A 41,173-nucleotide genomic window follows, 5' to 3' on the forward strand; every position below is an offset into this window, starting at 1 on the left:
GTGGGAGCGAGGCTTGCCCGCGAAGACTGACTCAAGACCGCAACGGATCTTGAGCCCTGAACATCACGCCAATTCACACCGCTCAAAAAACCGCTCACGCCCCAGCACCATCAACGCCGCGCGCTTGTGCGGAAAGTCGAATTCCTTCTCGCAATGAAACCGCTGCCCCTGCATGTACCCGATCATCTTGGCATTGTCGGCACGCGGTTCGGCGACCACGCGCTGGGTGCGTGGATCGTCGAGGAACAGGTAATGGGTCAGGGCCGATAACCAGCTCGCCACCTTGTGCGGGCCACGGTGGTTTTCTTCGCCGACCAGCATGTGAATGCCACGGTCGTAATCGGCAACTTCATAGAACGGCGCAATCCGGTCCTCTTTTGCCCAGTACGCTTCGAAATAGGCGAAAGGCTGATCATCGAAACAGCCGATCAGGGTCACGGTATGCGGGTCGGCCTCGAGTTTGCTCAGGTACTCGCGATGCTGCTCGAGGCTGCCCTCCTCCTGCCAGAAACTCGCCACCCGCGGACTGTTCTGCCAGCGGTTGAACCGGGCCAGATCGAGGTCGATGTCCAGGGTGCGCAGGGAAATCCACCTCCCCAGCCGCGCATCGAAACGCCGATACACCTCGCCCTTCGGCTTGATCGGTCTCAGAGGGTGGCGCTTGCCATTGGTGATGACCATCTGCTGTGGATAACAGGCGCTCAGCGACTGCCCCAGCCAGGGTTGCGGCAACTGCCAGAACAGCCCGCGTTCGCAGCGATATTCATTAGGGGTTTGTGTGGGGATCAGCAAGCCGCCGAGCAAGGCCTCGGTCGGCGCCTCGGCCAATCGCCAGCTCAGGTGCTGACAGGCCGGATCGCGGGCAAACAGCCAATAACAGGCGGCCCAGATCGCCTGACTGGAAGGACGGTCACCGCCCTCTTCCAGTTGCAGTTCGTGATCGCGTGTCATGCGCAACTTAATCAGCGGTTGATCATCAAGGCTCAGGCTCAAGCGGCCTTCGCTTGCATCGGCTACAAGACGGCGGCCTGTGGGCAAGGCCAGGGTCGTCAGGTCATTCGGATTGGACATGGAAGGGGCTCACGATAATCGTCGACAGTTCAACGATGGGACGTGAGCCGGGGGCGGAAATTTAAGAGAAAGCGCGCGGTTAACGCGGGACCGGCACGATCGCGATCTTGTACGGGTCGAAAATCTTCAGCATCTGCCCATTGTCGCGCAAGCCTTGCAGCAACTGCCCAAACGCTTCGCCCGAGATCGGCGAGGCCGGGCGCAGGATGGCGTAGTGGTGATAGACCTGATCGATGCGATTGGACACCAGCAACTCGTCAGCGACTTTCAGATTGCGCAGAAAATAGTCGCTCAGGTAGGAGCGCGTGACCAGGGCGATGTCGGCGCGACCGCGCAGCACCATTAGAAGGTTGCTGTCGTGGGAATAAGTCAGCGTGGCGTTGTACGTGGTAGCCAGGTATTTGGGCTCGGCGTTGAAGTTGGCGAATTCGTAGTGATAGCCGCTGAACAGCGCCAGGCGCTTGCCGGCAAGGTCGGTGAAGTAATCCTGCTGACGCTCCGGGCGATTCTCCGGATGGCGTTGGGCGACGAAAATCTCGGCGTCTTCCAGGCCCATGTCGACGTCGGTGTGCGGAATGTCCTTCCAGCCCCAGGCAGGGTTTTCGAAGATCGCCATGTCGATCCGGCCCTGCTTGAAATCGCCGAATCGCCGAGGGATCGAGGTGGGTACCAGGACGAATTGATAGTCCTTTTGCGAGGCATTGAGCGCTTCTACCAACTGCGGCAACAGGCCGGTGTCCGCTCCTTTTTCCGGGCGTACGGTGTACGGAGGAAAGTGCGCGGCACCGATGCGCACCAGTTGTGCAGCCTGGGACGGCAGCACCCACGACGTCGCGAGCATTGCCAGAAAAAAACCTGTTGCCGTCCGAATTGGCGAAAACATCAAACCACCCACCCCCAAACACTGCGTCATTGCATTCAAGCTAGGCGGTTTCGCCCAGTTAGCCAGTTTCCTGCCGACCCACACGCCGTTATTGCTTCTCCTCCAGCACCAGAATCAGCGCCTCATCGGCCAACTGATCCAGGCTCATGCTGCCATCGGCGCGAAACCAGGTGGTGCTCCAGGACAGCGCGCCGGTGAGAAAACGTCGGGTGATGAACACATCACCGCGGATGAAACCGGCACTCTTGGCCTCGCCCAGCACCTGCAGCCAGATGTCTTCATAGATATCGCGCAGGGCCAGGACCTTTTCCTGGCCCTCTTCGGACAGCGAACGCCATTCGTAGACCAGCACCGCCATGGCCTCGCCGCTGCCGCCCATGATCGACTGCAATTCGCAGCGGATCAGCGCCAGCACGCGCTCGCGCACGCTGTCGGCTTCGGCGATGGCCGCGCGCATCAAGGCGGTGTTGTAGCGAATGGTCTCTTCCATCACCGCCCGCAGGATTTCGTCCTTGCTCTTGAAGTGATGAAAGATGCTCCCGGACTGAATGCCCACGGCACCGGCCAGATCGCGCACCGTGGTGCGCTCGTAACCCTTGTTGCGAAACAGGTGGGCGGCCACTTGCAGCAGCTTGCCACGGGCGCTGTCCGGATCGGTCAACTGGCCGCTGTCGACCAATTCACGCATCACCCTCAGGGCTTTTTGCTCGTCCACCCGTTCTCTCCTACAGTCGATCAGTCACCAACGCCGATCCCCGCTAAAACAGGGGACTTGCGCGGGCAATTTAGTCTGGCATCAGCAACCAAGCAAGCGCTCGGGCAGAAGATATTTCCGGAGTTTACAAACCAAGCGCTTGCTTGGTAGTCTCGAAACACTTTGTCGAAAGGGGGTTATGCAAATGACTGCTGCCAAAACCATTCGCATCGGTTGCGCCAGCGCGTTCTGGGGCGACACCTCGACTGCCGCCGCGCAACTGGTGGACGGTGGCCGCCTGGACTACCTGGTATTCGATTACCTGGCGGAAATAACCATGTCGATCATGGCCGGGGCGCGGATGAAAGATCCCCAGGCCGGTTATGCCAGCGACTTCGTCGAAGTCCTCACTCCCCTTCTCCCGCAGCTCGCCGCGCAGAACATCCGCGTGATCAGCAATGCCGGCGGGGTCAATCCGCAGGCCTGCGCCGCCGCCCTGCAAGCGGCCTGCGACAAGGCCGGGGTCGCCCTGAAGATCGCCGTGCTGCTGGGCGACGACCTGCAACCGCAGTTCAAACAGCTGAGTAGTCGCGGCATTCATGAAATGTTCAGCGGCGCGCCTTTGCCGCCGATGTGCGTCTCGACCAACGCTTACCTGGGCGCGCCGGGCATAGTTGAAGCCCTGCGCCTGGGCGCCGACATCGTGATCACCGGGCGGGTGGTCGACAGCGCCGTGGTTAGCGCCGCGCTGGTGCATGAGTTCGGCTGGTCCTGGCAGGACTACGACAAGCTGGCCCAAGCCGCTTTGGCCGGCCACATCATCGAATGCGGCGCGCAGTGCACCGGAGGCAATTTCACCGACTGGCGCGAAGTGCCCGACTACGAACACATAGGTTTCCCGATCGTCGAAGTCAGCGCCGACAGCCAGTTCATCGTCAGCAAACCCGAAGGCTCCGGCGGACTGGTCACGCCACTGACGGTGGGCGAACAGATGCTGTATGAGATCGGCGACCCACGGGCCTATCTGCTGCCGGATGTGGTCTGCGATTTCACTCACGTCAAACTGGTGCAACAGGGCAAGAATGCGGTGCGGGTCCACGGCGCCAAAGGCTTGCCGCCCACCGATCAATACAAGGTCAGCGCCACCTTTCCCGACGGTTTCAAATGCACCGCCAGTTGCCTGATCGCCGGCATCGACGCAGTAGACAAGGCTCGGCGCGTCAGCCAGGCGATCATCGACAAGACCTCGGAAATGTTCGAGCAGCGCGGTTGGCCACGCTACACCGACGTGAACATCGAACTGCTCGGCAGCGAAGCCACCTACGGCCCCCACGGCCAGCGCCGGGACAGCCGCGAGGTGGTGATCAAACTGGCGGTGCGCCATCCGAACAAGCAGGCGTTGATCCTGTTTTCCCGGGAAATCGCCCAGGCCGCGACCGGCATGGCACCGGGGCTGAGCGGCATCGTCGGCGGTCGGCCGACGGTCTATCCGCTGATCCGCCTGTTCTCCTTCCTCATCGACAAAAGCGCCTGCGCGGTGGAGATTGAATTCAACGGCCAGCGCCTGCCCTGCGCCCTGCCCGCCATCGATGTGCTCGACCCCGACACCTTGCCCCTTCCCCTCGACCCGCCGAAACCCGGCGAGCGCGCCGACGCCAGCGTGGCGCTGATCAAGCTCGCCGTGGCCCGATCCGGCGACAAGGGCAACCACAGCAATATCGGGGTCATGGCCCGCGAGCCGGAGTTCCTGCCGTGGATCGCCGAGGCGCTGACGCCGGCGGTGATCGTCGACTGGATGAGCCACGTCCTCGATCCGATTCACGGGCGCGTCGAGCGCTGGTATCTGCCCGCCAGCCACAGCCTGAACTTCCTGCTGGAAAACGCCCTCGGCGGCGGCGGTGTCGCCAGCTTGCGCATCGACCCGCAGGGCAAGGCCTTCGCCCAGCAACTGCTGGAAATCCAGATTCCGGTGCCCCAGCGCATCGCCGACCAGGTCAATTAGAGGACTGCCGTCATGGCCTACGATTCGATTTTCAAAGCCGATCTTTTCGCGGGCCAGACGATCATCGTCACCGGTGGTGGCAGTGGCATCGGCCGCTGCACCGCCCATGAACTGGCAGCTCTCGGTGCTCATGTAGTGCTGGTGGGGCGCAAGGCCGACAAGCTGAAAAGCGTCGTTGCCGAGATTGCCGAAGATGGCGGCAAGGCCGACTGGAGCACCTGTGATATCCGTGATGAAGAAGCGGTGAGCCACATGGTGGGCGAGCTGATCCGCAAGCACGGGCCGATTCACGGCCTGGTCAACAATGCCGGCGGGCAGTATCCGTCGCCGCTGGCCTCGATCAACCAGAAAGGTTTTGAAACCGTGGTGCGCACCAATCTGGTGGGCGGTTTCCTGATGGCCCGGGAAGTGTTCAACCAGTCCATGAGCAAACACGGCGGCGCCATCGTCAACATGCTCGCCGACATGTGGAGCGGCATGCCCGGCATGGGCCATTCGGGCGCGGCGCGTTCGGGCATGGACAACCTGACCAAGACCGCCGCCTTTGAATGGGGTTACGCCGGGGTGCGGGTCAACGCGGTGGCGCCGGGCTGGATCGCCTCCAGCGGCATGGACACTTACGAAGGCGCCTTCAAGGCGGTGATCCCGACCTTGCGCGAACACGTGCCGCTCAAACGTATCGGCACCGAATCGGAAGTCAGCGCGGCGATCGTTTTCCTGCTGAGCCCGGCGGCGGCCTTCATCAGCGGCAGCACCTTGCGCATCGATGGCGCCGCAAGCCTCGGCGGACGCGCGTGGCCGATCCACAAGGCGACCAACAGCGAGTCGTACAACGGCTTCCACCGCGCCTATCTTCCAGACGTCCTTAAAGACAAGGAATAACCCATGCCGGTGATTCAGTCGCAACTCGATCCCCACAGCGAACAGTTCGCCCGCAATCGCGAGGCCATGCTGGTGGGCGTCGAGCAGATCCGTCAGCTGGAACAGAACCTGTTGAACAAGGCGGACGAAGCCCGGGCCAAATTCGACAAGCGCGGGCAACTGCTGCCTCGCGAACGCCTCAACCTGCTGCTGGACCCCGGCGCGCCTTTTCTCGAACTGGCCAGCTTGGCCGGCTACAAGCTGCACGACGACAAGGACGGCAGTTCGGCCGGTGGCGGGCTGATTGCGGGGATCGGTTACGTGTCCGGCGTGCGCGCGTTGATCGTGGCGAACAACAGCGCGATCAAGGGCGGGACCATTTCCCCCAGCGGCCTGAAAAAATCCCTGCGCCTGCAACAGATCGCCATGGAAAACAAACTGCCGGTGATCACCCTCGCCGAAAGCGGTGGCGCCAACCTCAACTACGCGGCGGAGATTTTCGTCGAGGGCGCGCGCAGCTTCGCCAATCAGGCGCGGATGTCGGCCATGGGCCTGCCGCAGATTACCGTGGTGCACGGTTCGGCCACGGCGGGCGGCGCCTATCAGCCGGGCCTGTCGGACTACGTGGTGGTGGTGCGTGGCAAGGCCAAGCTGTTTCTCGCCGGTCCCCCGCTGCTCAAGGCCGCCACCGGCGAAATCGCCACCGATGAAGAACTGGGCGGCGCCGAGATGCACGCGCAACTCGCCGGTACTGCCGAGTATCTGGCGCAAAACGATGCCGACGGCGTACGTCAGGTGCGTGAGATTGTCAGCCTGCTGCCCTGGAACGATCAGTTGCCGCAGCGTGCGCAGCCTGAATGGCAAGAGCCGCTCTACCCCGTCGAGGAGCTGCTGGGGCTGATTCCGGACGATCCGAAAAAGCCCTACGACGTGCGCGAAATCATCGCCCGAATCGCCGACGGCTCGAGCTTTCTCGACTTCAAGAACGAGTTCGATCAGCAGACCGTGTGCGGCCATCTGAAAATCCACGGGCGCACCTGCGGCTTCATCGGTAACAACGGCCCGATCACACCCAAGGGCGCGAGCAAGGCGGCGCAGTTCATCCAGCTGTGCGACCAGAGCCAGACGCCGCTGCTGTTCTTCCACAACACCACCGGTTTCATGGTCGGCACCGAATCGGAACAGCAAGGCGTGATCAAGCACGGCGCCAAGATGATCCAGGCGGTGGCCAATGCCCGGGTGCCCAAGCTCACCATCGTCGTCGGCGGCTCTTATGGCGCCGGCAACTATGCGATGTGCGGCCGCGGCCTCGACCCGCGCTTCATCTTCGCCTGGCCCAACAGCCGCACTGCCGTGATGGGTGGCGCCCAGGCCGGCAAGGTGCTGCGCATCGTCACCGAGGCCAAGCAGGCCAAAGACGGCCTGGTGCCCGACCCGAAAATGCTCGACATGCTCGAACAGGTCACCGCGCAGAAACTCGATGCCCAGTCCACGGCGCTGTACGGCAGCGCCAACCTGTGGGACGACGGCCTGATCGACCCGCGCGATACCCGGACCTTGCTGGGGTTCTTGCTGGACATCTGTCACGAGGCCGAGGTGCGGCCGTTGCAGGTCAACAGTTTTGGTGTGGCGCGGTTCTGACTGATCGACTGATCGTTCCCACGCTCTGCGTGGGAACGATCAGGACCAACGAACAAACGATCAGATAACGCAGTGCCCCTTTTATTTAAGGAGAACAATAAAAATGATCTTCACCCAGGAACACGAAGCACTGCGCCGCACCGTCCGCCAATTCGTCGATCACGAGATCAATCCGCACGTCGAGGCCTGGGAAAAGGCCGGGCGCTTTCCGATCCACGAGATCTTCCGCAAGGCTGGCGAGCTGGGTCTGCTGGGCATTTCCAAGCCGGAAAAATTCGGCGGCATGGGGCTCGACTACAGCTACTCGATCGTCGCTGCCGAAGAGTTCGGCACCATTCATTGCGGCGGCATTCCGATGTCCATCGGCGTGCAGACCGACATGTGCACCCCGGCGCTGGCGCGTTTCGGCTCCGATGAATTGCGCGACGAGTTCCTGCGCCCGGCCATCAGCGGCGAACAGGTGGGCTGCATCGGCGTCTCCGAAGTGGGTGCCGGTTCCGACGTGGCCGGGCTCAAGACCACCGCGCGCAAGGACGGTGACGACTACGTGATCAACGGCAGCAAGATGTGGATCACCAACTCGCCGAGCGCCGATTTCATCTGCCTGCTGGCCAACACCTCCGACGACAAACCGCACATCAATAAGTCGCTGATCATGGTGCCGATGAACACCCCTGGCATCAGCCTGAGCAGCCATCTGGACAAGCTCGGGATGCGCAGTTCGGAAACCGCCCAGGTGTTTTTCGACAACGTGCGCGTACCGCAACGCAACCGCATCGGCCATGAAGGCGCGGGCTTCATGATGCAGATGCTGCAGTTCCAGGAAGAACGCCTGTTCGGCGCGGCGAACATGATCAAGGGCCTGGAATACTGCGTCGACAGCACCATCCAATATTGCAAGGAACGCAAGACCTTCGGCAGTGCGCTGATCGACAACCAGGTCATTCACTTCCGTCTCGCCGAATTGCAGACCGAAATCGAATGCCTGCGCGCGCTGGTCTATCAGGCCACCGAGCAATACGTCAAAGGCCAGGACGTCACTCGCCTGGCGTCCATGGCCAAGCTCAAGGCCGGGCGGCTGGGCCGCGAAGTCACCGACAGCTGTCTGCAATACTGGGGCGGCATGGGTTTCATGTGGGACAACCCGGTGGCCCGCGCCTACCGCGATGTGCGGCTGGTGTCGATCGGCGGCGGTGCCGACGAAATCATGCTGGGGATCATCTGCAAGCTGATGGGCATCCTGCCGGGGAAAAAGAAATGAGCCTCCTGCCGGTTTGCGAGACGTTGCTGCTGGAGCCGCACAACGGCGTGCTGCACATCACCCTCAATCGCCCGCAAAGCCGCAACGCCATGAGCCTGCAGATGGTCAGCGAACTGCGCGCGGTGCTGGCGGCGGTGCGTGACGAGCGCGCAATTCGTGCCCTGGTAATCAGTGGCGCCGACGGCCATTTCTGTGCCGGCGGCGACATCAAGGACATGGCCAACGCCCGCGCCCAGGGCGCAAGCGCCTACCGCGAATTGAACCGTGCCTTCGGTGCCCTGCTGGAAGAAACCCAGCACGCGCCGCAAGTGGTGATCACGGTTTTGCAGGGCGCGGTGCTGGGCGGTGGTTTTGGTCTGGCTTGTGTCAGCGATATCGCCATTGCAGATCATCAGGCGCAATTCGGCCTGCCGGAAACCAGCCTCGGCCTGCTGCCGGCGCAGATCGCACCGTTCGTGGTGCAGCGCATCGGCCTGACCCAGGCCCGGCGTCTGGCACTGACGGCGGCGCGGTTCGATGGCAAACAGGCGTTGCGGATGGGGCTGGTGCACTTTGTCGAGCAGGACATGCAAGCCCTTGCCGAGCGCCTCGATGAGGTGCTGGCCCATGTGCTGTGTTGTGCGCCGGGGGCGAATGCCGCAACCAAACAATTGTTGCTGGCCAGTGCGGTGCAGCCGTCGGCAGAGCTGCTGGATCAGGCGGCGCAGTGGTTCAGTGAGGCGGTGACGGGAGCCGAGGGGGTCGAGGGGACCATGGCTTTTGTGCAGAAGCGTAAACCGGGGTGGGCCTCCTGAAAGCTTCGCGGGCGAGCCTCGCTCCTACGGTGCGCGTAATCCTGTAGGAGCGAGGCTTGCCCGCGATGAGGCCCTCACATTCACCACAGAACCAGGGGAATCAACCATGCCCGGCTTCAGCAAAATCCTCATCGCCAACCGCGGTGAAATCGCCTGCCGCATCCAGCGCACCGCCCAGGCCCAGGGCTATCGTACCGTCGCTGTGTTCAGCGACGCCGACGCCGATGCACTGCATGTGCAGATGGCCGACGAAGCCGTACACATCGGTCAGTCCTCGGTGCAGCAGTCCTACCTGAACATCCCGGCGATCATCGACGCTGCCCGCCGCACCGGCGCCGACGCGATCCACCCGGGCTACGGGTTTCTCTCGGAAAACGCCGATTTCGCCCGGGCCTGCAACGCGGCCGGCATCACCTTCATCGGTCCCGACGCCGACGCCATCGAGCTGATGGGTAGCAAGCGCCTGTCGAAGATCGCCATGCTCAACGCCGGCGTGCCGTGCATCCGCGGTTACCAGGGTGCCGAGCAGGACGACGCGACGCTGAGCCGCGAGGCCGAACGCATCGGCTATCCGTTGATGATCAAGGCCAGTGCCGGCGGTGGCGGACGGGGCATGCGCCTGGTGCACGAGTCGAAAGATTTGCTGGAGCAAATTCGCACCGCGCGCTCCGAGGCCCTGCATGGTTTTGGCAGCGACGAACTGATCCTCGAACAGGCCTTGATCGAACCCCGGCACGTCGAGGTGCAACTGTTCGGCGACCGCCACGGCAACCTGATCTACCTTGGCGAGCGCGACTGTTCGATCCAGCGCCGCCATCAGAAAGTCATCGAGGAGGCGCCCTGCCCAATCATGACCGAAGCGCTGCGCCAGGCCATGGGTGAAGCGGCGCTCAAGGCCGGTCGCGCCGTGAACTATGTCGGCGCCGGCACCGTGGAATTTCTGCTGGATGCCCGGGGCGAGTTTTACTTCCTGGAGATGAACACCCGTCTGCAAGTGGAACACCCGGTGACCGAACTGATCACCGGCCTGGACCTCGTGGCCTGGCAGCTGAACATCGCCGAAGGGCAGCCGCTGCCGTTGCGTCAGGAACAGGTGCAACTCAACGGGCACGCCATGGAAGTGCGCCTGTATGCCGAAGACCCGACCCGGGATTTTCTGCCACAGACCGGGCGCATCGATGCCTGGGAACCGGCGCTGAACAGTGGCGTGCGGATCGACCATGGCCTGATCGAAGGCGCCAGCATCAGCCCGTTCTACGACCCGATGCTGGGCAAACTGATCGCCCATGGCGCGACCCGCGAAGATGCCCGGCGCAAGTTGCTGCGGGCGGTGCAGGACAGCGTGTTGCTGGGGGTGCAGAGCAATCAGCGCCTGCTCGCCAGCCTGTTGCAGCATCCGCAATTCATCGATGGCCAGTTCAGTACCGCGTTCATCACGCAGCAGTTCGCTGAACATCCGTGCCTGCATGCGCATGAACCCACGGCTGAAGAACTGGCGATTGCCACCGCCCTGCTTTATCAGGCATCGGCGCAAGCACACCGTGGTCCGCTGGCCGGCTGGCGCAACAACGCCAGTGCGGCGCTGCACTATCGGCTGGGGCTGGATGAACAGCAGTGGTCGGTGTCATTGAATGCCGTGCCGGGCGAGGCGTTGCGGATTCAAGCGGCCGAGCGCAGCCTTGAGCTGAAAATCATCGATTGCGATGGGCGCCAGGCGACGCTGGAAATCGACGGTATCCGCCAGCGCCATGCCTACCGTTTGCAGGCCGGGCAAATCTGTCTGTTTACCCGGCCCGGCAGCCTGTGCCTGGAAGACCGCACCCAGGTGCCGGTCAGCAGTTCGGCCAGCGTCAGCTCCGGCACGCTCAAGGCGCCGATGGACGGGGCGATTGTCGATGTGCTGGTCAACGAGGGCAGTCAGGTCAGCAAGGGCCAGCTGCTGGTGGTGCTGGAGGCGATGAAAATGGAACATCCGCTCAAGTCCGGTATCGACGGCGTGCTCAAGCGCCTGCAGGTGCAAGTCGGCGATCAGGTCAAGAATCGGCAGATTCTGCTGGAGGTGGAATCGGTGGGCTAGGCGGAACCGCAGGGTTTGACTACGCTCAAACCCATCAAGACGCGGATACCGGGAAACCCTGCAATGCCTCACTGGCTGGTCATTGATCTGGAAGCCACCACCGATGACGGTGGCTGGCCTGTCACGGAAATGGAAATCATCGAAATCGGCGCCACGCTGGTGGACCGCAAAGGGCGCGAAGTCGACCACTTCCAATGCTTCGTGCGGCCCTTGCGGCGGCCGCTTCTGACTCCTTTTTGCCGGGAGCTGACCCACATCACCCAGGCCGATGTCGACTCGGCGCAGACCCTGAGTGAAATCTGGCCGTCGTTCGAGCAATGGTTGGGGCAGCATCCATCGCCCCTGGAAGGCTGGGTCAGCTGGGGCGATTACGATCGCAAGCAGCTCATTCAGGAGTGGCAGCGCCTGCAACTCGACAGTCAGCTGAGCCGCACACCGCACATCAACCTCAAGCAGCGCTTCGCCAAGGCCCGGCGTCTGGAACGGCCGCTGGGGCTCAACAGCGCGCTGCAATTGGCCGGCCTGCAATTTACCGGGCAGCAGCACCGGGCGCTGGAGGACGCGCGCAATACGGCTCGTCTGCTGCCGCAGATTCTCCCCCCTCTGGAGAGGTGACGACACCGGCCCCCTTGTGCATACTGGCCGGCCCTTTTTAGCCCTTTTCGAGGAATCGCCCATGTTTAAAGTCAACGAGTACTTCGACGGCACCGTCAAGTCGATCGCCTTTGGCACCGCTGAAGGTCCGGCGACCATCGGCGTCATGGCTCCGGGCGAATATGAATTCGGCACCAGCCAGCGTGAAATCATGCACGTGGTGTCCGGCGCCCTGACCGTCAAACTGCCGGACAGCAGCGACTGGCAGACCTTCGCCGCCGGCAGCCAGTTCAACGTGCCAGCCGACAGCAAGTTCCAGCTGAAAGTCGCCGTCGACACCGCCTACCTGTGCGAATACCGCGGCTAAACCCTCGGGTTTCACAGCGCAAAAAAATGCCCGTGTCCAAGGACACGGGCATTTTTGTTTAACGGGCGTTTATTCCAGAACAGTCACCGGCATGCCGACTTCGAGGCGACCGTTGCCATCGTTGACCAGATTCTGCCCGAACATCGCGCCATTGGCGTTGGCACGGTATTGCTGCAAGGTGGCAAAGGGTTCGCGATCGGCACTGCGCTCACCGGTCTGCGGGTCGATGGTGGTGAGGATGCAACGCGAGCATGACTTGACCACCCGGAACTCGACCTCGCCGATGCGAATGCGCTTCCAGCCATCCTCGGCAAAGGCTTCGCTACCCTCGATCACCAGATTCGGGCGGAAACGCAGCATTTCCATGGGGCGACCGACTTTCTGCGACAGATCCTCAAGCGACGCCTGGCCGATCAGCAACAGCGGAAAACCATCGGCGAACGCCACCTGATCATCGTCCTTGCCATAACCCGCTTCGGTGGTACGGGCGCGTTCAAGCGGGATCTGCACAAGGCGCGTCGGCTTGCCGATGAACTCACTGACCCAAGCCGCCGCGGCATCGCCGGCATCCGGCACCCGCAACGTGTCGCGCCATATAGTCACGCCGCGCAGTTCGGCATCGCTGGCTGGCAGCGCGATATCAATCGTTGGATGCCCTGGCGCCTTGAGAGTCAGACCACCCTCGGCATTCCACAACGCCGACAGCTGACTCATCTGCGCCACCGCCCGCTGAGTCAAAAATCGCCCACTGGCCTCGTCCACCAGCATCCAGCGTCGATCACCGTCCAGCCCCAGCTTGTCGAGACCGACCTGCTGCAAAGCCTCGCCCTTGCCGGATTTCAACGGATAACGATAAAGCGCGCCCAGACGCAGCATGGCCAACTCCCTGAAAAACAAAAAAGCCACCCTATACGAGCTTCAGCGTTGAATCAAAGGTTGAAATTTCGCCTGCTCCTACACGAGAACTAAACCCAGTCGAAAAAACAGGTCGTCTGTCAGGACGCCTTCGCGGGCAAGCCTCGCTCCTACAGAAAAGCGTTCGTTCAGGGGAATGTGGACAACCAGCCGAAAGGTCGAGTGTCAGCTCGCCTCGGCTGCTTTGCTTTTGATTTTGATCCACCCGCCCTTCGGCAGGCTGAGTGGAGGCGTTCATCCGGGGGGCAGGCGCGCAGCGCCGTGCGGCGAAGCCGCACACATCGAGAGGAGGTGCAGCGAAGCAAACCGGAGGCGATGCCCCCGGATGAATGCCGGAGCGAAGGGATCCCGAGCCTTGGCGAGGGACCGAACGTTGGGGCGAGACCTTTTGGTTACTTTTGGCTGGGCCGGCATTCCGGGCGTTTGCCAAAAGTGACCCGACCGTCAGGGCGGAACCGACAGCCGCCGCGCCCGCAGCAATGGATATGTACACAATCAAAAGCTCGCGAGCAGGCTCGCTCCCACAATGGAATCTGGGTACATCCGCAAGATCAGGTCGGCTACCAGGCCGCCATCGCTGGCAAGCCAGCTCCCACAGGGTTTTACGCCGGAACTTCGTCGAGCACCAACCGCTGGCGCACCACATCCACCAACTTGTCCGGCTGAAATTTGGACAGGAAGTTGTCGCAACCCACCTTCTTGACCATCGAATCGTTGAAACTGCCGGACAGCGACGTATGCAACACCACATAAAGACCACGCAAACGCGGATCGTTGCGGATTTCCGTGGTCAGACGATAACCATCCATCTCCGGCATCTCCGCATCGGTAAACACCATCAACAGCTTCTCGGTCATATCGACACCACTGTCCGCCCACGCCTTGAGCATGTTCAACGCCTTCAAGCCGTCACTGGCAATATGCATCTTCACCCCCAACTGCCCCAGCGTATCGCGCAACTGCGCCAGCGCCACATTGGAGTCATCCACCAGCAGCACCTCACGACCACGGGCACGCTCGAGCACCGGATCCGCCAATTTTTCGCGGGAAACCTTGGCGTTGTAAGGCACGATTTCCGCCAGAACCTTCTCAACGTCGATGATTTCCACCAACTGATCATCGACCTTGCTGATGGCAGTCAGGTAATGCTGGCGACCGGCGCTGCTCGGCGGCGGCATGATCGCTTCCCAGTTCATGTTGACGATGCGATCCACGCCACCGACCAGGAACGCCTGCACGGAACGGTTGTACTCGGTGACGATAATGGTGCTGTTCGGCCCCGGAACCAGCGGACGCATGCCGATAGCCTGGGACAGATCGATCACCGGCAGGGTCTGGCCGCGCAGGTTGACCACGCCGCACACGAACGGGTGACGCTGAGGCATCAGGGTCAGCTTCGGCAGTTGCAGGACTTCCTGCACTTTGAACACGTTGATTGCGAACAATTGCCGTCCGGCCAGGCGGAACATGAGAATTTCCAGGCGATTCTCACCCACCAGTTGCGTACGTTGGTCTACCGTATCAAGAATGCCGGCCATTACTGACTCCTGGGTGTTGTACCGATGATGCACCGGTGATGATGTACCGATATAAGTCACGAATAGGAGGTTATCGGCTGGATGTGAAAGACCTTGACCCCGTACAAAATGCCGCACTTCAACATTGATGTCACATTAACATCATGCTTTACTGGCGATGTGAATTTATCTGCTACATTTTCCGAGCGCGCGACCATTGATAATTCAATAGGTTCCGTCGCGTAAGGGATTCCCTGAGCAACAATCAGGTGCAACCTGATATTCGCAATATCCAATAGCCATTAATGTGACGCCATTCTCATTGCATGAATGGAGTCAGGCTTTTGTGTGCGATCGCGGGCCCTCAACCCTATACCCTCATAACTAGTTCCGTTGCCGGTGCCTCTGCCTGGCGTAACGCGATTGCACGACGAAACGCAGACGTCGGAACGACCAACGTTCTCGTCGACACACACGACATCCCCTCATTAGTCATGACGTTGTGGAGATAAGCATGCCGGACAATCGTAAAGAGTGGGCAAAGCGGGTCCCGGAGTTTCTCATCGAAGCCGAATCGCTTCTGGCCAAAACGGAGGAATGCCTGAGCCACCTGCAATTGATCAGTAATGACAGGGACGCAATCGATTGCCTGCTCAGTACGCTGCTCAAACTGGCCAGCAAGGCGGACGCCCTGGCTCTCGCTGCCGTGTCGGAGTTTTCCCTGCACATCCATGGCCTGCTCAATCATGCCCAGAACCATATGGACCTGCACGACGAGGCCCTGCGCGCCCTCAAGGACTGCCTGACGCTGATCGCCTGGCAGCTCGAGCTGATCGACCAGAACACCGGCCAGTTGTGTCTCGATGAAACCGAGCAGACCACCCTGATCGAAGCCTTTGCCTTCCAGGTGGGTCATCACCCGTTTCAACTGCCGGTCAATTCCAAGCCTTTCACTGTGGTCCCCTACATGGAGCGTCAGGCCTGAGTCATTGAAACCGTGTCGTAACTCACAATAATTACTGTTAGTTGACGGTTATTTGATTTAACCCTGTCGTAATTGAACATTGCTTATCCAATTGCGACCGATGCAAGTAACAACTCTCCCTTCAGGCAACTAGACGCCTGTCCGAAACAGGGGCTCAGCGGAAACCAAAACAACGGGTTCCGTGGCGAATCGATGCCGAACGGTGACGATAACCCCACTTTCCTCGTGAGATCTCTCTTTCCAAATGCGTTGTTCCTGACCTCCAGGACATATATCCCGTGCGCGACCAACGGTATCTTAAGTGGTACTATGCCGCCCATTAGTTGACGTCAAATAATGGAAACATGACTTTCTACTGGCCCGGACAAGTTTCCAGCCAATTTCTTGTACAAAAATCATGCGCCATTGACGTTGTTGTACAACATGACAAAACAGAGGCCCGTCAGAGCATGACCGGCCTGCCCGCAGCGCATCTTCATTGGCTCCATTCCGTTATGTACGCCAGCCTCAAGTCACTTGCCACTTGGCCACCCTCACGAGAAAACGCGCGTCGGTTCACGCTTTCGCTGTGCGCCTGCTCGACGTTGGGAAGCCTGCTGGTCTATTGCCTTTCGATTCCCCTGCCCCTGGGTCTGCTGATTCTCAACATCGCGGCCTTGAGTTGCGTCGGCGTGCAATATCGGCTGTCGCGCAAATCGATCAAGTTTCAGCCGCAGGAACTGGCCGATCGTTTGTTGGAGGTTCAGGAGAACGAACGGCACCGGCTCAGTCGCGAACTGCATGACGACATCGGTCAGTTGCTGACCGCGGCGAAGCTGCAAAGCGCCTGGCTCAAGCGCCGCATGCCCGAAGAACTCCAGGGACAGTGCGCCGTACTGTGCGACACCCTGGAAGAGACTCTGACCAAGGTCCGGGATGTGTCGGCCATCCTCAATCCGAGGCAACTGACCAGCCTGGGCCTGGAAGCCAGCCTGCGTGCGCACCTGTTGAAGACGCTGGCCAATACCTCCGTGCACTGGAGCCTGGAATGCCACCAGCGCCTGACCGGAATCCCGGAAGAAATGGCCGTGGCGGCGTTTCGCATTACCCAGGAAGCCGTCACCAACATGTTGCGCCACGCCAACGCGCAGAATCTGGTGGTGTGCGTGCAGCGTTTGCCTCAAGGTCTTTCGCTGTCGATCCATGACGACGGCCAGGGTTTCGCCCCCGCCACCGACCCCGGTCGCGAGGGCCAGCGTGGCATGGCCGGCATGTCGGAGCGGATCACTCAGTTGGGCGGCACGCTGAACGTCACCAGCGAGCCGGGCCAAGGCACTCAAATCGAAGCTCTATTCCCCTGGGCGCCCCGCGCGCTAGAACGGGCCAGTACGAATAAGGTTATGCATTGACTTGTAACTTACTTCTGGTGGATGACCACTCGCTGATCAGGGCTGGCGTGCGCGCCCTGGTGATGGACCTTCCTGGTTATGCCGTGATCGGCGAAGCCAACGACGGCTCGCAGCTGCTGGCCATGGTCGAACATCTGTCCCCGGATATCGTGCTGCTGGATATTTCCATGAAGCAGACCGGTGGCCTTGAGGCGTTGCAGCAGCTCAAACGCATCCGTCCCCACAGCAAAGTGCTGATCCTGTCGATGCACACCGACCCGGCGCTGATCATGCAGGCCCTGGAATCCGGCGCCCATGGCTATCTGCTCAAGGACACCACCCCGACCGAGCTGGAGCATGCCCTTGAAGCCTTGCGCAACAACGAACGCTACCTGAGCCCGGCCATTGCCCACACCGTGATCACCCAGGCACTGACCCGGAACCAGACTGCCCCCGAGCCCTCGGACACGCACAACCTGACGGCCCGTCAGCTGGAAATCCTGCGCCTGATCGTTCGCGGCAAGTCCACCCGGGAAATCGCCAACGGCCTGGGCCTGAGCGTCAAGACCGTGGAAACCCATCGCTCGCAAATCATGAAACGCCTGCAAATTTTCGATGTGGCGGGCCTGGTGTTGTTCGCCGTGCGCGAGCAGATCATCAGTCTGGACGACTGACAGGTTGCGTCGCGCTCAATAGCGGCGAATCCTCTGGCAAATGCACGCGAAGGGCTGCCGGCCGCGCCGAGAAACGCAGACTGTCCCCTTCCAGCGGCTCGCCATCGAGGTTGATGTACAGGCCTTCGGAGACCTTGATCTCGACCCACGGCAACCGGGCCCGCACGAACATGCTGTCGAGGCCGAAACCATCTGCCAGCAGGTTCTTCAGCGTGTCGACCAGCTCCTGCGGCGCAGGCAGGATGCTGATATCGAGCAAGCCATCGTCGGCCAGAGCCTGTGGACACAGCACATGCCCGCCCCCCGCCTGCCGGCCATTGCCGATCCCGAGGGCCAGCAGATCACCGCTCCAGTGAAAATCCGGCCCCTGCAATTCGCCATAGGCGGCGTGCAGTTCGCTGAAGCGTGACAAACCGGTGAACAGATACGCGGCGCCGCCCAGGACTTTTTTCAGGTCCTCGGAGGTGTTGGCGGTGACCTGGCTGCCGAATCCGCCGGTGGCCATGTTCAGAAACACCTGGCCACCGACTTCTCCCAGGTCGATGGCACAGGGTTCAACGTCCAGCAGATCCAGCGCCTGGTCCGGCTCCAGGGGTACGCCGGCCGCGCGGGCAAAGTCGTTGGCGGTGCCGAGCGGCATCAGGACCAGACTGGCCTGCTTCGATTGTTCAGACAGGGCTTCGGCGATATCCCGCAGCGTACCGTCGCCGCCTCCGGCAACAATGTGCGTGTAGCCCGCTGCCACTGCCTCGGCTACCAGACGTTGCGCATCCCCCTCCTCCCATGTCAGCCGTACGGCCAGCTCCCAACCCTGTTCGCGCTTGCTCTCGACGGCCGCGCGAACTTCTTCGTTGAGCGCCTGCTTGCCATGCAGAATCAGTAGCGCTTTGCGTTCGCTCATGTGCAGTCCCCTCAGGTTTGAGTGCCATATGGGAGATGTTGACCCTCGACCCTGTAAGAAAAGTCGATGCCAGTCCAATTATTTTCCTTCGCGCACACCCAAGTCGTGCAAGACAGGATTTTTCTTACAAAAGGTGAGGAATTGCCTTAATTGACCATCAGGTGGGATTCATACACTTTGGTGTCCGGATTTTTCAGCCTTCCGCAGAATAAAAAACCCAAGGAGAAGATGAGATGGAACCCCGAGTCACCGAACTGGAGGCGCACCTCAAATACCTGCGCAAAGACATGGAAAACGTGCGCAGCGAAGTCAAATCCATCAAGCATCGCCTTGCCTATACCGTGGGTGGGACGGCGGTGTTGCTGGGTCTGCTGGGCTGGATTGCCAATAGCCGGTTTGATCAGCTGGTGACGTTGTTGTTGGCGCATTGAGTGCTTTTGACCCAAACCTGTAGGAGCGAGCATGCTCGCGATGGTAGACCAGACACCGCGGGCATCCAGACAGCCCGCGTTATCGTTGACGACCATCGCGAGCATGCTCGCTCCTACAGGTAAAGTTGGCGTGGCAACTAGAGCACTTCGCTCAATGGTATGAAGTACACCGAATCACCCGCCATCAACGTGCGATCTTCCAGCACCTCAACCAGCCCGTCAGCCCAGGCGGCGCTGCGCAGCACGCCGGAGCTCTGGTTCCTGTAAATGATTGCCCGCCCGTTTTCCAGGCGACCGCGCAAGTACTCACGGCGATTGCCCGCGACAGGCCAGTCAAACCCGGCCGGCACCTGGATCTTCAGCGGCTCCACCAGTTGCACGCCCTGGCGGCGCAGCAGATAAGGCCTGGCCAGCAGAGCGAAGGTCACCAATGTCGACGCCGGATTGCCCGGCAAGCCGATCACCGGCACTCCGCGAAAATGCCCGAATGTCAGCGGCTTTCCGGGCTTGATCGCAAGCTTCCACAAACTCAACTCACCCTCTTCGCGCAAAGCGATTCCGAGAAAATCCGCCTCGCCTACCGAAACGCCACCGGTGGAAAGAATCAGGTCGACATTGTTCAGCGCGCCAAGCCGCTCACGAGTGGTGTCCAGGTTGTCCGGCAGAATGCCGGCGTCGATCACCTCGCAACCCAGGCGCTGCAACCAACTGCAGAGCAGCACGCGGTTGCTGTTGTAGATCTGCCCCGGTCCAAGCGGCTGCCCCGGTTCGACCAACTCATCCCCGGTGGACAGCACCGCCACCCGCACCCGGCGGATCACGTCCAGCTCCGCGCAGCCGAGAGAGGCAGCCAAGCCTTGCTCGATGGGCCCCAAAACCGTACCCGCCGACAAGATCAATTCGCCGACCGTGGTCTCCTGACCCTGTGGACGAATATTTTTTCCAGGCATTTGGAGTTCGGTGAAGACCACTCGCCCATCCGACTGGACTTCGGCGTTCTCCTGCATCTCGACGCAATCGGCGCCAGCGGGAACCGGCGCGCCGGTGAAGATCCGGGCACAGGTGCCCGGCTGCAGAGCGTCAGGTGCCTGCCCGGCAAAAATCTTCTGACTGACCACCAGCGGCTCGCCGGTCCAGTCGGCCGCGCGCAGGGCGTAGCCGTCCATTGCGCTGTTGGGCCACGGCGGCAGATCAAGGGTCGACAGCAGATCCTCGGCCAGCACACGCCCCTGGACTTGCGCCAGCGGCAAGCGCTCACGCTCGGCGATTTTTGCGGCCTCGGCCATCTCGAGCAAACGCGCCAGCGCCATCTCGACCGGCATCAGGCTGCCGGTCTTGCCCGGCTTACCCGCGGGATTCACAGGGAGCCGCCTGTTTCAGATGAGGAACGAAATTGCACGGGCGATGACGCGAATCCAGCTGTTCGGCGAGGATGCCGTCCCAACCGGTGCGTACGGCGTTGGTCGAACCTGGCAGGCAGCAGACCAGCGTGCCATTGGCCAAACCTGCCAGTGCACGGGATTGAACGGTCGAAGTGCCGATGTCGGCGACCGAGATCTGCCGGAACAACTCACCGAAACCATCCACCTGTTTGTCGAGCAGACAGGCCACCGCTTCCGGCGTGCTGTCACGTCCGGTGAAGCCGGTGCCGCCGGTGATCAACACCACCTGAACGACGTCGTCGGCAATCCAGTTGGCGACTTGCGCGCGGATTTTATAAAGATCATCTTTGAGCAGGACCCGGGAAGCCAGGTTGTGACCGGCAGCAGTCAAGCGGTCGACGAAGACCTGGCCTGAGGTGTCGGTTTCCAGGGTTCGGGTGTCGCTGACCGTCAGAACCGCGATGTTGAGCGGTGCGAAAGGTACTTCAGCCTTGGTAGTCATAGGCTCATCCAGTTGTAGGAGAAACAGCCCGGTGTTATATCACAGCGCCCCATTTCCTCGCCGCCCCACCTTGCTTGATGGAACCACGCCATGACCTCGAATGATTTGCCCCCCTGCTCCATTCTCCTCCTGGCGGGCGGCCGCGGCCAACGCATGGGCGGTCAGGACAAAGGCCTGGTGCAATGGCACGGCGAGCCGTTGATTGCGCATCTGCACCGCAAGACCCGGGCGCTGAGCGACGACCTCATCATCTCCTGCAACCGCAATCTGGAGAAATACGCGCCCTACGCCGACCAGTTGGTTCACGACGACGAAGGCGATTTTCCGGGCCCCCTGGCCGGCATCCGGGCAGGCCTGAAAGCGGCGCGCCATAGCCACATGCTGGTCCTGCCCTGCGATGTGCCGCGTGTCGACGATGCGTTGATCGCCAGCATGCGCGAAGCCGCCAGTCTTCATCCGGACAAGCCCTTGATGCTGCGCCATGACGATCACTGGGAGCCCTTGCTGTGCGTCATTCCCGTGGCCTTGCTCAATGAATTCGAAAGCGCCTGGCAACAGGGTGAGCGCAGCCCGGGACGAATCATGCGCCAACTCGGCGCCACCGCCTTGCAGTGCCCCGACAACGATCCGCGCCTGGCCAACCTCAACACCCCGGAACTGTTAAGCGCCCACAACACTGTGTCAGACTGATCGCACCGAGGAACTTGCACGCGCTGCACACGTCTGAAGTTTAGTAACCAAGTATTCATTTTCGGAGACACACCATGACTCAACGGACCCTGGCCACTTTCATGCTCGCTCTGGGCCTCGCTACCCTCGCCGGTTGCTCGTCGCCTGCAGTGATCACGTTGAATGACGGTCGCGAGATCCAGGCCGTCGACACGCCTAGCTATGACAAGGATTCGGGCTTCTACGAATTCGAACAACTGGACGGCAAGCAGACCCGCATCAACAAGGATCAGGTTCGCACCGTTAAAGAGTTGTAATCCGCGCGGCGACTACCGGATACGAAAATGCCCCGACTTGTCGGGGCATTTTCGTATCTGATTAGCGCGAGTTAAGGCGTCGGCTCCTTAGCCAACTTGTCTACCCGGGTAATGGCTTGCGTGGCTTCAGCAATGCATCGCTTGTCGTCGTTCGCCGCGTTGGCCGCTTCCGCGCTCGCCTGCAGTCGCTTGACGTCCATGGTGGTGTTTTCGGAGGTAGCCGGCAAAGTGGTCACCTTGTCCCTGAGTTCCTGCAGCTTGATCGTGCAAAGATCATGGTCCGAGGCGAATACGGGAGAGGCCAGCATGGCTGTGCAAATGAACATTCCAGCGAAAACGGTACGTTTCATGGGTATCTCCTTGCATGGAAGGTTCGGGCGCCGCCCAGCGATCTGGCAACCGTCCCGAGTTCTTTGAACGACAGCCTCGAGGGCATGTTCAATTGACTGCAAAGCTGATCATGAATTCGATTTATTAGAACCCCGCATGAGTCGCACCGCCTTCATCACCACTGCAAGGTGATCGCACTCTCGAAGGTTCTTTCCTGCCCCGTGACCGGATCCACGAACGTCAATCCCTGGGCCAGCAGCTTCAAGGGATTAGCGTAGTCGTCCTGCGCATCCTTGAGCACCTGTGGATAAAACGGATCGTTGCAGATGCTCGCGCCCAACGCGGTCATGTGAACTCGCAGCTGATGCTGTTTGCCCGTGACCGGAGAAAGCGCATAGCGCCAGAGCTTACCGTTGCGCTCTTTGACCTCGACCAAGGTTTCGGTATTCGGCGTGCCCGGCCCTTCCTGCATCCGAAAGAACGGCTCGCCGTTGATCATCCGGCTTTTATGCACCAGGGGAAATGAGAGTTCAGGCAATGCCGGCGCGATGGCTTCGTAGCGTTTTTCGATTTGCCGGGTGGGGAACAGCGACTGATACGCCGAGCGGGTCTGAGGATTGGCGGAAAACAGCACCAGCCCAGCGGTATGCCGGTCGATACGATGCAGAGGCACCAGATTCGGGTTGTCCAGGCGACGGATCAGGCGTCTGAGCAATGTCTGTTCGACATAGCCACCCGAAGGCGTCACGGGCAGAAAATGCGGTTTATCCGCCACCACCAGATGCTCGTCCGCATACAGGATCGACTCGAACACCGGGATCGGTTTCTCGTCCGGCACTTCGCGAAAATAGTGGATGCGCAGGCCTTGCTTGTACGGCAGGTCCAGCGGGATGGGAGCACCTTGTGCGTCCAGCACGCGACCCCGGGCGAAACGGTCCAGCCACTGTTCACGACCGATGGCGCTGAAGTGCTCGCACAGGCAATCGAAAACGGTCTGCCACGAACCAGGCGGCAGGCAGAGGGTGCTGGCCTGGCTGTGAGCAGCGGAAAAAGATGAACTGGACATTCGAAAACTCTGGATCTCAAGGCAGAGCGGCATTATCCAACAGCGCTGCGCACGAACCTAGCGAAGAATCAGGCCGGTATCGGTGTGCGCGCCGCGGCCTCGGTGTACTCCTTGAGCCAGCGCAGAACGTCGACCGCCTCCCAGCGCACCGGGTCATACAGGGCGTACATCAATCCCTGATAACCCACGACATCCAGCTGGCGGTGATAGCCGGCACGCTGGAACAGGGCTTCGATTTCCGCGAAACAGGTATTGAAATGCAGTTTGTTGAAAGGCATCTTGCCTTCGGTGACCAGCCCGTCCAGGCGCAATTCGAGGACCGCCTCGCGGACTACGTCCACCGACATCCGGTTCACGCTGCTCTTCAACTGTTCGACATTGACCACGATTCATCCCTCTCACGCCCGGACCGCCCCGCTCGTCCCTGAATCCAGGAACAGCAGCGCACAATCCGAATAACTGTATGTGCATACAGTATCCGAATCGCACCGTTTAAGCCAATAGGATGAAACGCAAAGTTCGACCGACGGGGCGGTTGTCACGAAAGGCTAACGCAGAAAGTCCACTACATCGTCGGAGCCGAACGGCCAGCCCAGCTCAGCTCCGGTGTCGATTCGTCGCAATACCGGAATCCGCAGGCTGTAGGCCTGGAACCAGGTTTCATCGTCGGCGATGTCCACCAGTTCCACCAGCAGGCCGCGCTCGACGAACTCCATCAGCAGGGCTTCGGCCACTTCACAGAGGTGGCACCCCAGGGTGCCGAACAGCTGACATTCAGGAGGCATGAGCGCTCAACCACAAAAATGAAGTGACTATTCTAGGCCCGCCCCGAAAAGTCGTCGAGCGCCCGACCGGCGCAGAATCATTCCTGGTTGACCGCACCGATCTTGTGAATCGACAGGTCCGCTCCGTAATACTCTTCTTCCTGGCTCAGGCGCAGGCCGTGGAAGGCCTTGATCGCGCCATACACCGCATAGCCGCCGACGAATGCCACCACCACGCCCAACGCCGTGCCAATCAACTGGCTGATCAGGCTGACCCCGCCCAACCCGCCCAGCGCACTCTGACCGAAAATGCCGCAGGCGATGCCGCCCCATACACCGCAAAGGCCATGCAGTGGCCAGACACCCAGCACATCATCGAGGTGCCATTTGCTTTGAGCCGCGGTAAAGCACCAGACGAACAACGCCCCGGCGATCGCCCCGGTGACCAGCGCGCCCACTGGATGCATCAGGTCGGAGCCGGCACAGATCGCCACCAGCCCGGCCAGCGGACCGTTGTGCAGGAAGCCCGGGTCATTGCGCCCGACGATCAACGCCGCCATGGTGCCGCCGACCATCGCCATCAACGAGTTCACCGCCACCAGCCCGCTGACCCCTTGCAGGGTCTGCGCGCTCATCACGTTGAAACCGAACCAGCCGACGATCAGGATCCACGAGCCCAGCGCCAGAAACGGAATGCTCGACGGTGCGAACGCCACCAGACGCCCTTCGCGGTAGCGACCGTTGCGTGGCCCGAGCAGCAACACCGCCGCCAGCGCCAGCCAGCCGCCCATGGCGTGTACCACTACGGAACCGGCGAAGTCATGGAAACTCGCGCCGAAACGCTCAAGCAACCAGGCTTGCAGGCCAAAGTTGCCGTTCCAGATCATGCCTTCGAAAAAGGGATAGATGAACGCCACGATCAGTGCCGTCGCGCACAGCTGCGGAACGAAGCGCGCGCGCTCCGCGATGCCGCCAGAAATGATCGCCGGGATGGCCGCGGCAAAGGTCAGCAGGAAGAAAAACTTCACCAGCCCGTAACCGTGATCGACGTTGAGCGCCGCCGCCGGTTGCATGAAGGTCACCCCATAGGAAATCCAATAGCCTATAAAGAAATAGGCCAGGGTCGAAACGGCGAAGTCGCTGAGGATCTTCGACAGCGCGTTGACCTGGTTTTTCTGGCGTACTGTGCCGACCTCCAGGAAGGCAAAACCGGCGTGCATGGCCAGGACCATGACCGCACCGATCAAAATGAACAACGTGTTGGAGCTATGGACCAGGCTGTCGACAGCGCTTTGCAGATTTTCCATGGATCAGGCAGACCTCAAGGCAGAAAAAAGCACCAAAGCAGTTCGCGCGGGCAATCCATGCACCAAGTTGTGACGCCCGACATCGAGGGCATCACGCCCGATGAACCGCTTTGGCGCACAAGGGTTCTTCAGGGCCAACCTCAACCGGCTTTTCTATCCGGTTTGCGGTTGCTGCAATCAGGGTTTTGCGTAAATCATGCCCAGCAACAGCGCAGTGCCGCAGGCTGACGCACCACGACACAGCAAGAGTTGTACCAGTCATTTGTACTGAACCTTCGCGAAGGGCTCATACTCGAACCTTTCAGACGCCACTTATGGAGATCACCAATGGCCAGCACCAAGGCAAAGACTGCTCAAGAAATTCTGATGAACGATTTTCAGACACTGGTCAGCGACACCGAGCGGTTGCTTGAACATACGGCGTCTTTGGCGGGTGACCAGGCCGACGAATTGCGCGGGCAGATCCATGACAGCCTGCTGCGGGCACGGGAAACCCTCAAGCTGACCGAAGATTCGTTGCGCGAACGCGGCCAGGCCGCCGTCACCGCAACTGAGGACTACGTTCAGGCCAACCCATGGCAATCGGTCGGTATCGCCGCCGGCGTGGGTTTCCTTCTCGGTCTGCTGGCAACCCGGCGCTGATCATGGCGATCGAAGATTTGGGCGCGTCCACAGCGAGCGCCAGTTCCTCATCGCGACGCCTCGGCGCCGCCGTTCTCGGTTTGCTGCACAGTCATGTCGAATTGTTCGGCATCGAATTGCAGGAGCAGAAAGCCCGCACCGTAAGCCTGCTGCTATTCGCAGGCCTGGCCTTGGTGTTTGCTCTGCTGTTGCTGGTGGGATTGTCGACCCTGGTGGTGATCCTGTTCTGGGACACCTATCGCATGGAGGCGATCATCGGCCTTTGCGTCTTCTATACCCTGGCGGCGATTTTCTGCGGGATTCGCCTCAGAGCGGCGATTTTCGATGAATCCTCGCCCTTCCACGGCACCCTGGAAGAATTGTCCAACGACCGGGAGCGCCTGTTGCCATGAACCTGCCCGAACTGCCTCGCAATGCCTCGCGCACGGAAATGCGCAAGACGCTGATCCGGCTGCGCATGGAAATGCATCGCCAGGAAATCCGCAACGAATCCGCGCAACTGCTGCAACCCCTGCACCGTGTGCGAGGGATGACGCAAAACCTGCACGAAGGCCTGGGCATCAAACACGCTCCACTTTGGGGCGTGGCGGCGGTCACCCTGCTCGGTTTTCTCACCGGCAAGGGTGCCAAAAGCGGCGGCGCCAGCAGCCTGACCCGCCTTGTTCGTCTCGGCACGACCCTTGGCCCGTTGATCAAACTGGTGATGCAGGGCACCTCGCGCAGGCCCTGAGCTGTCACTTTCCAGCTGACTCTCAGCCAAACCCCCGAGATGCCCCTCTTTATTCAGAGGGGCATCTCGTGTGCTGCCTGTGGAAAACCTTGCAGGTCCCGGCGCGAACCGGGAAGCTAGCAACTCAAGCCCCCGACGGAGAGCCCCCGCCTTGGATTGGCATACCCTGCTTACCCGCGAACGTCTCGGAAAGCCACTGCACAGCTCGCAGGAACTTGGCCGCAGCCCTTTTCACAAAGACCATGACCGCATCATTTTCTCCGGTGCGTTTCGTCGCCTCGGACGCAAGACCCAGGTGCATCCGGTCTCCAGCAACGACCATATCCACACCCGTCTGACCCACTCGCTGGAAGTCAGTTGTGTCGGCCGTTCCCTGGGCATGCGCGTCGGCGAAACCATCCGCAGCGCCCTGCCCGAGTGGTGCGATCCCAGCGATCTGGGGATGGTGGTGCAGTCGGCCTGTCTGGCCCATGACATTGGCAATCCCCCCTTCGGCCACTCCGGCGAAGATGCGATTCGCCACTGGTTCCAGCAAGCCGCCGGACGTGGCTGGCTCGATGCGATGAGCGAAGCCGAGCGCAATGACTTTCTCAACTTCGAAGGCAACGCCCAGGGCTTTCGGGTACTGACCCAGCTGGAGTACCACCAGTTCGACGGTGGCACCCGGCTGACCTACGCCACCCTCGGCACCTACCTGAAATACCCTTGGACGGCGCGGCACGCCGACTCGCTGGGCTACAAGAAGCACAAATTCGGTTGCTATCAGAGCGAATTGCCGTTGCTCGAACAGATCGCCCACAAGCTCGGCCTGCCGCAACTCGAGGATCAGCGCTGGGCGCGCCATCCGCTGGTGTATCTGATGGAGGCCGCCGATGACATCTGCTATGCGCTGATCGACCTTGAAGACGGTCTGGAAATGTCGCTGCTCGAATACACCGAAGTGGAATCCCTGCTGCTGGACCTGGTGGGTGACGATCTGCCGGAAACCTATCGCCAGCTCGGCCCCGGGGATTCTCGCCGACGAAAACTGGCAATCCTGCGCGGCAAAGCCATCGAACACCTGACCAATGCCGCGGCCCGTGCCTTCGTCGAGCAGCAGGACGCGTTGCTGGCCGGCACGCTGCCCGGCGATCTGGTGGAACACATGCATGGCCCGGCCAAACGATGCGTGCTCAATGCAAAGGACATGGCCCGCAAGAAAATCTTTCAGGACAAACGCAAGACCCTGCACGAAATCGGTGCCTACACCACCCTGGAAATATTGCTCAATGCGTTCTGCGGTGCGGCGGTGGAACAACACAACGGCCGCACGCCGTCCTTCAAGAGCCGACGTATTCTCGATCTGCTGGGCAACAATGCGCCGGATCCGCACGGTTCGCTGCACGCCTCGTTCCTGCGCATGATCGACTTCATCGCCGGCATGACGGACAGCTACGCCAGCGACATGGCGCTGGAAATGACGGGACGCTCCAACCGTTGACGAGCACCTGCTGATCGACCATTACCCCCGCCGTAATGGCCGATCAGCCACCCGATCGCCAATAACGTTCAATGTTCGCTGAATCGCCCTACAAGTGATGTCGCAACGACTGATCGATTGGCGGTTTTTGAAGCGAAACAATCGCGCCTCTTTTGCTCAAAAAAGAAGCATAAAAAAATGAACAAAGACAATCTGCGCATCTTGCTGGTGGAAGACCATCCGTTCCAGCTCAAGGCAACTCAATGCCTGCTCGAAAGTTATGGCTTTAACCAATTGATCACCACCGACTGCGCACAAGGTGCTGTGACGCAGATGCTGGGCGCCGAACAACCCTTCGATATTCTTTTATGCGATCAATGTTTGCCTGATATCTCCGGCATCGAGCTGGTCAAGTTCGCCAGCCAGCGCGGAATGATCAAACACGCCATTCTGCTGAGCAGCCTGACACCGGCCGAACTGGACAGGATTGAAGACATGGCAATTGCCCATGGCCTTCCATTGCTGGGTTATTTGTTAAAACCGCTGAAACAGGACGAATTTATACAACTATTGACTTCGACAAACTTAAAAAACAGCGTTCAAAAAAACAACAAAAGCCTTTTAAGAAAACTTACAAAGACTGCAACTAACTTTATATAAACGCCATTACCCAACGTAAAAAATCTAGTTGACACGTAGTCCCATTCTCTTTTGCTTGTAGGAAGATTCCTATTTTGCCCTTGCAACCAAGTCCGTTCATACGTCACACCAACTATCTGAGCTAAGGTGCGCGCTTTATTTCAGTTCGCATGGGACTCTTTTATGAACTCCGTTTTTATTGTCGACGATCACCCTGTCATCCGGCTTGCGGTTCGTATGCTGCTTGAGCACGAGGGCTACAAAGTCATCGGTGAAACCGACAACGGGGTCGATGCCATGCAGATGGTCCGTGAATGCATGCCGGACCTGGTCATTCTCGACATCAGCATTCCCAAGCTCGATGGCCTGGAAGTGCTGGCCCGCTTCAACGCAATGAGTACGCCGCTCAAGACCCTGGTACTGACAGCACAGTGCCCGACACTTTTCGGGATTCGTTGCATGCAATCCGGTGCGTCCGGATATGTCTGTAAACAGGAAGATCTGAGCGAACTGGTCAGCGCCATCAAAGCCGTGTTGTCGGGTTACAACTACTTCCCGAGCGAAGCATTGAATCCGGTTCGTGGCGACGAAGCCCGTTGCGCCGAACTGGAGTTGTTCAAGTCGGTCAACGACCGGGAACTGATGGTGCTGCAACTTTTCGCACAAGGTCGCACCAACAAGGAAATCGCCAAGGGCATGTTTCTGAGTAACAAGACCGTCAGCACTTACAAGAAACGACTGATGCAGAAACTCAAGGCCAGGTCGCTGGTTGAACTCATCGAAATGGCCAAACGCAACGCACTCGTGTGAGAAACAGGATGCCCAGTCGCGTAATGGATTATCTGATACTGATTGCCGTCGGCCTTTGCCTCAACAGTTCATCGTTCGCGGCACAGCACAGTGAAACCTACGACTTGCTGAGTCGCTCCACGGCCGGGCACCTGGACATTCGGCTGGACACCGGACAAAAGCGCTGGCTGAAGAACAGGCGGGAACTGGTCCTGGGCACTTCCGCACCGGACTACCCACCCTTTGACCTGACCTCGAGCGGCCGCGACTACGAGGGTTTCACCGCCGATTACGCGGGCATCCTCGGCAACGTCACCGATTTGCCCATCAGGGTCCAGCGCTTCCCTTCCCGGGGCGCAGCCATAGAGGCCCTTGAAAATGGTGAAGTCGACCTGCTGGGTACGGCCAACGGCTTCGAGGCGCGCAACAGCGATATCGTCCTGTCCCAACCCTACGCCGTGGACCAGCCGGTGCTGGTGACCCGCGAAGGCGAATCGCGCTCCCTCACCGACGGGCTGGCCGACATGCGCCTGAGCATGGTCTATCACTACCTGCCGCTGGACGAGGTCAAGGCCCTGTATCCGAAGGCGCTCATCACCTCCTACCCGTCCTACCAGAACGCGATCAACGCCGTTGCCTTCGATCAGGCAGACGTGTTTCTCGGCGACACCATTTCCACCCACTACATCATCAACAAGGGTTACCTGAACAACATCCGCATGGCCAGTTTCGGCAAACACGAAGCCCATGGCTTCAGTTTCGCGGTGCGCCAGGACAATCCCGAACTGCTGGGCATCGTCAACGCGATGCTCGAAGCCGTACCCTCCAGCGTTCGCGAGAACATCGCCCGGCGCTGGAGTGCCGGCAGCGACATTCTGCTCACCGATCACAAACTGGAACTCAGCTACAGCGAGGAACGCTGGCTGGCGCAACATCCGGTGGTGCGCGTGGTGGTCAACGAAGCGTTCGCGCCGCTGACCTTTTTCGACAGCGAGGGAAACCTGCGTGGTGTCGCGGCGGACTTGCTCGAACTGATCAGGCTGCGCACCGGCTTGCGCTTCGACATCCAGCGCAGCCGCAGCGACAGCGACATGATCCAGCGAGTCGAGGACAACCAGGCTGACCTGATCGCCGCCCTGCTCCCCAGCGCGCAACGGGAGACCCTGCTGAATTTCAGCCGCCCCTACCTGCAAAACTCCTACGTCCTGCTGACGCGCAAGGCAGAAGACAGCCCCGCTAACCTGACGCAACTTGAAGGCAGTCGCCTGGCCATCGCTCAGGGCCATCCGCTGGTGGACTATCTGCGGCGCGAGTTTCCGTTGATCAAGATCATTGAAACCCCGGACACCTTCAGCGCCGTGGAAATGCTCGCCGAAGGTTTGGCGGAAGGCGCGGTCAATTCGCTGGTGATCGCCAATTACTTCATTTCTTCGCGCCTGTTCGAGCACACCCTGCAGATCAGCACTACCATCGGCACCGAACAGGCCGCCTTTTCCCTGGCAACCAAGCACGGGGCCAAGGAGCTGCATGACATCCTCAACAAGGCTCTGCTGAGCATCTCGCCGGAAGAACTGGGCATCATCAACAGCCGTTGGCGGGGTTATTCGGCGTCTGCGCAAAACACCTGGCGTCACTACCACCGGCTGTTCTACCAAATCGTCATCGGCGCCGGCGTACTGTTGCTGATCTCCGTGGCCTGGAACGCCTACATGCGGCGTCAGATCAATCAACGCAAAGCCGCCGAACGCGCCTTGAGCGATCAATTCGAGTTCATGCGTTCGCTGGTCAACGGCACGCCGCATCCGATCTACGTGCGTGATCGCCAGGGCCTGCTGCAAAGCTGCAACGACAGCTATCTGCAAGCCTTCAACGCCAGACGCGAGGACGTCATCGGCAAAAGTGTCATCGAAGGCTCCCTGAGTAATGCTTTCGAGGCCCGGGAATATCAGGCCGATTACCAGCGCGTGGTGGCCGAGGGCACGCCGCTGATTCTCGACCGGCCGATGCACATCGGCGGTCGCCGGCTGACGATCTATCACTGGATCCTGCCGTACCGCGACTCCAGCGGTGAAGTGCAGGGCATCATCGGTGGCTGGATCGACATCAGCGAACGCCGGCAACTGTTCGATGAACTGCGTTGCGCCAAGGAGCGCGCCGATGAAGCCAACCGGGCCAAAAGCACCTTTCTGGCAACCATGAGCCACGAGATCCGCACGCCGATGAATGCAATCATCGGCATGCTCGAACTGACCCTCAAGCGCATCGAGCACCAACACCCGGATCGTCCCGCCATCGATGTCGCCTACAACTCGGCCAGAGACCTTTTGGAGTTGATCGGCGACATTCTCGACATCGCCCGCATCGAATCCGGACACCTGAGCCTGAGCCCCGAACGGGTCAATCCACGGGAAGTCGTGGCGTCCGTAGTGCGGATATTCGACGGACTGGCACGGCAGAAAGCCCTGGAACTGCAGCTGGATTTCAATCCGGTGGATCCTCCCGTCGACGTCCTGCTCGATCCCTTGCGCTTCAAACAGGTGCTGTCGAATCTGGTCAGCAATGCCATCAAATTTACCGAACAGGGGCAGGTCAGGATCAGCGTCGAGTTGCACCCGACCAACGAGCCCGATCAGGTGCAGATGCAGTTGCAGGTCGAGGACAGCGGTATCGGTATCAGCGCCCAGGATCAGCAACGGCTGTTCCAGCCCTTTGCCCAGGCCGCCAACACCGGGCAGACGGGTGGCACCGGGCTGGGACTGGTGATCAGCCGCAGCCTTTGCGAAAGGATGGGTGGCAGCCTGCAACTGAGCAGTCAGCCCAGCGTCGGTACGCGGGTGCAAATGTCGCTGCTGTTGCCGGCACTGAAACGGGAGTTTGAAGTGAGGGAAGATCCACCTGTCTATGCGGTGAGTGCTCCATTGAAGGTGCTGGTGGTCGATGACCACGCCGCCAATCGCCTGTTGATGTGCCAGCAGCTGGAATTTCTCGGTCATCGATTCTGCGTCGCGGCGGATGGCCAGGAAGGCTTCGAGACATGGAAGACCGACGCATTTGACCTGGTGATCGTCGACTGCAACATGCCGGTCATGAATGGCTACGAGCTGTGCCGGGCCATTCGCCAACACGAAAAACAGACGCGACAAGCGCCGTGTACGGTCCTGGGTTTCACCGCCAATGCCCAGCCCGAAGAGGTCCAGCGCTGCAAGCGCGCAGGCATGGATGACTGCCTGTTCAAACCCCTGACTCTGACGGCCCTGAGCCACAGGGTCGAAGGCCTGGCACCGACGGTCCGTTCCCCCGCCTTCCGCCTGGAAGGTTTGCAACAACTGACGGGAGGCAACCCGGCGTTGAACCTGCGCCTGTTGACCGAACTGCTCAACAGCAATCGTCAGGATCGTCAGGGCTTGCTGGCGCTGCGCGACTGCGCCGAACCCCAGGCGTTTCTCGATATTGCCCACAAAATCAAGGGCGCAGCCCGCATCGTTCAGGCCTCTCGACTGATCGACAGCTGTGAAGCCCTCGAAAGCATTTGCCGAACGCCTTTTGCCCCTGACCAGGTCGCCGAATGCGCCTCCGCCGTGGAGCGTGCGTTGCTGGAACTCGACCAGGCTTTGCTGCAACAAATCGGCGACAACGACCACAGCAGAACCACAGAGGCTTAACTATGCTTGGACGCTGAGCAGTGTGTTAACCCTCACGGAGTGACTTGCATGTCTGACCCACTGCGTCCGGATCCTCGGCGATTTCCCCTGCACGTTCACATCAGCGTGATGTTCACCTGCCTGCTTTTGTTTACGGGGATCGTACTGGGCCTGTTCAACTACCATCAGACCACTCAGATCATCCTGTCCAGCAGCGAGAAGCTGTTCGAGCGCATCGAGCAGGATGTGCGCCTGGACTTGAAAGCCACCTATGAACCGATCCGCCACCTGCTGAGCCTGCAAGTCGTCAACCCGGCCATCAACGGCACCGACCTGACGCAACGCCTGACACTGCTCAAACCCTTCAGCCAGTCGCTCATCGACAACCCGGATCTGGCGTCGCTGTATCTTGGCTACAGCAACGGCGATTTTTTCATGGTTCGACCGCTGCGGACCGAGGCCCTGAAAACCCTGCTCGAAGCTCCAGCGACAGCGGCTTATCACGTCTGGAGCATCGAGCGAAACAGCAGCGGCCAGGTGCATTCCCAATCGCTGTTTTTCGATCAGGGCCTGACCTTCATCAGCCGCCACGACAACCCCGATGACAGCTACGACCCGCGCAGCCGCACCTGGTTTACCAGCGCCAGCCGCGATCAAGATCAGATCACCACCGAACCTTATGTGTTCTTTTCCACCCATAACGTAGGCACCACCCTGGCCCGACGCGGTGGCGAGCAGGTGGTGATGGGCGCAGACCTGACCCTGGCCGAACTCAGCGCCACTCTGGCCAAGCACGTGGTGACGCCCGCCACCCAGATCGTGCTATTCGATACCCACGGCAATGCCGTTGCCTATCCCGACGCCAGCCGCCTGATCATCGACGACAAGACCGCTCGCCTGATCAAAGCCGCCGACCTGAACCCCAGTCTGAATGCACTGCTCAACGCCCCCCAAGAAGGCAATCGCCTGAATGCCGGCGGTCGCCAATGGATCGTCGCCCGCAGCAGCATGCAGGAAGGCGGGCCCAACGGCCTGCAACTGGCGATGCTGGTGCCGGAAGATGAATTGCTCGTCGATGCCTACCGCATGCGCTGGCAAGGGGCGTTGATTACCCTGGCGACGCTGCTGTTGTGCATACCGCTGGGCTGGGCGACTTCGCGCATCCTCGTCAAACCCTTGCGGGCACTGGTGCTGGAGGCCGATGCCATTCGCAGTTTCGATTTCAACCGACCGCTGTCCCGGCGCTCTCCGGTGCTGGAGATCGATCAACTGAGCGTGTCGATGTCACGGATGAAGGACACCCTGGCGAGCTTCTTCCAGATCACCGACAGCCTGAGCGCCGAAACCCGTTTCGATCCTCTGCTGGAACGGGTGCTGTTTGAAACCGTGAAGATCGGCCAGGCCCAGGCCGGCCTGATCTACCTGCGCGAAGGCGACGATGACCGCATGGAACCCCGTGGCCTGGTGATCAAGGAGACGGCTCTACCCCTGGCGTCCTTCGACCTGCAGGCTCACGAACCGCAGAATCCGCAGAGCCCGGACTGGATGCAACAGTTGTGCACCGCCGACAATGTCGTCAGCAATCTGGGGTTCGAACAGGCTGGGGATTTACAGAAAGTGCTGCTCGCACTGGAGTGCCCTCGGGTTCATCTGATCGGCATTCGCTTGCACAATCGCCACAACGAAACTGTGGGCCTGCTGGTGTTCCTGCTGGAGGACAGCGGCAGCAAGGAAGACCTGGAAAAACTGCGTCCCGACCGCATCGCGTTTCTTCAAGCGGTATCCGGCGCGGCGGCGGTGAGTATCGAAAGCAAGCGGCTTCAAGCTCGCCAGAAACGGCTGATGGAGTCGTTCATCCAGTTGTTGGCCGGCGCGATCGACGCCAAGAGCCCCTACACCGGCGGACATTGCCAGCGTGTACCGGTCCTGACGCTGATGCTCGCTCAGGCCGCGGCGGCCAGCAACGACCCGGCGTTCTGTGACTACCAACCCAACGAGGATGAATGGGAGGCGCTGCACATTGCCTCCTGGTTGCACGATTGCGGCAAGGTCACCACGCCCGAATACGTCGTCGACAAGGCCACGAAACTGGAAACCCTGAACGATCGCATCCACGAAATCCGTACCCGCTTCGAGGTGCTCAAGCGCGATGCCTGGGTGAGTTACTGGCGGGCGCTCGCCCAGGGCGGCGATGAGCAATCGCTGGCACAGCTGCGCGATGGGACGCTGCAAGGGCTGGATGAGGATTTCGCCTTTGTCGCCAACTGCAATCTGGGCGGCGAAGCCATGGCCGAGGACGATCTGCAGCGCCTGCGCCGCATCGCCGAGCGCACCTGGACGCGAACCCTGGATGACCGTCTGGGCGTTTCCTGGGAAGAGAACCAGCGCCAGGCCCGCACTCCGGCCCCGACATTGCCGGTGACCGAATGGCTGCTGGCGGACAAGGCCGAACACCTGCTCGAACGCCCCGCGACCGAACTGATCGCGCCGGACAATCCCTGGGGGTTCAAACTCAATGTTCCGCGCTACAAGTACAACCGCGGCGAGCTCTACAACCTGAGCATCACCCGCGGCACCCTGACGAGCGAGGAGCGCTACATCATCAATCACCACATGGTGCAGACGATCCTGATGCTCAATCAGCTGCCCTTCCCCGCCCATCTGCGCAACGTCCCGGAAATCGCCGGCGGCCATCACGAGAAAATGGACGGCACCGGTTACCCGAAACGCTTGAAGCGCGAAGAGATGAGCCTGCCGGCGCGGATGATGGCGATTGCCGATATCTTCGAAGCCCTGACCGCTGCCGACCGGCCTTACAAGAAGGCCAAGTCGCTGAGCGAGGCGCTGGGTATCATGGCGTTCATGTGCCGCGATGCCCACATCGATCCGCAGCTGTTCAGGTTGTTCATCGAGGCGCGCATCTATCGGCAGTACGCCGAGCGTTTTCTCGACGCTCGGCAGATCGATGCGGTGGACGCGTCAGGCCTGCTGATCAAAGCGGGCCTGACGGTGTGATCAGCAATCGGTCAGGCGCAGGAAAATCGCTGCCAGTTGCTCGATACCGGCCTGATCCTCGGTGGTGAAGCGCGCCAGTTTCGGGCTGTCGAGATCCAGCACTCCGATCAGCCGACCGTCCTTGACCAACGGCACCACGATTTCGCTGTTAGACGCGCTGTCGCAAGCGATGTGACCGGGGAAAGCGTGTACGTCCTCGACCAGTTGCGTCTGCAAGGTCGCCGCTGCGGTGCCGCACACACCACGGCCGAAGGGAATCCGTACGCAGGCGATCTGGCCCTGGAACGGGCCCAGCACAAGTTCTTCGTTACGGTTGAGATAGAAACCGGCCCAGTTCAGGTCTTCGAGCTGGTTGAACAGAAAAGCCGAAAACTGCGCGGCGTTGGCGATGAAATCCCGCTCGTCCGCCAGCAGCGATTCGAGCTGCGCGTGCAGCATGCCGTAGCCTTCGAGGCCCTGGCCGCTCTTTTGTAAATCGATCATGCCTTGTGCTCCAAAAGTTTCAGCCCGACCCAATAGCGGGCAAATTGATACGCGCAACGTCCGTTGCGATTGCCGCGCCCGGTGGCCCAGCGTACCGCGAGGATGTCCAGCTCCTCGGTACGTTGCCACTCAAGGCCGGCCTTGTCGGCCAACTGACCGATCCAGTGTTCGACGACGTTGAGAAAGTGTTCCTGGGTAAACGGATAGAACGACAGCCACAGACCGAAGCGATCCGACAGGGCGATCTTGTCCTCTACCGCCTCGCTGGGGTGCAATTCGCCATCGACGCGTTTCCAGTTTTCGTTATCGCTTTCCTTTTCCGGCACCAGGTGGCGACGGTTGGAAGTGGCATACAGCAATACGTTGTCCGGCGCCTGTTCGAGGGAACCGTCGAGGACGCTTTTGAGCACGCGATAATCGCCCTCGCCGGACTCGAACGACAGGTCATCGCAGAACAGCACGAAACGTTGCGGCAGTTTTGCGATCTGTTCGACGACCCGCGGCAGGTCTGCCAAATGATCGCGCTCGATCTCGATCAGGCGCAATCCGCCCTCGGCATGCTCGGCCAGCAAGGCGCGGACCAGCGACGATTTGCCGGTGCCACGCGAGCCCCATAGCAAGGCGTGGTTGGCGGGCATACCGTCGATGAATTGTTGAGTGTTGCGGCCCAGTTGCTCCACTTGCCGATCGACGCCGATCAGGTCGGACAGACGCATGTCGAGGCTGACTTGCAGCGGCAGCAGGAAACCGCTGCGCCCTTCGCGCTGCCAGCGAGCCGCCAGGCAGGTCGTCCAGTCGATGGCTTGCCGAGGGGTGGGCAACAGCGGTTCGATACGGGCCAGAACGGCGTCGGCGCGTTCAAGAAAAGCATTCAATCGGGAATCCACGTCTTTTCCTCGGGCAAGTTGACAAACATGATGGTGATACAGCGATGGCAAATAGCGCTTGATGACCGGCCAAAGCCCCGGTAGAAGGCTCCCGAGAACATCATGCATGATCGGCTATGCTTGAGCAGCGAAGGGAAACGGAAGTGGTCCAACACCCCATGGATATCAAATTCACCAACCGGCTGTCCTATAAACAAGCCCGGCTTACCGTGCTGGTGGGTTTCATTCTGGGCACGCTGCTCAGCCTGCTGCAAATAGGCATCGATTATGCCAGCGAAGACGCCTCCATCAACCGTGAAATCCTGTCTTTGCTGGAAATCAGCCACAACCCTGCCTCACGCATCGCCTACAACATCGACGCCGAGCTGGCCCAGGAACTGACCATGGGCCTGCTGCGTTCCCCGGCGATCATCGGCGCGAAGCTGACCGACAACAACGGCAACGTGCTCGCCAACGTCAGGCGCCCCGGCCTGCAAAGCGGCTATCGGGTGCTCAGCGACTTGCTGTTCGGCGCGGACCGGCGGTTCGAGGACCGCCTCTATCTGGATCACCTGCCCAACGAATCCCTCGGCGTCCTGCAACTGGATGTCGACACCTATTCCTTCGGTTATCGCTTCCTGCGTCGCGCCGAAGTGACGCTGCTCAACGGTTTTGCCCGCAGCCTGATCCTGACCGGCATCCTGCTGGCGCTGTTCTATGTGATGCTGACCAAGCCGCTGGTGCGGGTGATCCGTGAACTGAGCGGCCGCGATTCGCGCAGCATGGAACCGACCGCCCTGGAGTGTCCGCCGGGGCATGCCAACGACGAGATCGGGGTTCTGGTGACCGTTGCCAACCAGCAGTTCGAGAATGTCGCCACCGAGATCCAGCAACGGCGCAACGCGGAAAACCGTTTGACCGATTACCTCGGCCAACTGGAAAACATCGTCTCGGCGCGCACCACCGAACTCAAGGCGATCAATGCCCGCCTCAGCCAGTCCAACCAGGAACTCGAAGTCGCCCGCAGTACCGCGCTGGACATGGCCGAAGCGCGCTCGGTGTTCCTGGCCAACATGAGCCACGAGATTCGCACGCCGCTCAATGGCTTGCTGGGGATGATCGCGCTGTCCCTCGACGGGCCGCTGACGGCCGAGCAACAGCAACAGCTGTCCATCGCCCATGACTCGGGCAAAGTGCTGGTGGAATTGCTCAACGATATTCTCGACCTGTCGAAATTCGATGCCGGTCAGCTCGAGCTCGAACACATTCCGTTCGACCTGGGCTCGCTGGTCGAAGACACCGCCAACCTGCTGTCGCAGAACGCAGCGCCGAGTGTCGAGCTGACCTGCCTCATCGATCCGCAGTTTCCGGCGCTGGTGCTCGGCGATCCGACCCGGGTACGGCAGATCGTCAGCAACCTGCTCTCCAACGCGCTCAAGTTCACCCGTTTCGGGCGGGTCGATGTGCGGCTGTCGAGCTCCGGTGAAGGGGTGAAGATCGAAGTCTGCGATACCGGCATCGGTATTCCTCAGGACGCTCAGGTCAAAATCTTCCAGCCGTTCACCCAGGCGGGCGCCGGAATCACCCGGCAATTCGGTGGCACGGGGCTGGGGCTGGCACTGACCTACAACCTGTGCGAAGCCATGAATGGCCGCTTGAGCATCAGTTCGGAAGCCGGCTTCGGCAGCCAGTTCTGCGCTGAATTGCCACTGCCCCGCCATACCCGGGCCGTCGTCCCCTCGACCCTGGGCGGCAAGGTCATCGCCATCACCTCCGCCAGCAGTGGTCTGGCGGAACTGCTGTCCAGTGTCTTGCCGGTCTGGGGCGTGGAGTATCAGCAACGGTCCATCGATGATCCGCTGATCGGCCTGGACCCCGATGTGCTGATTACCGATTGCCCCGAATGCCTGTTCAATCTGCGTCCGGCCATCAGCGCGCCGATTCTGCTGGTGACCGCCTACGGCAGTTTCCTGCCCAGCGAACAGGTCAGCGCCCTCGCGCCCTTGCAGCAGCAGGCTCGCCCGCTGGCGCGCAATGCGCTGTATCAGAATCTGCGGCGCATCCTGCAACCGGAAATGACGACGATCAGCGAAACCCAGGTCGATACGCCCTCTGCGCAACGCCGGGCACGGGTGCTGCTGGTCGAAGACAACCCGGTCAATCAACTGGTGGCAAAAGGCATGCTGGGTAAGCTCGGCTGCGAGGTCTACGTTGCAGCTCATGGCGTCGAAGCGCTGGATCAGCTGGAGAACAGTGAATTCGACCTGGTGCTGATGGACTGCAACATGCCGGTCATGGATGGCTATGAGGCCAGCCGGCAGATCCGCCGTAGCGGGCGCTGGCCGCAATTGCCCATCGTTGCGCTGACCGCCAATGCCATGTCCGAAGAACGCGAGCGCTGCCGGGCGGCAGGCATGAACGACTATCTGGCCAAACCCTTCCGCCGCGAAGAGCTGGGCGCGTTGCTGGATATCTGGGTACCGGTCACGACAGTGCCTTGATCTGCCCCAACAGATGGTCCAGGCCTTCTCGCAGCTCGCTCAGGCGATCCAGATCCACGCCGCTGTCGCACAACAGACGGGCCTTCAACGGGCCGACCTGATCACGCAAGGCAAGCCCGTCTGGCGTCACACTCAAGTGCACTTCGCGCTCGTCCCGGGCCGAGCGCTGCCGTTGCACCAGCTGTAATTGCTCAAGACGCTTGAGCAATGGCGTCAGGGTGCCGGAATCCAGCGCCAGCCGCTCGCCCAGCGCCTTGACGGTCGGTTGCTCCGGCACTTTTTCCTGCCACTCCCACAACACCAGCATCGCCAGATATTGCGGGTAGGTCAGGCCCAGTTGATCGAGCATCGGCTTGTAGGCCCGGATCACCGCCCGGGACGCGGCATACAGTTTGAAGCACAGCTGGCTGTCGAGGTTCAGGGAGTCGGCGGGCAGGCTGTTCATTTGAGCAGGGCTTCGATCTCGCGACTCAGGTCCTGCGGCTTGGTGGCCGGGGCGAAACGCTTGACCAGCTGGCCGTCCTTGCCGATCAGGAACTTGGTGAAGTTCCACTTGATCCCCTGGGAACCGAGCACGCCCGGGGCACGCTTCTTCAATTGCACGAACAGCGGATGGGCGCCGGTGCCATTGACTTCGATCTTCTTGAACAGCGGGAAGCTGACGCCGTAGTTGAGTTCGCAGAACTCGCTGATGGCGCCTTCATTGCCCGGCTCCTGCTTGCCGAACTGGTTGCAGGGGAAGCCCAGCACCACCAGGCCCTGGTCCTTGTAGGTCTGCCACAGTTCTTCGAGGCCTTTGTATTGTGGGGTGAATCCGCATTTGCTGGCGGTGTTGACCACCAGCACCGCCTTGCCGGCGTAATCCGCCAGGGTCTTTTGCTCACCCTTGATGGTGGTGCACGGGATGCTCAGCAGGTTGTCGCTCATGGGAAAGGCTCCGGTTTCGAAGGGAATGGAGCAAACATAGCGAGCAATTGAATTGTGTGCAATTCAATTATAGAAGGGCCGCTCCCTGTAGGAGCACGGCTTGCCGGCG

The 41,173-nt window shown here is 60.6% G+C and carries 38 protein-coding genes and 2 pseudogenes; 23 read left to right on the forward strand and 17 right to left on the reverse strand.

Going from position 1 to position 41,173, the window contains the following annotated elements:
* Positions 1-63 precede the first annotated feature (63 nt).
* From K9857_RS13375 to K9857_RS13385, 3 genes are all read right to left on the reverse strand, one after another.
* Positions 64-1,071, reverse strand: coding sequence for a GNAT family N-acetyltransferase (locus K9857_RS13375; protein WP_224536447.1), 1,008 nt, complete (start codon positions 1,069-1,071; stop codon positions 64-66).
* Between the two features lie 79 nt (positions 1,072-1,150).
* Positions 1,151-1,954 (reverse strand): substrate-binding periplasmic protein, encoded by an 804-nt coding sequence (locus K9857_RS13380; protein ID WP_224536449.1) that lies wholly within the window; start codon positions 1,952-1,954, stop codon positions 1,151-1,153.
* Positions 1,955-2,042: 88 nt separating this feature from the next.
* Positions 2,043-2,669 (reverse strand): TetR/AcrR family transcriptional regulator, encoded by a 627-nt coding sequence (locus K9857_RS13385; RefSeq protein ID WP_224536451.1) that lies wholly within the window; start codon positions 2,667-2,669, stop codon positions 2,043-2,045.
* Positions 2,670-2,847: 178 nt separating this feature from the next.
* Here K9857_RS13385 and K9857_RS13390 point away from each other — a divergent pair, with 178 nt between their 5' ends.
* The 8 genes from K9857_RS13390 (at position 2,848) to K9857_RS13425 (ending at position 12,245) form a co-directional block, all read left to right on the forward strand.
* Complete coding sequence (locus K9857_RS13390; protein ID WP_224536453.1) at positions 2,848-4,650, forward strand: acyclic terpene utilization AtuA family protein; 1,803 nt, start codon at positions 2,848-2,850, stop codon at positions 4,648-4,650.
* Positions 4,651-4,662: 12 nt separating this feature from the next.
* The gene (locus K9857_RS13395) at positions 4,663-5,532 is read left to right on the forward strand and encodes an SDR family oxidoreductase (RefSeq protein WP_224536455.1); all 870 of its coding nucleotides are present in this window, start codon (positions 4,663-4,665) and stop codon (positions 5,530-5,532) included.
* Positions 5,533-5,535: 3 nt separating this feature from the next.
* The gene (gene atuC, locus K9857_RS13400; RefSeq protein WP_224536458.1) at positions 5,536-7,152 is read left to right on the forward strand and encodes a geranyl-CoA carboxylase subunit beta; all 1,617 of its coding nucleotides are present in this window, start codon (positions 5,536-5,538) and stop codon (positions 7,150-7,152) included.
* A gap of 103 nt (positions 7,153-7,255) precedes the next feature.
* Positions 7,256-8,413: a citronellyl-CoA dehydrogenase gene (gene atuD, locus K9857_RS13405; RefSeq protein WP_224536460.1), complete on the forward strand. Its 1,158-nt coding sequence runs from the start codon at positions 7,256-7,258 to the stop codon at positions 8,411-8,413.
* A complete protein-coding gene (locus K9857_RS13410) occupies positions 8,410-9,207 on the forward strand; it encodes an enoyl-CoA hydratase/isomerase family protein (protein WP_224536461.1) in 798 nt (265 codons plus the stop codon). The genes atuD and K9857_RS13410 overlap by 4 nt, the downstream gene beginning before the upstream one ends.
* Before the next feature lie 106 nt (positions 9,208-9,313).
* A complete protein-coding gene (locus tag K9857_RS13415) occupies positions 9,314-11,284 on the forward strand; it encodes an acetyl/propionyl/methylcrotonyl-CoA carboxylase subunit alpha (RefSeq protein WP_224536463.1) in 1,971 nt (656 codons plus the stop codon).
* Between the two features lie 63 nt (positions 11,285-11,347).
* Positions 11,348-11,899 carry an exonuclease domain-containing protein gene (locus K9857_RS13420; RefSeq protein WP_224536465.1) on the forward strand — a complete coding sequence of 184 codons (552 nt, stop codon included), beginning with the start codon at positions 11,348-11,350 and terminating at the stop codon, positions 11,897-11,899.
* A gap of 61 nt (positions 11,900-11,960) precedes the next feature.
* Complete coding sequence (locus K9857_RS13425; RefSeq protein WP_224536466.1) at positions 11,961-12,245, forward strand: pyrimidine/purine nucleoside phosphorylase; 285 nt, start codon at positions 11,961-11,963, stop codon at positions 12,243-12,245.
* Between the two features lie 69 nt (positions 12,246-12,314).
* On the opposite strand, the gene K9857_RS13430 is transcribed toward K9857_RS13425, so the two are convergent.
* Positions 12,315-13,121, reverse strand: a complete 807-nt coding sequence (locus K9857_RS13430) for an MOSC domain-containing protein (RefSeq protein WP_224536469.1) — start codon at positions 13,119-13,121, stop codon at positions 12,315-12,317.
* Between the two features lie 641 nt (positions 13,122-13,762).
* A complete protein-coding gene (locus K9857_RS13435) occupies positions 13,763-14,698 on the reverse strand; it encodes a chemotaxis protein CheV (RefSeq protein ID WP_224536471.1) in 936 nt (311 codons plus the stop codon).
* 493 nt (positions 14,699-15,191) lie between these two features.
* Here K9857_RS13435 and K9857_RS13440 point away from each other — a divergent pair, with 493 nt between their 5' ends.
* The 3 genes from K9857_RS13440 to K9857_RS13450 all read left to right on the forward strand — a co-directional run bounded on the left by K9857_RS13440 (position 15,192) and on the right by K9857_RS13450 (position 17,703).
* Entirely contained in the window at positions 15,192-15,662 is a 471-nt protein-coding gene (locus K9857_RS13440) for a hypothetical protein (protein ID WP_224536474.1), read from the forward strand.
* 494 nt (positions 15,663-16,156) lie between these two features.
* Positions 16,157-17,050 carry a sensor histidine kinase gene (locus K9857_RS13445; protein WP_224536508.1) on the forward strand — a complete coding sequence of 298 codons (894 nt, stop codon included), beginning with the start codon at positions 16,157-16,159 and terminating at the stop codon, positions 17,048-17,050.
* Positions 17,047-17,703 carry a response regulator transcription factor gene (locus K9857_RS13450; protein WP_175377017.1) on the forward strand — a complete coding sequence of 219 codons (657 nt, stop codon included), beginning with the start codon at positions 17,047-17,049 and terminating at the stop codon, positions 17,701-17,703. The genes K9857_RS13445 and K9857_RS13450 overlap by 4 nt, the downstream gene beginning before the upstream one ends.
* Here the strand turns inward: K9857_RS13450 and yegS are convergent.
* Positions 17,687-18,604: a lipid kinase YegS gene (gene yegS, locus K9857_RS13455; protein WP_224536476.1), complete on the reverse strand. Its 918-nt coding sequence runs from the start codon at positions 18,602-18,604 to the stop codon at positions 17,687-17,689. The genes K9857_RS13450 and yegS overlap by 17 nt on opposite strands.
* A 212-nt stretch (positions 18,605-18,816) precedes the next feature.
* On the opposite strand from yegS, the pseudogene K9857_RS13460 reads away from it, so the two are divergent.
* A pseudogene (locus K9857_RS13460) lies at positions 18,817-19,035 on the forward strand (hypothetical protein); the annotation flags it as partial.
* A gap of 137 nt (positions 19,036-19,172) precedes the next feature.
* Here K9857_RS13460 and glp read toward each other — a convergent pair.
* Together glp and moaB are read right to left on the reverse strand one after the other, a co-directional pair.
* Positions 19,173-20,396 carry a gephyrin-like molybdotransferase Glp gene (gene glp / locus K9857_RS13465; RefSeq protein WP_224536478.1) on the reverse strand — a complete coding sequence of 408 codons (1,224 nt, stop codon included), beginning with the start codon at positions 20,394-20,396 and terminating at the stop codon, positions 19,173-19,175.
* Entirely contained in the window at positions 20,380-20,919 is a 540-nt protein-coding gene (moaB, locus tag K9857_RS13470; RefSeq protein ID WP_175377013.1) for a molybdenum cofactor biosynthesis protein B, read from the reverse strand. The genes glp and moaB overlap by 17 nt, the downstream gene beginning before the upstream one ends.
* Before the next feature lie 90 nt (positions 20,920-21,009).
* On the opposite strand from moaB, the gene mobA reads away from it, so the two are divergent.
* Together mobA and K9857_RS13480 are read left to right on the forward strand one after the other, a co-directional pair.
* Complete coding sequence (mobA, locus tag K9857_RS13475) at positions 21,010-21,609, forward strand: molybdenum cofactor guanylyltransferase MobA (protein WP_224536480.1); 600 nt, start codon at positions 21,010-21,012, stop codon at positions 21,607-21,609.
* A 74-nt stretch (positions 21,610-21,683) separates the two neighbouring features.
* On the forward strand, positions 21,684-21,905 hold the full coding sequence (locus K9857_RS13480) for a YgdI/YgdR family lipoprotein (protein WP_110964155.1): 222 nt from the start codon (positions 21,684-21,686) through the stop codon (positions 21,903-21,905).
* A gap of 71 nt (positions 21,906-21,976) precedes the next feature.
* On the opposite strand, the gene K9857_RS13485 is transcribed toward K9857_RS13480, so the two are convergent.
* The 5 genes from K9857_RS13485 to K9857_RS13505 all read right to left on the reverse strand — a co-directional run bounded on the left by K9857_RS13485 (position 21,977) and on the right by K9857_RS13505 (position 25,372).
* Complete coding sequence (locus K9857_RS13485) at positions 21,977-22,255, reverse strand: hypothetical protein (protein WP_224536482.1); 279 nt, start codon at positions 22,253-22,255, stop codon at positions 21,977-21,979.
* Between the two features lie 155 nt (positions 22,256-22,410).
* On the reverse strand, positions 22,411-23,301 hold the full coding sequence (locus K9857_RS13490; protein WP_224536484.1) for a pseudouridine synthase: 891 nt from the start codon (positions 23,299-23,301) through the stop codon (positions 22,411-22,413).
* Between the two features lie 68 nt (positions 23,302-23,369).
* The gene (locus K9857_RS13495; RefSeq protein WP_224536486.1) at positions 23,370-23,687 is read right to left on the reverse strand and encodes a transcriptional regulator; all 318 of its coding nucleotides are present in this window, start codon (positions 23,685-23,687) and stop codon (positions 23,370-23,372) included.
* Between the two features lie 162 nt (positions 23,688-23,849).
* On the reverse strand, positions 23,850-24,086 hold the full coding sequence (locus K9857_RS13500) for a glutaredoxin family protein (RefSeq protein ID WP_175377008.1): 237 nt from the start codon (positions 24,084-24,086) through the stop codon (positions 23,850-23,852).
* 77 nt (positions 24,087-24,163) lie between these two features.
* Positions 24,164-25,372, reverse strand: coding sequence for an ammonium transporter (locus K9857_RS13505; RefSeq protein WP_224536487.1), 1,209 nt, complete (start codon positions 25,370-25,372; stop codon positions 24,164-24,166).
* Between the two features lie 327 nt (positions 25,373-25,699).
* On the opposite strand from K9857_RS13505, the gene K9857_RS13510 reads away from it, so the two are divergent.
* From K9857_RS13510 to K9857_RS13545, 8 genes and pseudogenes are all read left to right on the forward strand, one after another.
* Positions 25,700-26,014 (forward strand): YqjD family protein, encoded by a 315-nt coding sequence (locus K9857_RS13510; RefSeq protein WP_175377006.1) that lies wholly within the window; start codon positions 25,700-25,702, stop codon positions 26,012-26,014.
* 2 nt (positions 26,015-26,016) lie between these two features.
* Complete coding sequence (locus K9857_RS13515) at positions 26,017-26,406, forward strand: phage holin family protein (RefSeq protein ID WP_224536489.1); 390 nt, start codon at positions 26,017-26,019, stop codon at positions 26,404-26,406.
* Positions 26,403-26,744, forward strand: coding sequence for a hypothetical protein (locus K9857_RS13520; RefSeq protein ID WP_224536491.1), 342 nt, complete (start codon positions 26,403-26,405; stop codon positions 26,742-26,744). The genes K9857_RS13515 and K9857_RS13520 overlap by 4 nt, the downstream gene beginning before the upstream one ends.
* Before the next feature lie 151 nt (positions 26,745-26,895).
* On the forward strand, positions 26,896-28,224 hold the full coding sequence (locus tag K9857_RS13525) for a deoxyguanosinetriphosphate triphosphohydrolase (protein WP_224536493.1): 1,329 nt from the start codon (positions 26,896-26,898) through the stop codon (positions 28,222-28,224).
* 177 nt (positions 28,225-28,401) lie between these two features.
* A pseudogene (locus K9857_RS13530) lies at positions 28,402-28,779 on the forward strand (response regulator); the annotation flags it as partial.
* A 246-nt stretch (positions 28,780-29,025) separates the two neighbouring features.
* Positions 29,026-29,652: a response regulator transcription factor gene (locus K9857_RS13535; RefSeq protein ID WP_175377001.1), complete on the forward strand. Its 627-nt coding sequence runs from the start codon at positions 29,026-29,028 to the stop codon at positions 29,650-29,652.
* A gap of 8 nt (positions 29,653-29,660) precedes the next feature.
* Positions 29,661-33,293: a transporter substrate-binding domain-containing protein gene (locus K9857_RS13540; RefSeq protein ID WP_224536495.1), complete on the forward strand. Its 3,633-nt coding sequence runs from the start codon at positions 29,661-29,663 to the stop codon at positions 33,291-33,293.
* 48 nt (positions 33,294-33,341) lie between these two features.
* Positions 33,342-36,287, forward strand: a complete 2,946-nt coding sequence (locus tag K9857_RS13545; protein WP_224536498.1) for an HD domain-containing phosphohydrolase — start codon at positions 33,342-33,344, stop codon at positions 36,285-36,287.
* On the opposite strand, the gene K9857_RS13550 is transcribed toward K9857_RS13545, so the two are convergent.
* Positions 36,288-36,770: a GAF domain-containing protein gene (locus K9857_RS13550; protein WP_224536500.1), complete on the reverse strand. Its 483-nt coding sequence runs from the start codon at positions 36,768-36,770 to the stop codon at positions 36,288-36,290.
* A complete protein-coding gene (locus K9857_RS13555) occupies positions 36,767-37,657 on the reverse strand; it encodes an ATP-binding protein (protein WP_224536502.1) in 891 nt (296 codons plus the stop codon). Before K9857_RS13555 ends, K9857_RS13550 begins: the two co-directional genes overlap by 4 nt.
* Positions 37,658-37,815: 158 nt before the next feature.
* On the opposite strand from K9857_RS13555, the gene K9857_RS13560 reads away from it, so the two are divergent.
* Positions 37,816-40,137 (forward strand): response regulator, encoded by a 2,322-nt coding sequence (locus K9857_RS13560; protein ID WP_318011756.1) that lies wholly within the window; start codon positions 37,816-37,818, stop codon positions 40,135-40,137.
* Here K9857_RS13560 and K9857_RS13565 read toward each other — a convergent pair.
* Positions 40,121-40,582, reverse strand: coding sequence for a MarR family winged helix-turn-helix transcriptional regulator (locus tag K9857_RS13565; protein ID WP_224536505.1), 462 nt, complete (start codon positions 40,580-40,582; stop codon positions 40,121-40,123). The genes K9857_RS13560 and K9857_RS13565 overlap by 17 nt on opposite strands.
* Complete coding sequence (locus K9857_RS13570) at positions 40,579-41,064, reverse strand: glutathione peroxidase (RefSeq protein ID WP_224536507.1); 486 nt, start codon at positions 41,062-41,064, stop codon at positions 40,579-40,581. Before K9857_RS13570 ends, K9857_RS13565 begins: the two co-directional genes overlap by 4 nt.
* Positions 41,065-41,173 lie beyond the last annotated feature (109 nt).

Origin of the sequence: Pseudomonas sp. REP124 (assembly GCF_020164475.1) — a bacterium.
Classification (GTDB): domain Bacteria; phylum Pseudomonadota; class Gammaproteobacteria; order Pseudomonadales; family Pseudomonadaceae; genus Aquipseudomonas.

Bases quoted from the DNA above. Each gene is read 5' to 3' on its own strand.
- K9857_RS13520 (WP_224536491.1), top strand. From the start codon at position 26,403: ATGAACCTGCCCGAACTGCCTCGCAATGCCTCGCGCACGGAAATGCGC.
- mobA (WP_224536480.1), top strand. From the start codon at position 21,010: ATGACCTCGAATGATTTGCCCCCCTGCTCCATTCTCCTCCTGGCGGGC.
- K9857_RS13510 (WP_175377006.1), top strand. From the start codon at position 25,700: ATGGCCAGCACCAAGGCAAAGACTGCTCAAGAAATTCTGATGAACGAT.
- K9857_RS13535 (WP_175377001.1), top strand. From the start codon at position 29,026: ATGAACTCCGTTTTTATTGTCGACGATCACCCTGTCATCCGGCTTGCG.
- K9857_RS13515 (WP_224536489.1), top strand. From the start codon at position 26,017: ATGGCGATCGAAGATTTGGGCGCGTCCACAGCGAGCGCCAGTTCCTCA.
- K9857_RS13505 (WP_224536487.1), bottom strand. From the start codon at position 25,372: ATGGAAAATCTGCAAAGCGCTGTCGACAGCCTGGTCCATAGCTCCAAC.
- K9857_RS13375 (WP_224536447.1), bottom strand. From the start codon at position 1,071: ATGTCCAATCCGAATGACCTGACGACCCTGGCCTTGCCCACAGGCCGC.
- K9857_RS13395 (WP_224536455.1), top strand. From the start codon at position 4,663: ATGGCCTACGATTCGATTTTCAAAGCCGATCTTTTCGCGGGCCAGACG.
- K9857_RS13425 (WP_224536466.1), top strand. From the start codon at position 11,961: ATGTTTAAAGTCAACGAGTACTTCGACGGCACCGTCAAGTCGATCGCC.
- K9857_RS13560 (WP_318011756.1), top strand. From the start codon at position 37,816: ATGGATATCAAATTCACCAACCGGCTGTCCTATAAACAAGCCCGGCTT.
- K9857_RS13435 (WP_224536471.1), bottom strand. From the start codon at position 14,698: ATGGCCGGCATTCTTGATACGGTAGACCAACGTACGCAACTGGTGGGT.
- moaB (WP_175377013.1), bottom strand. From the start codon at position 20,919: ATGACTACCAAGGCTGAAGTACCTTTCGCACCGCTCAACATCGCGGTT.
- yegS (WP_224536476.1), bottom strand. From the start codon at position 18,604: ATGAGCGAACGCAAAGCGCTACTGATTCTGCATGGCAAGCAGGCGCTC.
- K9857_RS13485 (WP_224536482.1), bottom strand. From the start codon at position 22,255: ATGAAACGTACCGTTTTCGCTGGAATGTTCATTTGCACAGCCATGCTG.
- K9857_RS13570 (WP_224536507.1), bottom strand. From the start codon at position 41,064: ATGAGCGACAACCTGCTGAGCATCCCGTGCACCACCATCAAGGGTGAG.
- atuC (WP_224536458.1), top strand. From the start codon at position 5,536: ATGCCGGTGATTCAGTCGCAACTCGATCCCCACAGCGAACAGTTCGCC.
- K9857_RS13550 (WP_224536500.1), bottom strand. From the start codon at position 36,770: ATGATCGATTTACAAAAGAGCGGCCAGGGCCTCGAAGGCTACGGCATG.
- K9857_RS13380 (WP_224536449.1), bottom strand. From the start codon at position 1,954: ATGTTTTCGCCAATTCGGACGGCAACAGGTTTTTTTCTGGCAATGCTC.
- K9857_RS13440 (WP_224536474.1), top strand. From the start codon at position 15,192: ATGCCGGACAATCGTAAAGAGTGGGCAAAGCGGGTCCCGGAGTTTCTC.
- K9857_RS13410 (WP_224536461.1), top strand. From the start codon at position 8,410: ATGAGCCTCCTGCCGGTTTGCGAGACGTTGCTGCTGGAGCCGCACAAC.
- K9857_RS13480 (WP_110964155.1), top strand. From the start codon at position 21,684: ATGACTCAACGGACCCTGGCCACTTTCATGCTCGCTCTGGGCCTCGCT.
- K9857_RS13430 (WP_224536469.1), bottom strand. From the start codon at position 13,121: ATGCTGCGTCTGGGCGCGCTTTATCGTTATCCGTTGAAATCCGGCAAG.
- K9857_RS13445 (WP_224536508.1), top strand. From the start codon at position 16,157: ATGTACGCCAGCCTCAAGTCACTTGCCACTTGGCCACCCTCACGAGAA.
- K9857_RS13490 (WP_224536484.1), bottom strand. From the start codon at position 23,301: ATGTCCAGTTCATCTTTTTCCGCTGCTCACAGCCAGGCCAGCACCCTC.
- K9857_RS13390 (WP_224536453.1), top strand. From the start codon at position 2,848: ATGCAAATGACTGCTGCCAAAACCATTCGCATCGGTTGCGCCAGCGCG.
- K9857_RS13545 (WP_224536498.1), top strand. From the start codon at position 33,342: ATGTCTGACCCACTGCGTCCGGATCCTCGGCGATTTCCCCTGCACGTT.
- atuD (WP_224536460.1), top strand. From the start codon at position 7,256: ATGATCTTCACCCAGGAACACGAAGCACTGCGCCGCACCGTCCGCCAA.
- K9857_RS13565 (WP_224536505.1), bottom strand. From the start codon at position 40,582: ATGAACAGCCTGCCCGCCGACTCCCTGAACCTCGACAGCCAGCTGTGC.
- K9857_RS13415 (WP_224536463.1), top strand. From the start codon at position 9,314: ATGCCCGGCTTCAGCAAAATCCTCATCGCCAACCGCGGTGAAATCGCC.
- K9857_RS13500 (WP_175377008.1), bottom strand. From the start codon at position 24,086: ATGCCTCCTGAATGTCAGCTGTTCGGCACCCTGGGGTGCCACCTCTGT.
- K9857_RS13420 (WP_224536465.1), top strand. From the start codon at position 11,348: ATGCCTCACTGGCTGGTCATTGATCTGGAAGCCACCACCGATGACGGT.
- K9857_RS13540 (WP_224536495.1), top strand. From the start codon at position 29,661: ATGCCCAGTCGCGTAATGGATTATCTGATACTGATTGCCGTCGGCCTT.